Source organism: Sulfitobacter faviae (assembly GCF_029870955.1).
Taxonomy (GTDB): Bacteria; Pseudomonadota; Alphaproteobacteria; order Rhodobacterales; family Rhodobacteraceae; genus Sulfitobacter; species Sulfitobacter faviae.
On sequence record NZ_PGFQ01000002.1, the window covers coordinates 56,952 to 114,223 of the forward strand.

Genomic DNA, 57,272 nt, shown 5'->3' on the forward strand with positions numbered 1-57,272 from the left:
GCGAGGTTCACGGCAAAGGGCGTGGGACCGGTGGAGAAACCGGCGATATGCAGGCGGCCCGAACGCATCGCCTCGACCTCGGCGGAGTTCGACTGCACGGCGAAGAACTGCACGTCCTTGCCGGTCACGTCCTCAAGGTGCGCGATGAAGGGGTCCAGATGTCCTCGTAGATCGCCGGGTCTTCGACGGGGGTATAGGCGAAGACCAGCGTCGACGGGTCTTTCAGCATATCGGGATCGGTCGGCGCATCGGCGACCAGATCGCCATCGGCGTCGCAGAACATCTTGTCCAAGGCGCCGCGCTCGCAATCCTCTTGCGCGAAGGCAAGGCTGCCCGTCAGTGTGAAGGCCGCGGTGAGACCTGCGGCGAATAGGTATTTATGAGACATTGCGTTCTCCTCCCTGAGAATCCGCGCATCTGGCGCGAAATACAATAATGCGCAGATACGAACATCGAACAGTTTCGTTTGCAAGCTGTTCCGGCGCGTCGGCGGACAAAATTGTCTCAAAGCTGTAACATCTCCCACCGCAAAGCGAGGAAGGCCAGTGCGCGGTTTAACCAGTCGAAACGGGGGCTTCAGAGATCGAGTTCGATCTTGCGCACCCGGTCGCGCAGCAGGGTTTTGGAAACGGTCAGCAAATGCTGCTCCATCGCAGCGGCAGCGCCAAGCGTATCGCGCCGGGCGATGGCGTCGTTCAGGGTCATGTGCTGCTCGCCCAGAACCTGTAGCGTTTCGGGGGCGTGATAGGTGCGGCGGCGCGAGGTCCATGCCACTTCGCGGCGCACCGCGCGGATGGATTCGTAGACCGTAAGGAACAGCGGATTCCGCGCCATCTCGGCGATCTTGTAGTGGAACATGTCATCCGCCGCCTCATAGGCGTCCGGGTCGCTGAGGTTCAGCGTGGCGCGCATCAACTGATCCAACCGCTCGATCTCTTGCGGGCGGGCGCGGTCGGCGGCGAGGGCGGCAAGGGCAGGCTCAACCTCTAGCCGCACTTCCATCACGTCGCTTGGCGTGACCTGTCGTGCAAGGTGGCGCAGGCTGTCGGCATTGGTCGCGGGCGGCGGTGTGGCGAATGTGCCTTGGCCGTGGCGGCGGTAGATCGTGCCGTCCTCTTGCAACAGGCCAAGCGCCAGCCGCAGCCGCGCCCGGCTCACGCTGAAATGCTCGGCCAGCGCCCGTTCGGGCGGCATCCGCCCGTCGTTCAGGATGTCCCCCTGGCGGATCGCTCCGCGCAGCCGCTCGGCCAATTCATCTTCACTTGGGGCGGACTGGGGGGTCTGTGTCATGAGTTGGAAAACGCTTCAAATAAATCAATGAACATACGCAGAGAGGTTACCATTAGGAAAATTCCAAAGGCAAACCGAAGCGCCCGGCGCGGGATGCTATGGGCTAGTTTCACACCTACATGGGCAAAGCTGGAAGTGAGCGGAATGATGATGGCCGCCGCCGCAAGGTTCACATAGCCTAGCGAGAAGGGCGGCAGCCCCTCGGCCCCGAGGCCGGTGAGCGCATAGACCACCGCACCGGGCAGGCCGATGATGAAACCGATCGCGGCAGAGGTGCCCACGGCGCGGCGGATGTCGTAGCCCAGAAAGTTCAACAACGGCACGCCAATGGTGCCGCCCCGATGCCCATCATCGCCGACAGCCCGCCGGTGACGACGCCGAGAATCGCCCAGATCGGTTTGGCAAAGCCGCGCGGCGTGGGGTCGTCCTTGGTTTTGCGAAAGATCATATCGAGGGCAACGAGTGCGGCCACGGTGGCAAAGACGCCGACAAGGATCAGCCCCGAGACATAGCCCCCCAGAAGCGCGCCGATCACGACGCCGATCAGCAGCGACGGCGCCCAGAGTTTCAAAAGGTCCATATCAATCGCGCCGCGTTTGAAGTGACCATAGCCCGAGGACAGCGAGGTAAAGACGATTGTCGCAAGCGAGGTGCCCACCGCCACCTGCATGGTGATCGCCGGGTCCATCCCCGCCGTCGACAGCGCAAGATAAAGCGCGGGCACGATCACGATGCCGCCGCCCACACCAAGCAGCCCCGCAAGGATGCCGCCAAAGACCCCGGCGGAAACCGCAATGGCGAGAAGGGGCAGAAGCTGGCTGAAATCGAGCGCGTTCATATGGTTAATCTTTCTTTGTCTCTAAATCTGTCGCCAGCGACCGGCTGGGCTTGCCCGCCGCCTTGCGGGCCTCTTCGGCGCGGGTGATCGCCGCATCAATCGGCGCGCGGTCCGAGGTGCCCGAGAAATTGTCGAGGCTCGGCATCGCTTCGGCCACATGGAGATAGCGCTCTCCGGCGACGTCGAACAGCCGGTCAAGTTCGCTCAGCGGATCGCCATGATCATCGACGCGCAGGTCGAGATAAGCGTGGTCCTGTCCGCGGTGGATCACCAGCCCCGCCGCTTGACGCCCGCGCATGTCGCCGCCCGCCTCTTCGCCCGCGCGCATGGCGGCGAGCAGACGTTCGGCCATCGGCAGGTCATGGCGCGCGGCGTAGGTCTCGAACGTGGCCTCCACCACCTCCGGCCCGGTCAGCATATTGCCCGCGACGGAGTGAATGGTCCCCACACGGTGCCCGGCCCAATCGACACAGCCCGCGCCGGTATGCGCGGCGAAGTTTCCTTGGGCATCGAGCATGTGACACTGGCGGATGTCGCGCCCCGCATCGCGGGCGGCGAATTCCTTCAGCAGTGCTTCGGCGGGGTCGCCGCTTTCCAGCATGCGCCGGCCTTCGGTCCCCCAGAGCGGGTTGACGAAAGCCTGTGTGGCCACGGCGACGCGCCGCCCGATGTAGGGCACGGCGGCACCGCAGGCGAAAAAACGGCTGGCCACGGCGATGCCAATCTCTTGGCTGTCCGGATCACGGGCAATGATGGAATAGGTCATGGGTCAGCGTCCTACGGCATAGGCCTGCATCAGGCGGGGGGTCGCGGCGGCGTGAAGGCTGCCATCAGGGTTGCGCAGCGCAGCGGTCATTCGGCCCACCGACCATGGCTCGGCCACGGTAACGATATGCCCCCGGGCGCGCAGCGCGTCGATCACTGCGGGGCCGACATTGGGTTCGATCATCATCTCGCCGGGCAGGGCTTGGCGGGGGAAGAAACTGCTTTGGAAGTGCAGCGTGTGGAACAGCGGTGCGTCCATCCCCTCTTGCAGGTCGAGGCCGTGGTGCACGAAACGCAGGAACCAGATCAGCTGCCATTGGTCCTGCTGGTCGCCGCCCGGCGTGCCAAAGACCAACTGCCGCCCATCGGCATGTTCGGCAAAAGAGGGGGTCAGCGTGGTGCGCGGACGCCGTCCGGGGGCGAGGGAGGTGGGCAAACCCCGCTCAAGCCAGAACATCTGCGCGCGGGAGTTCAGTGGAAAGCCAAGCCCCGGCACCACCGGATTGCTCTGCAACCACCCGCCCGAGGGCGTGGCCGAGACCATATTGCCCCACCGGTCGATCACATCGAGATGCACGGTATCGCCGCGTTTCTCGGTCAAATGCGCCATCGTCGGCTCTTGCGGGGCTGCGTTCTGAACGCCGAAATCACGGGCCGCGCGTTCGATATAGCGCTCGGCCAGATGCTCCAGCCCCGCGATCACGCCGGGGCGCTGCTCAAGCGATGCCTTGCCGTTCACCAGCTTCGCGCGTTCCGCGTTATAGGCATCAGAAAGCAGTTCTTCCATCGGGATGATGCTCTGCTCGGGGTCGCCGTAATAGGCCTCGCGGTCGGCATAGGCGAGTTTCATCGCCTCGATCACCGTATGGGTAAAGGAGGCGCCCATCGGGTCCATCGCGGCAAGATCGAAATGTTTGAGGATGGCGAGGGTCTGCAAGAACACCGGGCCTTGCGACCAAGCGTGGGTCTTATGCACCGTCCAGCCGTGGTATTCGTAGGTCAGCGTGTCTTCGTAGCTGGCCTGCCATTTGGCCATGTCCTCGCGCGCCAGAAGGGCGCTGTTCTTTTGCTCGGACACGTCATGCACGCAGGCATCTTCGAGATAGTCGAAAATCGCATCTGCCACGAAACCTTCGGACCAGATTTTGCGCGCCGCTTCGATCTGTGCGCTGCGGTCTTCGCTTGTGGCTTCGGCCTCGCTGACCAAACGCTCATAGGTCGCGGCCAGATCGGGGTTCTTGAAGTTGGCGTTCGGCTCAGGCGCCGCACCGCCGGGCGTCCAGACCGCGGCGGAGCTGGGCCATTCGGCGGCGAAATATTCGGCCAGCCCCTTGATGGTGTTCGACACGCGCGGCAGCACCGGATGCCCGTCGCGGGCATAGTCGATCGCCGGTTGCATCACCTCGCGCAGACCCATCGTGCCATGGTCGCGCAGCATCAGCATCCAGCCGTCGAATGCCCCCGGCACCACGGTAGAGAGAAGACCCGAACCGGGGATCAACTTGAGACCCAGAGCCTCGAAATGCTCCAGCTTGGCGGCGGCGGGGCTGACCCCTTGGGCGCAGACAACCTTGGTCGTCTGTTTCTCCGCGTCGTGAAAGATGATCGGCAGGTCGCCCGCCGGGCCGTTCAAATGCGGCTCGACCACTTGCAGGACAAAGCCCGCGGCGACAGCGGCGTCAAAGGCGTTGCCACCTTTTTCAAGGATGCCGAACCCCACGGTCGAGGCGATCCAATGGGTCGAAGTGGTGACACCAAAGGAGCCGCGGATCTCGGGGCGGGTGGTGAAGGGGGTCATGTCGTCTCCGGTCAGTGTTCGCGTGGGTCGAGCGCGTCGCGCAGCCCGTCGCCCAGAAGGTTGAAGCCAAGCACAACCATGAAGATCGCGATGCCGGGCCAAAGCGCCATCCAAGGCGCCTGATTGAGGAAGTTCTTCGCCGTGTTCAGCATCGACCCCCAAGAGGGCGCCGGCGGCTGCTGGCCAAGACCAAGGAAGGAGAGCGACGCCTCGGCGATGATGGCGGTGGCGACGGTCAGCGTGGCCTGCACCAACACGGGCGGCAGCACGTTGGGGAAGATATAGCGGCGCAGGATGCGCGGCGTGCTCAGACCAATGGCGCGGGCGCTTTCAACGTAATCCTCGGCGGCGACGCTCAGCACCTGACCGCGGGTCAGGCGGATGAAGATCGGCGTGGCCGAGATGCCGATGGCGATCATCGCGTTGGTCAGGCTCGGCCCGAGGAAGGCCGCAAGCGCGATGGCGAGGATCAGGAAAGGTGCCGCGAGCAATGCTTCGGTGCAGCGCGAGATCACCGCGTCGGTCCAGCCTCCGAAGTAGCCCGCCACGATGCCCAAAGGCACGCCAAGCCCAAGGGCGATGGCGACCGAGACGACCCCGGCCAGCAGGGAGGCCTGCGCGCCCCAGACCAGACGGCTCAGCACATCGCGGCCCAACTCATCGGTGCCCATCCAATGCGCTGCCGAAGGCCCCTTGCGCACCGCGCCCCAATCGGTGGCGGCGGGGTCGGGGATCGGCAGCAGCGGGGCCAAAAGCGCGATGGCGCAGAAGAAGACCACCAGCACGCCGCCCAGCATGGCGCTGCGATGGGTGCGGAACTTCTTCCAAACCCGGTTTTCCGGGCGGGCGGAGAGGACCGGATCGGCGGTGCTTTCGGCGTCGATGGTGATGGGGGTGGCAGGTTGAGCCATTATTGCTTCCTCAGGCGGGGGTTCAGCAGCACATAGGCGACATCGGCGAGCAGGTTCATGAAGATGAAGCCGACGGCGGTGACGAGGACGATGCCTTGGACCACGGCGTAATCGCGGTTGAACACGGCATCGACCACGAGCTTGCCAAAGCCGGGGATGGTGAAAATCTGTTCGGTCAGCACCGCGCCCGCGATCAGCTCACCAAAGAGCAGGGCGGTCAGCGTGACGATCGGCGTCAGCGCATTGCGAAAGGCGTGTTTCAGGATCACCCGCCGCTCGACCAGACCCTTGGCGCGGGCGGTGCGGACGTAGTCACTGCTCAGGACGCTCAGCATGGCCGACCGGGTGTGGCGCATCAGTGTGGCCGCGAGCGCCGTGCCCAGCACGAAAGCGGGCATGATCATCACGGTGATGGAGCGGATGGGGTCTTCGCTCAGCGGCACATAGCCCGAGGCGGGCAGCAGTTTCCATTTCACCGAGACCAGCAGGATCAGCATGATGCCCAGCCAGAAGTTCGGGATCGACAGGCCCGACAGCGCCACGACATTGGCCACATAATCGGTCACGGTGCCCTTCTTGACGGCAGAGAAGATGCCCGCAGGCACGCCGATCAACAGGGCAAAAATCATTGCCATCGTGGCCAGTTGGATGGTCACGGGCAGTTTCTCTCCGATCAGCTCCAGCACCGGCTGGTTGGTGCGCAGCGAAATGCCCAAGTCACCGGTCAGCGCGTTGCCGATCCAAGTGAAATATTGCACCGGGATCGGGTCGTTCAGGCGGTATTTCTCGCGCAGGAACTCCAGCACCTGCGGGTCGCGTTCTTCGCCGGCCATGGCCAGCACCGGGTCGCCCGGCAGCAGCTTTTGCAGGGTGAAGACAAAGACCGAGATCAGGATGATCGTCGGGATCGCGATCACCAGACGGCGCAGGATGAAGGACAGCATTTTGAAACGTCTCGCTCAGGGGAGGGGCACCGCCGGGACCGGCCCGGCGGTGCGGATGCAGAAGGGTTAGCCTTCTTCTTTTTTCATGCCCGCAAGGCGGATCATGCCATCAGGATAGGGGGTGAAACCGGTGATGTCGGAATCAAGCGCCCAGATCCATGTCTGGTGGTAGAGGTACACGATCGGCATCTCTTCGTTCAGGATCGCGCGGGCAGCGGTATAGCTCTCGCGGCGCACGTCTTGGTCGTTGGACTTGCGCGCCTTGTCGAGCAGCTCATCCACTTCGGGGTTCGAATATTTGGAATCGTTGATCCCGCCCTCGGTGGTCATGAACTGGTGGATGTTGCCATCGGGGTCCACCCGGCCCGACCAGCCGATCTGGCTCGCCTGATAGTCACCCGCCGACTGGTCGGCCAGCAGCGTCGCGAATTCCTTGGAGGTGATCGAGATGTTGATCCCCGCCTCGGCTGCCATGGATTGGACGACCTGCATCAGTTGCAGCGGAATCGTGGTGTTGGGCACCTGTACCTCAAGGTCGATGCCATCGGCAAAGCCCGCTTCGGCCAGCAGTTCCTTGGCTTTTTCCACGTCACGCTCAGGCACGGGATAGTCGGTGCTGTACCAAGGGGAGTTTGGCGGGAAAGGCTGGTTGCCCGCGGCGAAGGCGCCGTTGAAGACGACCTGATTGATCGCCTCGCGGTCGATCGCATAGCTCAGCGCCTGACGCAGACGTTTGTCGTTGCCCCAAGGGTTGTCGCCCTTTTCGCCATTGGCCACGTTGATCGTGATGCCCTGATAGCCGAGCGACACGGCGCTTTCCACGTTGATGCTGTCGTCACCTTCGGCCTGCGCGAGGTCGGTCGCGGCCAGACGCTCAAGCATGTCGATGTCACCTGATTGCAGGTTCGCCAGACGCACGGTGGTGTCGGGGATCGGCAGATAGGTGACGGTGTCGAAGTGGTATTCCTCGGCATCGTAATATTCGGCAAATTTCTCAAGCACGATACGGTCTTGGGCCACACGCTCTTTGAACTGGTAGGGGCCAGAGCAGACCGGGTTCAGGCCAAAGTCATCGCCCGCGGCCTCAGCAGCGGTGGGGGAGACCATCATGCCTGCGCGGTCGGCGAATTGCGCCATCAGCGTGGCATCGGCATCGGCCAGATCAAAGCGGATCTCATGGCTGCCCAGCACTTCGACGCCGGTGATGGAGGAAAGTTCGGACTTGCGGCGCGAAGTCTCCATGTTTTGGCTGCGGTCGATGTTGGCGGCCACGGCCTCGGCATCAAAGGGCGTGCCATCGTGGAAGACCGCATCGTCGCGCAGTTTCATGGTCAGCTGTTTGCCGTCTTCGGAAAAGGACCATTCGGTCGCCAGCTGCGGGATGATTTTGAGGTCGGGTGTGATGTCCACCAGCTTGTCGCAGAGCGACGCGTAGACGATGCGGCCCACGAAGGTGCGCGACTGGTCGGGGTCCAGCACATCGGCGTCCGATTGCAGCGCGATGCGCAGGTCAGCCGCCTGCGCGCCGAGGGTCGTGGCCCCCAGCAATGCAGCGGCAAGTGTCATTTTGGTCAGTGTCATGTCGAACTCTCCTGTCGTTTCAATGAGTCTGGTTCAGCCTGTTATTCTTGGTTTTGGCGGGGGCGGAGCGTGGTCCGGTCCCGCATGGCGTCTTGGTAAAGCGCAAAGCGCGCGGCGGCCCCGGGGGCACGTTCGGGCGCATCGGCAAGGCCGAGGTCCGGCGTGGCGGCGGCGATCTCTTCGAAGTAATGGCAGGCGGCGACATGGCCCTCGCCCGCGCGGGTCTCGCGCAATGAGGGCGGCTCGCTCGCGCAGCGTTCTTTGGCAAAGGGGCAGCGGGTGTGGAAGCGGCAGCCTGCGGGCGGGTTCGCCGGGCTGGGCATCTCACCCTCAAGTGCGGTCTGCGGCGCGCGCGCGCCATGGGCGGCCACCGGAATGGCCGACAAGAGCGCGCGGGTATAGGGGTGGCGCGGATGGTTATAGACCGTGTCGACATCGCCCTGTTCGACGATTTGCCCCAGATACATCACCGCCACACGGTCGCTCATATGGCGGATCACGGCGAGGTCATGGGCGATGATGACCAAGGTGAGCCCCAATTCATCGCGCAGATCGCCAAGCAGGTTGATCACCTGCGCCTGTACCGAAACGTCGAGGGCCGAGACCGGCTCATCCCCGATCACCAGTTTCGGGGCCGAGGCCAGCGCCCGCGCGATCCCGATTCGCTGCCGCTGGCCGCCCGAGAATTCATGCGGGTAGCGTTCGGCATGTTCGGGGCGCAAACCGACCTTGGCCAGCAGTTCGGCCACTTTGCCGCGCCGCTCGGCAGCGGACATCTGGGGGAAATGGGTCTCCAGCGGCTCACCGACCAGCTTGCCGACGCTCATGCGCGGGTTGAGCGATGAGAAGGGGTCTTGAAAGATGAACTGCATGTCCCGGCGCAGGGCGGTCAGATCGCGCCCCGAAAGGCTGCGCACATCCGCCCCGTCGAACTTCACATCGCCCTCGGTCGGCGTCAGCAAGCGCATCAGCAGCCGCGCAAGGGTCGATTTGCCGCAACCGGATTCGCCGACGATGGCAAAGGTCTCGCCCCGGCGCACGTCAAAGGAAACGTCATCGACCGCCTTGACCGTGGCCCCTTTGGCCAATCCGCCGCCCGAGGTTTTGAAATGTTTCTTCAGCCCGCGCGCTGTCAGGATTGTGTCACTCATGCGCTCTGCTCCAGATGTGTCTCCAGCGGGGCGAAATGGCAGGCCACGGCATGCCCCCCCTCCAGCGGCGCAAGCGGCGGCTCCTGCGCGCAGATGGGCTGGGCGAAGGGGCAACGCGTGGCAAAACGGCAGCCTTGGGGCATGTTCTGCGTCGTCGGCACCATGCCCGGCACGGTCGCCAACCGTCCACGCGGACCGCTGAGTTGCGGGATCGAGGACATGAGGCCGATCGTGTAGGGGTGCTGCGGGTCGTTAAAGATGCGTTCCGCAGGGCCGGTTTCGACGATCGTGCCCGCGTACATGACGGCCACGGTATCCGCGATTTCGGCCACCACGCCAAGGTCATGGGTGATCATGATCGTGCCCATATCGGTCTCGGCCTGAAGGTCGCGGATCAATTCGAGGATCTGCGCCTGAATGGTCACGTCGAGGGCGGTCGTCGGCTCATCCGCGATCAAGAGCGCGGGGTCGTTGACCAAGGCCATGGCGATCATCACCCGCTGGCGCATGCCGCCGGAGAGTTGATGCGGGTAGTCGCGCATTCGCTTTTCTGCCGCCGGAATGCCGACCCGCTTGAGGATCGCCAGCGCCTTGTCCTCAGCCTCGGACTTGCTGGCGTCGCTATGGGCCAGCACGGCTTCGGTGATCTGGTCGCCGATGCGGAAGGCGGGGTTGAGCGAGGTCATGGGCTCTTGAAAAATCATTGTCATCCGACTGCCGCGCAGCTTGCGCATGGCAGTGTGGTCGGCGATGTCGAGCTTCTGACCTTCGAAAACCATCTCGCCCGAGCGGATGGTCGCCGCACCGGCCGGCAGCAAGCCCATCATCGCCAGCGAGGTCACGCTTTTCCCACAACCGCTTTCCCCGACGACGCAGAGCGTCTTGCCCGGGTGGACGGTAAAATTCACATGGTTGATCTGGTCGCTCGGCGCGCCGCGAAAGCGCAGGCTGAAGTCGCGCACTTCGAGCAAAACCTTGTCGGGACCGGTGTCGGGGCTGGGCAATGGACCGCTTTCTTGAACCAATATCAGATTGGTCGAGTATGCGGTTGCAACTTTCTTGCTGTCAATCCGGCGATTGCAGTTTTTGAAAAAGCCATTTGAGGTCAGTCTTTTGGCGGGAATTGTGCCTGATATATCGGCGTTGGCGCCTGATTTTTGGGCGATTTGTTGCGGCGGTTGGGTGCGCGGTTGGCGCGGGGTGGCGCTTGGGGAGAGTGCGGAAGGTATTTGAGAAAGGATGAAATGAAGGGGGGTGGCGCGCTTTGGGGGCTATAGCGCTATTGTAGGGCGGGGGATTTGTTGCTTTATCGAGGGGGAGCCATGAACATCGAAAGGGCGGCATCCCCGCATGACCAGCAAACCTAAAACGGCGGAACGCAAGCGCGGGTCCGGGGCGCAATTTGTCTATTCCATCCTGCGCGATGAGATACTCGATCTGACCCTCTTGCCGGGCAGTCCGATTGACGAGATTCGTCTTTCCGAGCGGCTGTCGATGTCGCGCACGCCGATCCGCGAGGCTTTGGTGCGGTTGGCTAGCGAGGGGTTGGTGACCACGCTGCCAAACCGTTCGACCGTGGTGTCGAATATCGACTTCATGAACCTGCACACTTTCTTTGACGCGATGACATTGATGTACCGTGTCACCACGCGTCTTGCGGCGCAGTTTCATACGCCGGCGGATATGGCCAATATTCGCGCGCGGCAGGTGGAGTTCGCCAAGGCCGTGTCGGCACAGGACGCGCTGTCGATGATCGCGACGAACCGGGAGTTCCATGCCGAGATCGCCCGGGCGGGGCGAAACCCCTATTACGAATCGCTTTGTCTGCGGCTTTTGGATGAAGGGCGCCGGTTGCTGCGGATGTATTACCAGTCCTTCGACGATCAGCTTCCCAGTGAGTATGTGCAGGAGCATGAGGATCTGATCGCGGCCATCGAGGCGCGCGACATCGGCCTAGCGGATTCTTTGGCCGCGACCCATGCGGATCAGATCGTGCGGCAGATTCAGGCGCTGATTTCGCGGGATCGGCGGCAGCAGATCGACCTTTAATTATAGGTAAACGCGCCTTTATCGGGCCGTCATAGGGGCTGTGCAGATTTTATGTCGACAAATAAAATACAATAGCTAAGATGCAGCCAAGCCCGGCGGTATCGCGGCCGGTTTCTATGATGGAGAGATATATGACCCCTTCGATTTTTTCCGGCTGCATCCCGGCCCTGATGACCCCCTGCACCGAAGACCGGAAACCTGACTTCGACGCTTTGGTGCGTATGGGCGAAAAGCTGATCGCCGATGGGATGAGCGCGGTGGTCTACTGTGGGTCCATGGGTGATTGGCCGCTGCTGACCGATGCAGAGCGGATGGAAGGCGTCGAGCGCCTTGTTGAGGCGGGCGTGCCGGTGGTTGTGGGCACGGGGGCCGTGAATACGAAGCTGGCCGCCGAACATGCGGCCCATGCGCAAAAGGTTGGCGCAAAGGGGCTGATGTTGATCCCCCGCATCCTGTCGCGCGGCACCTCGGTTGCCGCGCAGAAGGATCACTTCAAAAAGGTTCTCTCGGCGGCGCCTGAGCTTCCTGCCGTGATCTACAACAGCCCCTATTACGGTTTCGCCACCCGGGCCGATCTGTTCTTTGCGCTGCGGGCCGAACATTCCAACCTTGTCGGCTTCAAGGAGTTCGGCGGCGCGGATGATCTGCGCTATGCGGCGGAGAACATCACCAGCCGGGATGATGAGGTCACGCTGATGATCGGTGTGGATACCACCGTCTTCCACGGTTTTGTCAATTGCGGCGCAACTGGCGCGATCACCGGGATCGGCAATGTGCTGCCGCGCGAAGTGTTGCATCTGGTTGCCCTCAGCCAAGCTGCGGCAGCGGGCGATGCCGAAGCGCGCCAGCGGGCACAGGAGCTTGATGCGGCCCTTGGTGTTCTGTCCTCCTTCGACGAGGGGCCGGACCTCGTGCTTTATTATAAGCATCTGATGGTGCTCGAAGGCCATGCGGAATATGCATTGCATTTTAATGAGACCGACGCGCTGACCGACAGCCAGCGCGGCTATGCCGAGGCGCAGTATAAGCTTTTCCGCACATGGTATGCCGATTGGAGCCAGCAGGGCGGGGCGGTCGCCGAATACGCCGCTTAATCTCCTTAGCCACCTCTCCCCGGCTGGGCAGGCCCGTCGCATTTGCGGCGGGCCTTTTGCGTTCGTAGCAAGCCTTTCGAAGAAGATAATTGCAAACGCATATAAATGTGACTAGCATCTTTGCAGGGACAACGCATCGGGAGTGGGTGCGCCATTTGAGGGAGATTAATTGAAATGAGTGCTACGGATTTAATGCGTGATTTCGGCGCGATGCTCGCCTCGGGCGGGGTTGAGGTCGTCGATTGCTCAGGCGTTTTGGGGCCGGATACGCCGATCCTGCAACTGCCCGCCGATTTCGCCAAGCCGACGCCGAAGGTCGAGATTCACAAGATCAGCGAGTATGACGAAGACGGCCCCTTCTTTGCCTGGAACTGGATGGTGCTGGGTGAACATTCGGGCACGCATTTCGACGCGCCGCATCATTGGATCACCGGCAAGGATTACGACGACGGCTTCACTGATACGCTCGACGTGCAGCGTCTGGTCGCCCCGGTCAATGTGATCGACTGCTCTCAGCAGGCGCAGGAAGACACGGATTTCCTGCTTGATGCCAAGGGCATCAAGGAATGGGAAGCCGAGTATGGTGAGATCGGCGAAGGCGAATGGGTCGTCATGCGCACCGATTGGGACGCGCGCGTCGATGACGAGGCGCGGTTCCTCAACGCCGATGAGACCGGGCCGCACAGCCCCGGGCCGACCCCGGATGCGATCCAGTACCTGATGGAGAAGAAGATCGTCGGCTGGGGCACGCAGTGCATCGGCACCGATGCGGGGCAAGCGGGCGGGATGGAGCCGCCCTATCCGGCGCATAACCTGCTGCATAAGAACAATTGTTTTGGTCTGGCGTCACTGGCCAACCTCGACAAACTGCCGCCGAAGGGGCGATCCTGATCGCCGCGCCGTTGAAGATCAAGAACGGCACCGGCAGCCCCATTCGGGCGCTGGCACTGGTGCCGAAGGGCTGATCGGTGACGGATACACCACCTTCCGGGGCCGAGAACGCGCCGCTGGATCGGATGGGGCTCGATAACTTCGCGCCCTATCTGATGAACCGGATCATGGGGCGGTACAATGCCGCCCTGTCGGCGGAGATGGCGGCACTTGGCCTGACCACGCCGCAGATGCGCTCGCTCGCGGTGCTGTCGGTGACCGACGGCATCCTGATCCGCGAGTTGGCGGTTTACGCGGTGGTGCAGCAATCGACGCTGAGCCGCGCGCTCGACGCGCTGGTGCGCGACGGTCTGGTCCGGCGCGAGACCGATGCCAACGACAGCCGCGCCACGCGGGTCTACCTGACCGATCAGGGGCGCGAGGCATATGCGCGGCTCTGGCCGCATATGGCGCAGGCCTATGAGGCGATGTTCAAGGGCATCGGTACCGAGGAGAAGGCGGCCTTTGTGGCCACCTTGCAGACCATGCTGCGCAACATTCGAAAACACGATTTCTGAGAGGGTCCGATGGCCGAACGTTCGTTCAAGGCAGAGGTGGAACATCTGCGCAAGGGAGACGGCGACGTCTTCACCGGCGAGGGCATCCTTGCGATCACCAAGGCGCTCTTGGAGAACGGCGTGGGCTACGTCGGCGGCTATCAGGGTGCGCCGATCAGCCACCTGATGGACGTGCTGGCCGACGCCGAGGAGCTGATGGGCGAGCTGGGCGTGCGCTTTGAGGCCAATGCTTCCGAGGCCGCGGCGGCGGCGATGCTGGCTGCGTCCGTTCACTATCCGATCCGGGGGGCGGTGACCTTCAAGGGGCCGGTGGGGGTCAACGTGGCCTCGGACGCGCTCGCGAACCTCAGCTCGTCGGGCGTGACCGGCGGCGCGCTGGTGATCGTGGGCGAGGACTACGGCGAAGGCTCCTCGATCATGCAGGAGCGCAGCCACGGCTTTGCCATGAAATCGCAGTTCTGGATGCTCGACCCGCGCCCGAACCTGCCCTCGATCACCAAGGCGGTGAAGGACGGGTTCGAGCTGTCCGAGGCCAGCAACACCCCGGTCATGCTGATGGTGCGCATCCGGTCCTGCCACGTCACGGGCAGTTTCGAGACCCGCGACAACCAGCGCCCGCCGCTCACCGTGGCCGAAGCGGCGGCGAACCCGCAGTCGGATTTCAACCGCGTGGTGCTGCCGCCGATGTCCTACCTCCACGAGAAGGACAAGATCGAGAACCGCTGGCCGGCCGCGGAGACATTCATCCGCGACAACAAGCTCAACGAATTCTTCGGCCCCGAGAAGGCGCCCCTGGGCATGGTGGTGCAGGGCGGCATGTATAATTCTGTCATCCGGGCATTGCAGCGGCTGGGGCTCGCCGACATACACGGCCAGACCGAGGTGCCGCTCTACGTGCTGAACGTCACCTACCCGCTTTTGCGCGATGAATTCGACGACTTCTGCGCGGGCAAGGAGCATGTGCTGGTGGTCGAGGAAGGCCAGCCCGACCACATCGAACAGCAGCTTGGCTCCTACCTCTACAAGCTCGACCGCCGGGTGAAGCTGCACGGCAAGGACGTGCTGCCGATGGCCGGGGAATACACCGGGCAGGTGCTGCTGGATGGTCTGGCGGCCTTCCTCAAGATCGCGGCGCCCGAGATGCTGCCCGGTGCCGTGCGCGCGCCCAATGCCGAGGCGCCCGCGATCCCGGACCTGTCGCAAACCGTGCCGATCCGCCCGCCGGGCTTCTGCACCGGCTGCCCCGAACGCCCGATCTTCGCGGCGATGAAACTGACCGAGCAGGAATTGGGCAAGCACCAGATCACCGGCGACATCGGTTGCCATCTCTTCGGCTGCCTGCCGCCCTTCGAGATCGGCGGCTCGACCATGGGCTATGGCCTCGGCCCCGCCTCCAATGCGGCCTTTGATGGCGGCGGCGACAAGCGGGTGATCTCGATCTTGGGCGACGGGGGGTTTTGGCACAATGGTCTGTCGACCTCCATCGGCAACATGGTGTTCAACAAGTCCGACAGCGTCGCGGTGATCGTCGACAACTACTATTCCGCCGCCACCGGCGGGCAGGACGTGATGTCGTCGCGCGCGCATAACGACACGAAAAGCACGAACAACCCGATCTCCAAGGCGCTCAAGGGCGTCGGCGTGGAATGGGTGCGCCAGATCGACCGGACCTATGACGTGGGCAAGCTGCGCGAGGTTCTGCGCGAGGCGCTGACCACCGATTACAAGGGGCCGAAGGTCATCGTGGCCTCCTCGGAATGCATGCTCAACAAGCAGCGCCGCGAGAAGCCGAAACGCAATCAGGCGATTAGGGACGGCCGCCGCATGGAGGTGCCGCGCTTTGGCGTCGATGCGGATGTCTGCACCGGCGATCACGCCTGTATCCGTCTCTCGGGCTGTCCCTCGCTGTCGCTGAAACGGCTCGATGATCCGCTGCGCGACGACCCGGTGGCGCATATCGACCAGACCTGCGTCGGCTGCGGCAACTGTGGTGAGGTGGCGGATACCGCCGTGCTCTGCCCGTCCTTCTATCAGGCCGACGTGGTGCACAACCCGACGAAGTTCGAGCGTTGGCGGGCCGAAAAGACCGGCCAAATCATTCGCTGGTTGCAAGACCGACGCGATGCGAAACGGCTGCGCAACGAAGGAGTGGCGACATGAACATGGTGCTGCCGCAAAAGACCCCCGATGCGCGGGTCGAGAAGATCATCAAGCTTGCCGTCATGGCCGTGGGCGGGCAGGGGGGCGGCGTGCTCACCGGCTGGATCGAGGCGATGGCCCGGGCCGAGGGCTACGTTTGTCAGGCGACCTCGGTCGCCGGCGTGGCGCAGCGCACGGGGCCACGATCTACTACGTCGAAATGGCCCCCAAGGGCGCGCTGGACCCGGTCTTCGCGCTGGCCCCGGCGGCGGGCGACGTGGACGTGCTGGTCGCCGCCGAGATGATGGAAGTGGGCCGCGCCGTGATGCGCGGCTTCGTGACGCCGGACCGGACGACGCTGATCGGCTCGACCCACCGCGCGCTGGCGGTGAGCGAGAAGATGGCACCCGGCGACGGCATCGCCGACGCCGATGAAGTCCGCGCGGCGGCCGAGATCGCGGCGCATAAGCTGGTGCTTGAAGATATGGAGGGGCTGGCCGTCGGCGCGGGTTCGGTCATCTCGGCCTCGCTCTTCGGCGCGCTTGCAGGCTCCGGCGCGCTGCCGTTTCCACGTGAGGCCTATGAGAATGCGATCCGTGCCGGCGGCAAGGGGGTGGAGCCCTCGCTGCGCGCCTTCGCCGTGGGCTTTGACGCGGCGCAGGGCAAGCTGCCCGAAACACCGCAGACCCCCGAGGAAGAGATCAAACCGTTCAGCCTCGTCGGGCCGGAGAAGTTGCAGGCCGAATGGGCCGCGCTGGTGGACCGGGCCGACCGCCTGCCCGAGCCGGTGCGGGACCTCGCGCTCGCCGGGCTGGCCAAGGTGGTGAACTTTCAGGACTGCGCCTATGGCGCGCTGTATCTCGACCGGCTCGATACCGTGTTGGCCCGCGATGATGCCGCGCAGGGCTGGGCGCTCTCGGCGGCGGCGGCGAAATACATCGCCAATGCCATGGCCTATGACGACATCATCCGCGTGGCGGACCTCAAGACCCGCGCCCCGCGTCTGTCGCACATCCGTCAAGAGATGCGCGCGGGCGACGAGAACCTGCTGCAACTGACCGAATATTTCCACCCCCGCGCCGAAGAGATCGCGGGGCTCATGCCCGCGCGGCTCGGCGCTAAGGTGGAGGCGAGCGAGACGTGGATGGCCCGGCTGAACCGCTGGTTCGACAAGGGCCGCCGTCTGCGCACCGACCGGCTGCCCGCCTTCCTGATGCTGCATTTCCTCGGCGGCCTGAAGGGCTACCGGTTGCGCACCCACCGCCATGCCCTCGAGGTCGCGCATCTGGAGAACTGGCTGCGCCGTTGTTTGGCCGAGGTGGAGAGTGACTACGTCCTTGCCGTGGAGTTGTTGAAATGCCGCCGCCTGATCAAGGGCTATTCTGACACCCACGCGCGGGGTCTGGGGAAGTTCGACCGGGTGATGAATGCCGTCGACCTGCTGCGCGGGCGTGACGACGCGGCGGAGTGGATCGCGCGGCTGCGCGAGGCGGCGTTGCAGGATGCGGATGGCAAGGCGCTCGACGGGGCCATCGCGACCGTTCGATCCTTCGTGTGAGATGCCCGTTTTCTAAGCGGTCGCGGGGCGGATCATGCGCAGAGCGGCCTCCGGCGCCCGCATCGCAGTTGACCAAAGGTCAGCACCGCGCCTAGCTGGGCGCAGTCAAGGGGACCGCTGCCATGGAACTATCACATCTCATCGCCTTCAACATCGCGCTCATCGCGTCGATCCTCAGCCCCGGCCCGGCCTTTCTGATCGCGTTGAAAACGACGCTGAGTTCGGGGCGGCAGGCGGGCGTTGCCGTGGGGGCTGGCCTCGGCCTTGTGGCGTCGTTCTGGACCCTCGCCGCGCTCTTGGGGTTGGAGGCCGTCTTCCTCGCCTTCCCATGGGCCTATGCCATCGTGAAAACCGTGGGCGCAGCCTACCTGCTCTATGTGGCCTACGGCATGTGGCGCGGGGCGCGGGCACCGGTGACAAGCACGGTGACACCCGCCCGCCATGCGTTTCGGCAGGGGCTGATGATCAATATCCTGAACCCCAAATCGGTGCTTTTCGCCGCCGCGGTGCTGGTCGTCATCTTCCCCGAAGGGATGCGGCTGAGCGAGAACCTCTTGATCGTCGCCAATCACCTGATCATCGAACTGGCCTTCTACACCGCATTGGCCTTCGGCATGAGCCGCCCTGCCGTCAGCCAAGGCTACCTGCACGCGAAGGTCTATTTCGACCGCATCGCCTCGGCTGTGCTGGGGCTTTTGGGGCTGCGGCTGCTGCTTGCGCGTTAAAGTTCGGCCTCCCACCGGCGCGACAGGCGCATGGCGCCGTTGATGATGCCGACCATGGAGTAGGTCTGGGGGAAGTTGCCCCAGCCCTCACCAGTGGCAAAAGCGGTGTCTTCGGACATCAGGCCAAGGTGGTTGCGCGCCTCCAGCAGCTCTTCGAACAGTTTGCGCGCTTCCTCTTCGCGGCCAATCCGCGCCAGCGCGTCGATGCGCCAGAAGGCGCAGACGTTAAAGCCCACCTCCGGCACGCCGAAATCATCAGCCTCTTCGTATCGCAACATGAAGGGGCCGCGGCCCAGCACTTCGGAAAGACGTTCGACCGTGGCGATGAATCGCGGGTCTTTCGGCGGCAGAAAGCCGACCTCGCCCATCAGCAAAACGCTCGCGTCGAGGGTGCTGCCGCCGAAGCTTTCGACAAAGGCGCCGCGTTCCTCGGACCATGCGTTGTCGAGGATCTTGTCGCGGATCACCTTGGCCCGCTCGGCCCAAAGGGCGGCGCGGTCGTCCAATTTCAGATGCCGTGCGATCTTGGCCAGACGGTCGCAGGCGGCCCAGCACATCAACGACGACGAGGTGTGAATCCGCGCCCGGCTGCGCAATTCCCAGATGCCCGCATCGGGCTGGTCGTGCAGCTCCCAGGCCTGTTCGCCGAGCGGCTCCAACTGCTCATAGGCGGTGCGCCCGGTGTTCATCGGCAGCCGGTGATCGAAAAATGCCGGGGCGGCGCCGAGGATGATATTGCCATAGGTGTCATGCTGGAAATGCTCATGCGCCTGATTGCCGATCCGCACCGGACCCATGCCACGAAATCCCTGTAGACTAGGCGAGATACGTTCGGTCAGCGCCGTCTCAAGCCCCAGCCCCAGCACCGGCTGGATATGCCCGCCCTCGGCATCGGCCACGGCGTTCATCAGCCATTGGAAATAATGTTCCAGCGTGCGGGTGGCGGCGAGGCTGTTGAGGGCGCGCACGGTGAAAAACGCATCGCGGACCCAGCAATAGCGGTAATCCCAGTTGCGCCCAGAATCCGGTGCTTCGGGCAGCGAGGTGGTGATCGCGGCGATCACCCCGCCCGTGGCCTCGTAGCTGCACAGTTTCAACGTGATCGCGGCGCGGATGACGGCCTCCTGCCACTCGAAAGGGATCGCCAAACGCTGGGTCCAGCGCTGCCAATAGCGGGTCGTCTTGGTGCGGAAGGTGGTGCCGATCTGCTCAGGGCTGTCCGACAGGGTCTCATCGGGGCCGAGGATGAAGGTCATCTCACCTTCGAGATTGATCATCCGCCCGTCGAGCACATGATCAATCGGCGCATCGGTGGTCAGGCGCATGTTCTGCTCTGGCCCGACGAAACGCACATGGTTGGAGCCGCGGGTGAGGGTGGGGGCCACTTCCCCCATTGAAAGCGCGGCTTCAGCCGCATCCGCACACGGGGAGAGCCTTCGATACGCCGCACCTGCCGCACCAGCATCTGCGGGCGAAAGCTGCGGCCATAGGCGGTGAAACGGGGGCAGAAGTCGACAATCTCGACCGCGCCTTTGGGGCTGCGCAACACGGTGCGCAGGATCGCGGTATTGGGCAGATAGCTCTGCTCGCTCTCGGTCATGTCTTCGAGTTCGACGGCAAATTCCCCGTCGCCCTCTTGGCCCGCGCCATGGCCCATCAGGCTATGAAAAACCGGATCGCCGTCGAAACGCGGCAGGCAGAACCAGTTGATGGCCCCTTCGCGGCTGACCAGCGCCGCAACCGCGCAATTCCCGATGACACCCAGATCCATAAGTCCCTCTTTTCTATTCATGATGCGCCTGCCGGGCGGGCCGGATCAGCGCAAAATCTCTTCCAGCCAATCGGCAAAACCGGCCACGTCTTCGATGCGATGTTGGGCTTCGGTCGGGCCTTGGCCGATCTTGATGCCAAAGCCACCCATGGCCTGCGCCGCGCGAAAGCCGTCTTCATCCGTCACGTCATCGCCGACCATCACGGGCAGGCGGTCCGCAAAGGCGGGAGAGGCCATGAACCGCGCCACTGCGCCGCCCTTGTCGACACCTTTCAAGGCGACCTCGCTGACCATCTTGCCATGCAGACCGCGCAGGCTGGAGTCTTCGCCGACCAGCGTATCGACGAAGCCGCGACAGGCGTCTTCTTGATCCGGGGCCTTGCGGTAATGCAGCGCGATCGCGCCGGGCTTGCGCTCGGATGTTACCCCATGCAGCACGGCGAATTCCTCGACCCGGTCGATGACCGGGGTGGGGATGCCCGCGCTCTGCTCCGGCGCGTGATCGTCCGCGGTGCTGAGCCGCAGCTCCAGCCCATGCGATCCCGAGACCGGCAGGCGCAGCGCGCCCAAGATACGGTCCACATCCGCCATGGCCCGGCCAGAGATCACCGCCACCGCCCCATCGGTCTTTGCGACGAGACGGGTCAGCAGATGGCGGGTCGCCTCCGGCAGACAGGCGTCTTCGGGGTTGTCGACAATGGGGGCGAGCGTGCCGTCGAGATCAAGGAAGAACGCATGGCGCTCGACCGGGATCACGGGCGGCAGATTGCGGGGCGACAGGGTGGTGCTATCCATAGGGGCCGGTCTATCCGTTTCGTTGCACGGGCGTTCCCCCAGAAACCTATGCGCCAGCGCAGCGAAATCAACGGATTTATGCTGCAACTGCGCAGAGATGCGCGATGTGCGCCGCGGGAACCCAGCCGATGCGCCCGCGTTGATCAAAACGGGGGCAGGCCCCAGACGCCACCCCGCCTATCGCAATCGGAACCCCAGATGACCGCACCGTCGACGCTCAGGTACTACCCCGACAGCAAACCCGGCATCGCTCGGCGGCGCTGCGGGCGGGGTTTTTCCTATCACGCGCCCGATGGCCGCTGCATCAAGGACAAGGCCGAGCGGGCGCGGCTGGTGAAACTGGCCGTGCCCCGGCATATGAGCGGGTCTGGATCAGCCCCTATGACAACGGTCACCTTCAGGCGACCGGCTTCGATGCGCGGGGCCGCAAGCAATACCGTTACCATCCGCTTTGGTCCGAGGCGCAGGCGCAGGAGAAATACGCAAGCCTGCCCGAGTTTGCCGAGACCCTGCCGCGCATCCGCCGCCGCGTGCGCCGTGATCTCAAGGAGGAGTTGGGCGAACGTGATTTTGCGCTGGCCGCCGCCGTGGCGATGATCGACCGGCTGTCGCTGCGCGTCGGCAATCAGGTCTATGCTGAAACCAACCGGACCTATGGCACGCTGACCCTGAAACGGCGGCATCTGGTCCTGCGCGATGGGAAGTTGCAGGCGTCTTTCATGGCGAAGGGCGGCAAACGGGTCCGCCGCCAGATCGCCAACCGCACCCTGATGCGTGCGCTGGAGAAAATTCGCGACCTGCCCGGCGCGGACCTGCTGACATGGCTCGACGAGGAGGGGCAGCCGCGCAGTCTGACCTCCACCGCGCTGAACGATTACATCGCCGAGGCCGCTGGCACCGAAGGCTTCTCGGCCAAGACCTTTCGCACTTGGGCCGGGTCCGTCGCCGCCTTCGACGTGGCGCTGAAAGAGGACAAGCCCAGCATCAAAGCCATGGCCGAAGCCGCCGCCGAACGGCTGCACAACACGCCCACCATCGCGCGTAACAGCTATATCCATCCGCAGGTGATCGAACTTTGCCAGACCCCGCAAGACTTGCCGGACCCGCCCGATATCGACGATATGACCCAAGCCGAACGGGGGCTGCTGGCCTTTCTGCGCGCGAAGACGTGAACTTGAATTGACAATTCGGGCGAACTTTCACCGCGCTCACGCATTGTTAACATGAGTAGCGCTGTTAACATGAGTAGCGCTGTCGCCCGACGTTAGAAGGACCAGAATTTCATGAGCGATACAGGTCGGCCAACCCTCAGCGGCGTCCTAGATGAAATGGAGCATCTTTCCGGCGGCGCGGATCGGCAAATCACCGTGGAAGAGATCATTGATTGTCTGGGCAAACATTCCTTTGCCTCGACTATTCTTGCTTTCAGCCTGATCTCAACCTCACCCGCCAGCGGCATTCCGGGGATCACGGCTTTCATCGGATTGGTGGTGCTGTTTCTGGTGGTGCAGATGATCTTTGGCCGCGACAGCCTCTGGCTGCCCGGTTTCGTCATGCGCCGCGACATCGCCGCGAAGAAACTCCGCGAGGGGGTGCGATGGCTGCGCCGCCCGGTGGATTTCGTGGACCGCTATCTGCATGAGCGCTCGACCTTCATCCTGCACCGCCCGTGGATTTACCTGCCCCTGTTCATGGTGATGGCCCTCTCGATGTTCATGCCCTTCATGGAGGTCGTGCCCACTTCCGGCTCCATCGCGTCGGCGATGATCGCCATCTTCGCGGCCGGCTATCTGATGCGCGACGGGCGGGTGGTGATCCTGTCGATGATCCTGATGTCGCTGCTGCCTGTGGGGGTCGCGTGGTTCTTTCTTGGGCGCTGAGAAATTAATTCCGGCCCTAGGCCATTCTGCACCTGCAAAAGATTTGACCAAAGGCGCTCAAGCTGGGAACCTTTACCGACCTAAACCATTAAACCGTTAGTGGTGGTCGGCGTTCCGCCTAATCAGGCTCGGCGACCGAAAATGATTGTTCCCGAGGCATAAAATGGCTGGCAGATTAATTGTAATCTCAAATCGCATCCCATCGGAGGCCGCCCCTTCCGGTGGGCTGGTTTATGCGCTGCATGAAACCCTGCGCAAGATCGGCGGCATTTGGATCGGGTCGCACCCCGAAACCACGGAAACCCCCGCCAACAGTCTCAGCGAATATGGCGATCAGGGCAATTACACCCGGCTAAGCTTTAGCCTAACCCCCGAAGATTACAAGAATTTCTACCTCGGCTTCTCGAACTCGGTGCTTTGGCCCGTCTGTCACCGCCGCGGCGATCTGGTCAAGCTCGACCGCGGGTTCGAGCGGGGCTATTGCGCCGTCAACGCGCGCCTTGCCCGGCAGGTGATGGAGGTGGCCGAGCCGGACGATATGATCTGGGTTCACGACTATCATTTCTTCCCCCTCGCCACAGAGCTGCGCAAGCTGGGCTTCACCGGTAAGATCGGGTTTTTCCTGCATATTCCCTTCCCCGCCTTGGGCGATATGGGCGCCCTCCCGCGGGAGGCCAATCTGGCGCATTGGCTGGCGGATTATGACCTTGTGGGCCTGCAAACCCGCGCCGATGTGGCCCGCTGTCTTGAAATGTTCCGGGCTGAAACTGATTCCGAATTCCTAATGGATGGCACGATCAAATGCGGCTCCCGCGCGGTGGCGCTGCGGTCTTTCCCCATCGGCATCGACGTGGAGACCTTTGTGAAGGCCGCGCAGGGCGGCAGCGCGCAGGACCGTCTGGCCGACGATATGGCGGGTGACATCGTGATCGGCGTCGACCGGCTGGATTACTCCAAAGGTCTGCCCAACCGCTTCCGCGCCTTTGGCCGCTATCTCGAAACCCGGGATGAGCGGGAACGCCGGGTGAGCATGGTCCAAATCGCCCCGCCCAGCCGGGAGGAAGTCGCTGCCTATCGCGAGTTGCGCTACGAGTTGGAAGAGCTTGTCGGTCGCGTGAACGGGGAGCATGGAGAGATCGACTGGACCCCGCTGCGCTATATCCACCGCAACCTTGATCGCAACCTTTTGGCCCGTCTCTATCGCCGGGCGCGGGTCGGGATCGTGACGCCCTTTGCCGATGGGATGAACCTTGTGGCCAAGGAATATGTCGCCGCGCAGGACCCCGAAGACCCCGGTGTGCTGATCCTGTCGCATATGGCCGGCGCTGCCGAGGACCTGACGGATGCGATTCAGGTCAACCCCTATGACATCGAAGACATGAGCGAAGCGCTCAAGACCGCGCTCGCCTTGCCGCTGGAAGAGCGCAAGCGCCGCCATGCCAGCTGCATGGCGCAGGTGCGGGCCACGGATGTGAACCTCTGGAGCCAGCATTTCGTCGACGCTTTGAAAGCCTGCAAGCCGACGCTCGTGGTCAAGCCCCGGGCGCGGGAATGGACAGACGCCTAGCGGCGGGGGTCACTCTTCCGGCGCATAGACCACCGCGGTCTCCCAACCGCTGCATTTCTCGGCAAGGCCCGCAGGCAGCGCCAGATCGGTAAAGAACATATCCACCTCCCGCGCCGAGGCAATGCGCGCGGGGCGGAGCGTTTGAATTTGGAATGATCGGTCACCAAAAAAGTCTTGCGCGACTGCGCGATGATACATTGGCTGACGCCGACTTCTTCGATGTCGAAGTCGAGCAGATCACCATCCGCGTCCATTGCCGAACAGCCGATCACCGCGATGTCGAATTTGAATTGGCGGATCGTCTCGATCGTTAGATTGCCGACCAGACCGCCGTCCATCCGGCGCAGTGCGCCGCCGGTTAGCACGATGCGGCATTCGGGATTGTCGACCAGAATATTGGCCACGTTCATGTTGTTCGTCACCACCATCAGATCGCGGTGGTGAAGCAGGGCGCGGGCCACGGCCTCGGTACTGGTCCCGATATTTAGAAAAACCGAACAGCCGTCGGGGATATGTTCGGCGCAGGCGCGGGCGATGCGATTCTTGGCCTCTTCATGCAGATTGCGCCGCTCGGCATAGCCGATGTTGCTGGCCCCCGAGGGCAGCACCGCGCCGCCATGGACCCGCTCAAGCTTACCGCTGTCGGCCAGTTCCGTAAGGTCACGGCGGATGGTCTGATGGGTCACGCCGAAATGTTCGGCCAGCCCATCGACGGTGACTTTGCCTTCGCGCCGGGCGATTTCAAGGATGTCGGGATGGCGGAATGTCTGTGAAATGGGCGTCGCTCCTGCCTGCTGTTGGCGCATTATCTCCAGTGTTTTGGCTAACGCAAGCAATCGCGCAGCAAGACACGTTTAACATGTTCGCTATGCTGGAGAAACGAACATAAACGAAAATAATTCTTGTGCAGATGAGAGTCGTTTCGTAACACTGCCCCAAATTGGACAGTCTGAGCTGGGGGAGGGCCGGATCGTGAACCAACAGCCCGATAGCCATATGGCCGCTGCCCCGGTCGATCTATTCGTCATCGGTGGTGGCATTAACGGCGCCGGGATTGCGCGCGACGCGGCAGGCCGGGGTCTGAGCGTGACCTTGGCCGAGATGAACGATCTGGCCTCGGCGACCTCTTCGGCCTCGACCAAGCTTTTCCACGGCGGGCTGCGCTACCTTGAGTATTTCGAGATCGGCCTCGTGCGCCACGCGCTGACCGAGCGCGAGGTGCTGCTGAAGGCGATGCCGCATATCTCTTGGCCGATGCGTTTCGTGCTGCCCTATCACCGCGACATGCGGTTCGAGGGCGACACGCCGACCTCTAAGCTGCTGCGGTTGTTCATGCCGTGGATGCGGGGCCGCCGCCCGGCATGGCTGATCCGACTGGGCCTGTTTCTCTATGACAACCTCGGCGGGCGTAAAATCCTGCCCTCCACACGCAGCCTGTCCTTGCGCGGCACGCCCGAAGGGGCGCCGCTGGAGGACCGGTTCGAGAAGGCTTTTGAATACTCCGACTGCTGGATCGAAGACTCCCGCCTTGTGGTGCTGAACGCCCGCGACGCGGAACTGCGCGGCGCGCGCATCATGACACGGACCAAAGTCGTCTCTGCCGACCGCAGCGCCGATGGCTGGGCGGTCACGGTAGAGCATGGCGCGGATGGCCAGCGCGAGGTGATCCATGCCAAGATGCTGGTCAACGCGGGCGGCCCGTGGGTCGGCGACATTATCCACAACACCGCGCGGCTGAACTCCTCCGAAGGGGTGCGGCTGGTGCGCGGTAGCCATATCGTGACCAAGCGGCTCTACGATCACGACAAATGCTATTTCTTCCAAGGCACCGATGGGCGGATCATCTTCACGATCCCCTATGAGCAGGATTTCACCCTGATCGGCACCACCGACGCCGATCATCCTGATCCGTCCGTCACCCCGGAATGCACGCCCGAAGAGCAGGACTACCTGATCGACTTCGTGAACGGCTATCTCAAGCAGGACATCACCCGTAAAGACATCGTCTGGACCTATTCCGGCGTGCGACCGCTTTATGACGATGGCGCCAGCAGCGCCACGGCGGCGACGCGGGACTATACCCTCAAGGTCGACAAGACCGGCGGCGCGCCGATCCTCAATGTCTTTGGCGGTAAGATTACGACCTACCGCAAACTGGCCGAAGACGCGCTGGAGTTGATCGCGCCGCATTTCGACGGGCTGTCGGGCCATTGGACTGCGGGCGTTGCCCTGCCCGGCGGTGATTTCCCGGTGGACGGCGTGGCGCAGTTGATCGCGCGGCTGAAAGCGGATTATGACTTTCTGGATGAAAGCTGGGCGGCACGGCTGATCCGCGCCTATGGTACGGATGCTTGGGCGATGGCGGGCGAGGCCAAGACGCTGGCGGATATGGGCGAGCATTTCGGGGCCACCCTCACCGCGCGCGAGGCCGCTTGGCTGATGAACAAGGAATATGCCCTCAGCGCAGAGGACGTCGTCTGGCGCCGCAGCAAGCTGGGCCTGCGAATGGACGAGACGCAGATCGCGCGTCTTGATGAATGGATGCAGATGCGCGCGGCGAAACAAGCCGCCTCTGCGGCGGAATGAGGGGAGGTCGAACGTGAGTTTGATCCTGAAGAACGTGTCGAAGACGGTAGGCGGCCAAACGCATATCTACCCGACCGACCTGACCTTGGAAAAGGGCACGATGAACGTGCTTTTGGGCCCTACATCCTCGGGCAAGACGTCGCTGATGCGGCTGATGGCGGGGCTCGATGTGCCGGGCACGGGGCAGGTGATCTGGAACGGCGAAGACGTGACCGGCATGCGGGTGCAGGACCGCAAGGTCGCCATGGTCTATCAGCAGTTCATCAACTACCCCTCGATGACGGTTTACGACAACATCGCCTCTCCGATGAAGCTGGTGGGCAAGTCGAAGGATGAGATTGATCGTGCCGTCCGCGAAACCGCCGAGCTGATGCAGCTCACCCCGATGCTTGACCGCAAGCCGCTGGAGCTTTCGGGCGGCCAGCAGCAGCGCTGCGCCTTGGCACGCGCGCTGGTCAAGAATGCCGGGCTGGTGCTCTTGGATGAGCCGTTGGCCAACCTCGACTACAAGCTGCGCGAAGAACTCCGCGCCGAAATCCCGCGTATCTTTGAACGGGCTGGGTCGATCTTTGTCTATGCCACGACCGAGCCGGAAGAGGCGCTGCTTCTGGGCGGCAATACCGCGACGCTCTGGGAAGGCCGCGTTACGCAATTCGGCCCGACGCCGAGCGTCTACCGCCGGCCCGAGAATGCGACCACGGCGCGGGTGTTCTCTGACCCGCCGATGAACTTCCTCAGCATGACCAAATCGGGCGACACGCTGCGGTTCGACGGCGGTGAGATGGCGGCGCCCGCCACGATGGCGAGCTTGCGCGACGGCGAATATACCGCCGGTTTCCGCCCCAACCACCTCACGCTAAGCGCGCAGGCGCCCGAGGCCATCGGCTTTGACGCGGTGCTGAACGTGACCGAGATCACGGGGTCGGAGACCTTTATCCACCTCGATTACCACGGCGCGAAATGGGTCGGTCTGGTGCATGGCATCCAGCATTTGCAGCCCGGCCAGCCCCTGCCGGTTTATCTGGACCCGGCGCATATCTACCTGTTTGACGCGAACGGGGCGCTCGTCTCGGCCGCGCCCTATGCGGAGGCGGCATAATGGCCAAGATCACGCTTGATAACCTCGCCCATTCCTATCTGCCCAATCCCAGCGGTGAGGATGATTTCGCCCTCAAGGAATTGAACCACGATTGGATCGACGGCGAAGCCTATGCGCTTCTGGGCGCCTCGGGCTGTGGGAAATCTACGTTGCTCAACATCATTTCGGGGCTTTTGCAGCCTTCGCAGGGGCGCATCCTATTCAATGACGTAGACGTCACCCATGCGCCGACCGCCGAGCGCAACATCGCGCAGGTTTTCCAGTTCCCGGTCGTTTACGACACGATGACTGTACATGACAATCTGGCCTTCCCGCTGCGCAACCGTGGCGCGGATGCCTCTTATGTTGCGTCCCGGGTCCAGCAGATCGCCAAGATGATCGGCATGGAGGATGAGCTGAACCGCAAGGCGCGGGGCCTCACAGCAGATGCCAAGCAGAAGATTTCGCTGGGCCGCGGCATGGTGCGCGAAGACGTGAACGCGCTCTTGTTCGACGAGCCGCTCACGGTGATCGACCCCCATATGAAGTGGGAACTGCGCACGCAGCTCAAATCGCTGCACCACGAATTCGGCCACACGATGATCTACGTCACCCACGACCAGACCGAGGCGCTGACCTTCGCCGATAAGGTGGTGGTGATGTATGATGGCCGCGTGGTGCAGATCGGCACGCCGCAAGAGCTTTTCGAGCGGCCTGCCCATACTTTCGTGGGCTATTTCATCGGCTCGCCGGGGATGAACCTCTTTGACGCGCAGATCGCGGGCAATGCGGCGCAGGTCGCGGGCACGAGTGTCAATTTGAACAAGACCTACGCCCCCAAGGGCCAGAAAACGCAACTGGGCGTCCGGCCCGAATTCGTTCGGATCAATGGCGAAGGTCTGGGCCTTCCGGCCAAGGTGACCCGTGTCGAGGATGTGGGCCGTCACAAGATCATCCGTCTCGACGTCGCAGGCCAGCAGGTCAGCGCCATCGCCGAAGAAGGCGCGTCGGTGCCGAGCGAAAACACCGCGATCAGTTTCGATCCGGCGGGCATCAACGTCTATGACGACGACTGGCGCATCAGCGCAGAGGGAGAGGCCGCATGAACAAGACCGTCAACCAAAAGGCATGGTTCCTTGTCCTGCCGGTGCTGATCCTCGTGGCCTTTTCGGCCGTGATCCCGCTGATGACCGTGGTCAACTACTCGGTGCAAGACACCTTTGGCCGGAACGAGTTTTTCTGGGCCGGGCTCGAGTGGTTTTCCGACATGCTCGACAGCGACCGGATGTGGGACGCGCTTGGCCGTCAGTTGATCTTCTCGGGCGTCATTCTGGCAATTGAAATCCCGCTCGGCATCTTTGTTGCGCTCAACATGCCGAAAAACGGGTTCTGGGCCAGCTTCTGCCTTGTCCTGATGTCCCTGCCGCTGCTGATCCCGTGGAACGTGGTCGGCACCATCTGGCAGATCTTTGGCCGGGTCGACATTGGCCTTCTGGGCTATACGCTCGACAAGCTGGGTATCACCTATAACTACACCCAAGACATCACTTCGGCGTGGATCACGGTTGTGGTGATGGACGTCTGGCACTGGACCTCTTTGGTGGCGCTCTTGGCCTATGCCGGTCTGCAATCCATTCCAGACGCTTACTATCAGGCGGCCAAGATCGACCAAGCCAGCCGTTGGGCCGTGTTCCGCTACATCGAACTGCCCAAGATGGCGGGCGTGCTGATGATCGCCATTCTGCTGCGCTTCATGGACAGCTTCATGATCTATACAGAGCCGTTCGTCGTGACCGGCGGCGGGCCGGGCAATGCCACGACCTTCCTGTCGATCGACTTGGTGAAAATGGCCATCGGCCAGTTTGACCTCGGCCCCGCAGCGGCGTTCAGCCTGATGTATTTCCTCGTGATCCTGTTGATTTCATGGGTGTTCTACACCGTGATGGTCAACCTCGACAAAAGGGATGGTGTGTGATGACCGACACAACCGTGCAAGCCCCCGGCGCCGCGCCCATTCCGGGTGACGTGACCGCTGCCAAACGCACCCGGCGCAGCCGCTTCCGGCCCAAGGGCTCGGTGGTGGTGATGACGCTGTACCTGCTGTTTCTGATGCTGCCGATCTATTGGCTCATCAACATGAGCCTCAAGACCAACGCCGAAATCCTCGGGTCCTTCTCGCTCTATCCGCGGGACCTGACGCTGGCGAACTATGCCAAGATCCTCACCGATCCGAGCTGGTACATGGGCTATGTGAACAGTCTGATTTATGTGGTGATGAACACGGTGATCTCGCTCGCCGTGGCGCTGCCGGCGGCCTATGCTTTCTCGCGCTACACGTTTCTGGGCGACAAACACCTGTTCTTCTGGCTGCTGACAAACCGCATGTCGCCGCCCGCCGTTTTCGCGTTGCCGTTCTTTCAGCTCTATTCTTCGGTCAATCTCTTTGACACGCATATCGCCGTGGCGCTGGCACACTGCCTGTTCAACGTGCCGCTCGCGGTTTGGATCCTCGAAGGTTTCATGCGCGGCGTGCCGAAAGAGATCGACGAGACGGCCTACCTCGACGGCTATTCCTTCCCGCGTTTCTTTATCCGCATCTTTACCCCGCTGATCGCCAGCGGCATCGGGGTCGCGGCCTTCTTCTGCTTCATGTTCTCATGGGTGGAACTGCTCTTGTCGCGCACGCTGACCTCCGTCGACGCCAAACCCATCGCCGCCACCATGACCCGTACGGTCTCCGCTTCCGGCCTCGACTGGGGCGTCTTGGCCGCGGCGGGTGTGCTGACCATCGTGCCGGGCGCGCTGGTGATCTATTTCGTCCGCAACTACATCGCCAAGGGCTTTGCCCTCGGGCGGGTATAAGAGAGGAGACCGCCCATGTCTTGGATGGCTTGGACCATGCCCACCGCGATCTTCTTCGGTGTCATCGCGCTGTTACTCGTGACCTTCACGATCCTCGCGATCAAATTCCCTGAGACGCCCCGTGTGGGCATCCTCAGGATTGAGACAACCCGTGGTGACCGTCTGTTCATCACGCTTCTCGGCTCGGCCTTTATCAATTTGATCTGGCTGGGTTTCGAGGCGGGTCCGCAGCCCTATGCGCTGCTGGTCTGCCTTGCCTATGCCGCAGCCGTATTTCGCTGGGTCTAGGCGCTATCACGGCGGACCCCGGGCAACCGGGGCCGCCATACGACACGACCAAATGTCTAGGGAGGACATAATGAAACGATCTGTCATGAAATCGAGTACCGCTTTGGCGGTCACGCTCGGTCTGCTCGCCGGGCCAGCATTCGCGGATATGGAAGCCGCGAAGAAGTTCCTCGACGAGGAAATCGAACGCTCCGCGCTGAGCCGCGAAGAGCAGGAAGCGGAGATGCAATTCTTCATCGACGCTGCCGAGCCGTTCAAAGGCATGGACATCAAAGTCGTGTCCGAGACCATCACCACCCACGAATATGAAGCCAATGTGCTGGCGCCGGCCTTCAGCGCGATCACCGGCATCAACATCACCCACGACCTGATCGGCGAGGGCGACGTGGTTGAAAAGCTGCAAACGCAGATGCAGTCGGGCGAGAACATCTACGACGCCTATATCAACGACTCTGACCTGATCGGCACCCACTGGCGCTACAAGCAGGCGCGCAGCCTGACCGATTGGATGGCGAACGAAGGCAAGGACGTGACCAACCCCGGTCTCGATCTCGATGACTACATCGGCCTTGATTTCACCACCTCGCCCGATGGCGAACTGTATCAGCTGCCCGACCAGCAGTTCGCGAACCTTTACTGGTTCCGCCAGGACTGGTTCACCGATCCTGAGTTGATGGCCGAGTTCAAAGAGAAATACGGCTATGACCTGGGCGTGCCGGTCAACTGGTCCGCTTACGAAGACATCGCCGAATTCTTCACCGGCCGCACCATCGACGGCGTCGAAGTCTACGGCAACATGGACTACGGCAAGAAAGACCCGAGCCTTGGCTGGCGCTACACCGATGCGTGGCTCTCCATGGCGGGCGGCGGCGACGTGGGTGAGCCCAACGGCCTGCCGGTCGACGAATGGGGCATCCGCGTTAACGAAAACTCGCAGCCGGTCGGTTCCTGTGTGACCCGTGGTGGTGCCACCAACGATGCGGCGGCGGTCTATGCGATCACCAAGTCCATCGAATGGCTTGAGAAGTACACGCCCCCCGCAGCCGCTGGCATGACCTTCGGCGAAGCCGGTCCGGTGCCCGCGCAGGGTGCCATCGCCCAGCAGATGTTCTGGTACACCGCCTTCACCGCCGACATGGTGAACGACAGCGCCAAGGCCGTGCTGAACGAAGATGGCACGCCCAAGTGGCGCATGGCCCCCAGCCCGCATGGCGCCTACTGGAAAGAAGGCCAGAAGGTTGGTTATCAAGACGTGGGCAGCTGGACGCTGATGGAAAGCACGCCCGTCGACCGCGCCAAGGCCGCATGGCTCTATGCGCAGTTCGTGACCTCGAAAACCGTGGACGTGGAAAAGGCCCATGCCGGTCTGACCTTCATCCGCGAGTCGACCATCCAGCACGACAGCTTCACCGAACGCGCGCCGAAACTCGGCGGTCTGGTGGAATTCTACCGTTCGCCCGCGCGCACCGCATGGTCGCCCACAGGGACGAACGTGCCGGATTACCCCAAGCTGGCGCAGCTGTGGTGGCAGAACATCGGCGACGCGATGTCGGGTGCGAAAACACCTCAGGAAGCGCTCGACAGCCTCTGCGCCGAGCAGGAAAAGGTCATGGAACGTCTTGAGCGCGCAGGCGTCCAAGGTGATCTGGGTCCGAAAATGAACGAAGAGCGTGAAGCCTCCTACTGGCTTGAGCAGGAAGGTTCGCCCGTTGCCAAGCTCGACAACGAAGACCCCGAGCCCGAGACCATCAGCTACGAAGAGTTGATCAAGTCCTGGCAGTAAGCCAAACTTTCGGGGGCCGGGACGCAGCAGCGTTCCGGCCCCTTTTTCGTTTCATCCAACATCCGGGGGCCGCGCCATGACCCATATCCTCGCCATTGATCAGGGAACCACCTCCTCGCGGGCGATCATCTTTGACGGCGACATGAAGGTCGCCGCCACGGCCCAAGAAGAGTTCCCGCAGCATTTCCCTCGCTCCGGCTGGGTTGAGCATGATCCGGGCGATCTGTGGTCGACCACCGCTGGCACCTGCCGCGCGGTGATCGAAAAGGCCGGTCTGCGCCCCGATGACATCGCCGCCATCGGCATCACCAACCAGCGCGAGACGACGCTGGTCTGGGACGCGAAAACCGGCAAGCCGGTCCATAACGCCATCGTCTGGCAAGACCGCCGCACCGCCGATTTCTGCCGCGCGCTGCGCGAAAGCGGCGACGACAAGATCATCACCGAACGCACCGGCCTTCTGGCCGATCCCTATTTCTCGGGCACCAAGCTGAAATGGATCCTCGACAATGTCGAAGGCGCGCGCGAACGGGCGCGGGCGGGCGAGCTGCTTTTCGGCACCGTCGACAGCTATCTAATCTGGAAGCTCACCGGCGGCGCGCGACATGTGACTGATGCCACCAATGCCGCCCGCACCATGCTCTATGACATCCACAAAGGCCGCTGGAGCACGACGATCTGCAAGATGTTCGACGTGCCGCTCGAAATGCTGCCCGAGGTGCAGGACTGCGCCGCCGATTTCGGCACCACGCGGCCCGACCTCTTTGGCCGCGAGATCCCAATCCTCGGCGTCGCGGGCGACCAGCAGGCCGCGACCATCGGGCAGGCCTGTTTCCAGCCCGGCATGATGAAATCGACCTATGGCACCGGCTGTTTTGCCCTGCTGAACACGGGCGAGACGGCGGTGACCTCGACCAACCGGTTGCTCACCACCATCGCCTACCAGCTTGATGGCAAACCGACCTATGCGCTCGAAGGCTCGATCTTCGTCGCCGGGGCCGTGGTGCAATGGCTGCGCGACGGGCTCAAGATGATCCGCGAGGCGGGCGAGACTCAGGCTCTGGCCGAGCAGGCCGATCCGCATCAGAACGTGGTGCTGGTGCCTGCTTTCGTGGGCCTCGGCGCGCCCTATTGGAACGCCGAATGCCGCGGCGCGATCTATGGGCTGACGCGCAACTCCGGCCCTGCGGAGCTCGCGCGGGCGGCTCTCGAAAGCGTGGGCTACCAGACCCGCGACCTTTTGGAAGCCATGCAGGCCGATTGGGCCGCCCAAGGCCAGCCGGGCGAGATTGCGACCCTGCGCGTCGACGGCGGGATGAGCGCCAGTGACTGGGCGATGCAGTTCCTCTCGGACGTGATCGGCGCCTCGGTGGACCGCCCCGATGTGCTGGAGACTACCGCGCTTGGGGCCGCGTGGCTGGCCGGGCAGCGGGCGGGCATCTACCCCGATATGGAGGGTTTCGCCCGCGAATGGGCGCTCGACCGGCGGTTTGAAACCCAGATGGACGAGGCCGCGCGCGAAGAGAAATACGGCGCTTGGCAGCGGGCTGTTCAGGCGACGTTGCAGTTCTGATGCAGAGGATGTCCCCTTTCGGTTTCGCCACCGCCGGGCGCATCCGCTTTGGGCGCGGGGTCGCGGGTGAAGCGGCCTCAGCCGCGCGGGGTTATGGACGGCAGGTGCTTTTGCTGCGCGGCGGTTCGGTCGCATGGGTCGATGAACTGGTGCGCGATTTGGCGGCGGCGGGCTGCGAGGTGAGCCAGTTGCGCAGCAGTGGCGAGCCGTCGGTCGACGACGTGCGCGCCGCCGTGGCGGCGGGGCGCGGCGCGGATGTGGTGCTGGGCGTGGGCGGTGGCGCGGTGATCGATCTTGCCAAGGCGGCAGCGGCGTTGATCCCGTCGGAGTGCGACGTGATGGAGCATCTCGAAGTCGTGGGCGGGGGCAGGCCCTTGCAGGCCGACCCGCTGCCGATGATCGCGATCCCTACCACCGCAGGCACCGGAGCCGAGGTGACCAAAAACGCCGTCATCGCCGTGCCGGAGGCCGCGCGAAAAGTCAGCCTGCGCGACGACCGTATGCTGCCGCGTCTGGCCTTGGTCGACCCGGCGCTGACCGATGGCGCGCCGCGTGGGGTGACCTTGGGCTCCGGCCTCGACGCGCTGGTGCAGGTGATCGAGCCCTATCTGTCCAGCAAAGCCAACCCGCTGACAGATGCGCTCTGCCGCGCCGCGATCCCGCAGGGCATCACCGCGCTTAAACGTCTGGCTGCGGGAGAGGATCCAGCCGCGCGGGATGCGCTGGCCTATGTCAGCCTCTCGGGCGGTTTGGCACTGGCCAATGCGGGCCTCGGGGCCGTGCATGGGCTGGCAGGTGTGATCGGCGGGCGTTTCGGCGCGCCGCATGGGCTGATCTGCGGGCGGCTGTTGGGGCCGGTTCTGGCCGCGAACGCGGATGCGCTCGGGTCTCGGCCCGCTTCACGGAAGTGCAGATGTGGCTCTCCGATGGGTTCGACCTGCCTGAGGAAGGCACGTTCGACGCGCTGACCGCCTTGCTCGATGATTGGGGGCTGGAGCGGTTGAACCAATGGATCCCCGAAGATGCGGATCTGGGCGAGACGGCCCGCGAGGCGGCGGCCTCTTCCTCCATGCGTGCGAACCCTTGCGTGCTTGAGGCGGAAACCCTCGAAGCCTGCATCCGCGCAGCAATGTAGCGGGCAGGGGCCACGGCCCCCGCCCGGCAGTTTTAGGCGGCGCGCGGCGGCGTATTGCCTTCGCCCAAGTCCCAGAACACGCCCGCCATCACCCGCAGCGCATCGCGGCAGACGGGTTTCAGCACATGTTCATCCGGCGCGTGCTGCGAACAGCTGCGGTAGGAATGCGGCACCCAGACGGTGGGCAGACCCAAGATATCGCTGAAACTGTCATTAGGCAGCGAGCCTGCGAGGTTGGGCAGGATATGCGGCGCTTTCCCGGCGCTTTTCGTCAGAGAGTCGGCCACGAATTTGACCCAAGGGTGATCCGCATCCAGCCGCGTCGCGCGGAAAAAGCCGCGGTCATGCGGTTCGATCCGGACATCCTCGAACCCCTGTTTATCAAGGTGCCGGCGCAGGGCGGGCAGGATGTCTTCGGGGTCGGTGCCGACCACATAGCGCAATTGGCAGGTGGCCGTCGCATGGGCCGAGATCGCGTTGACCGGCGCTTCGGGCACGCCGCTTTTCATCGCGAGGATGGCAAAGCTGTTCCAGCCGTAGGCGCGCTCGACCGGGGTCAGGTCTTCTTCGCCCCAATCGCTGTCGATGGCGGGGCCATCGTCGCTTTCGATCGGCAGATCTTTCAACGCCGCGCGGACCGAGGGGGTCAGGCTGTCGGGCCGCCACTCGGGGATCTGGATTTGTCCGCGTTTGTCGGTGATGGTCGACAGGGCCTGCGCCAAGATCATTGCCGGATCGGCAAGCAAGCCACCCCAGTTGCCCGAGTGATGCGCGCCTTCGCGTTTGTCGACGATCAGATCAAACGACACGCCCCCGCGCGAGCCCATGAACATGGTCGGCACTTCAGGTTGCAGCCGCGGCCCGTCCGAGGCGATGAGCACGTCGGCGGTCAGTTCCTCGCGGTGTTCGGCAAAGAACTCGGGCAGGCCCGCGCTGCCGGTCTCCTCGCTCATCTCGATCACGATGCGGCAGTTGAAGCCGAGCTTGCCGCGGGTTTTCAGCACGGCTTCGATGGCGGCGATGTTGATCAGGTGCTGGCCCTTGTTGTCGGCGGTGCCGCGGCCATAAAGCTTGTCGCCCTCTTCGACCAGTTTGAAAGGATGCAGCCCCTCGCGCCACTGGTCGGTCTGGGCGCGGATCACGTCGCCGTGGCCATAGGTCAGCACGGTCGGCAGGTCATCCCCCTCGCGGCGCTCGCCCACCAGAAAGGGGCCGCCGCGCGGGTCGGGATTGTCGTGAAAGCTGCAGGCAAAGCCCATCGCCGTCAGCCGCGGCTCCATCGTCTCGACCAGATAGCGTTTCAGTTCGGGGGCTTGGTCAGGGTTCTGGCTCTCGGTCTCGTACGAGACGAGGTTGGCCAGTTCGGCTTGGAATGTCCCCTCATCGAAATAGGTCGAGATCGCTTCGATCGCTTGATCGCGGGTCATGCTTCAATGTCCTTTGTCATATCTTCGGAAATGGCGTCGCCCCAAGGCGACATAATCTCGGTGCAGCCGGAATTCTGCCCGCCCGCGCGCATCACGCCTGCGGGGCAGGCGAAAGCGTAGGGGAAGATCGTGCGTTTGGTCTCGGCGACCTCATTGTTCTCGCGCAGCCGGTCGAGCACATCGCGCGGCAGGCTTTCATCGGCGATGAGCTGGTTGGCGTCCGAAGCGTCAATGCGCGGCGCGTGGAAACTGTCTTCGAGCGACATGTCAAAATCGGTGACAAAGGAGGACAGTTGCGCCACCGCGCCCAAAATCTTGCGCCCGCCGGAAGCGCCGAAGGCAAAGCGTTTGTCGCCCTGTTCGCCGATCACCGGGCAGACGTTCATCAGGCAGCGCTTGTTCGGGCCCAGCGAGTTCGGGCGGCCCTGAACCGGGTCGAACCACATGATGCCGTTGTTCATCAAAAAGCCGGTGGAGGGAGAGACGACGCGGGAGCCGAAGATCGACAGGAGCGTCTGCGTCTGCGCCACCATATTCCCGTGACGGTCGACGACCGAGAAATGCGTGGTGCAGCCCGGTGCCTCGGGGCTTTCGCCGGTGTCGCCCATGGAGCCCAGACGGCGGGCATAGGCGCCTTTGAGCGCCTCGGCCATGGCGGCATAGCTGTCGGGGCCGGGGACGTTCCCGAGGTCTTCGGTCGCGAGGGAAGCAAAGGTGTCGCGGAAGGTCGGCCCGGCGGTCAACCCCGGCACAACATGGAAGCGCGCGTCGCGGTAGGCAAAGTCGAGCGGCGCGCTGAACTCGGCGCGGTAGGCTTGCAGGTCGTCGTGGCTGAGGCAGCCGCCCTTGTCCTGCACATCCCGCGCCATCGCGGCCCCGAGGTCACCATCATAGAGCGCGCGCGCCCCGTGCCGCGCGATCTGGTCAAGACTGTCGGCCATGCGCGATTGGTCCAGCCGTTTCTCGGCCAGCGCGGTCCAGCCGCTGATCGTCGGCCACTGCCCGTCTTCCAGAAAGAGGTCCGCGGCATCCGCATCCTGCGCAAGGGCGCGCGTGCAAGAGGCGATGACCAACGCGGCATACCAATCCACCAACAGACCCTTGCGGGCATGTTCAACCGCTGGGGCAAGCAGCTCGGCCCAAGGCATCTTGCCGAAACGTTCATGCGCTTGGCCCAGCCCGTCGACCACGCCGGGCACGGCGATGGCGGTGGCGCCTTGGACGTTGCGGTCCCCCTCCACATGCTCCCACGGGAAGAGATCGCCCGCCTTGCCCCGCCCGCTCAGCGGATAATTCGCCGGATCAAGCGCGCCGGGGCTGCGCATGCCGTGGTTCAGTGCATGGGCTTGGGCTTCCTCGGCGCGCCAGAGCATCATCGCCCCGCCGCCCGCAGGGCCGCTCATCCAAGGTTCCAACACGCCGATGACGAAAGAGGTGGCCACAGCCGCATCCACCGCATCGCCCCCTGCCGCAAGCACCTCGGCCCCCGCGATTGCTGCCAACCGATGCTGCGCGGCGACGACGCCATGTTCGGTTTCGATGACGGTTTTGCGGGTTTGACTGCTGTGCGACAGGTTCGATGACATGGGATTACTCTTGTTCGTACATGGGGGTTTCCGGATCGTGCAGATGGCAGGCGACATGCCCCTGCGGGATCGGGGTGTGACGCGGCGCCTTTTGCTTGCACAGATCCGTCGCGCGCGGGCAGCGCGGGTGAAAATGGCAACCGGGCGGCGGCGCGATCGGGTTCGGGTAGGCCATGCCAAGCTGCGTGTCCGGCACGCCCAAACCGGGTTCGGGCGTCAGCACGGATTTCAAAAGCGCCTTGGTGTAAGGGTGACGCGGCGCGTCAAAGAGCCCGGCGACCGAGTTCTGCTCGACGATCTCGCCCAGATACATCACCGCCACGCGGGTGGCGAGATGTTCGACCACCGCCAAATCATGGCTGATGAAGAGATAGGTCAGGCCGAACTCCTCGCGCAGCTCGCCCAGCAGGTTGAGGATCTGGCTTTGCACCGACACATCCAGCGCCGAGGTCGGCTCATCGCAGATCACCACCTCGGGCTTCATGATGAGCGCGCGGGCAATGGCCACACGCTGGCGCTGGCCGCCCGACATCTGGCTGGGGTAGGTGTTGATCACCCGTTGCGGCAGGCCCACCACGTCGAGGATCTCTTTGACCTTTTTCTTGCGGCTCTCCTCGTCACCGATGTTGTGCACCCGCAGCGGCAGAGAGATCACGTCATAGATGCTCTTGCGCGGGTTGAGCGAGGAATAGGGGTCCTGAAAGATCGGCTGGATCCGCCGCGCCAGCGCCAGACGGCCCTGCTGCGTGATCTCTTCGCCGTCGATCTTGACGTGACCGGCGGTCGGCTGCTCCAGCCCCAAGAGGATTTTGGCGAGGGTGGATTTGCCGCAGCCGGATTCACCGACGAGGCCCAGCACCTCCCCCTTGCCCAATTGTAGCGACACGTCATTCACCGCCGTGAGCGGTTTGACCTTGCCGAACATGCCCTGTTTCACCCGGTAGGTCTTGCTGACGCCGGAAAGCTCCAGCACCGGGGTGTGTTTACGCTGTCCTTCATACGGTCAGCTCCTTCTCGGACTGGCGTTTGCCATCGGGGAAAATGCAGCGGAAGGCGTGGTTGCCGTCCTCGCGTTTGGGAATGTCGCCACGGCATTCGGCGACGGCATGGGGGCAGCGGGTACGGAAGACGCAGCCCTCAACCTCGCCCACGAGCGAGGGCACGATGCCCGGGATCGTGCCCAGTTTCGCGCCGCGGTCGGTCTTGCCGGGCAGCGGGATGCAGCGCAGCAGTCCGCGGGTGTAGGGGTGCGAGGGCGCGTTGAAGATGTCTCCGACCGGGCCGGTCTCGACCAGTTCGCCCGCATACATCACCGCGACCTTATCGGCCACCCGCGCCACGACGCCGAGGTCATGGGTGATCAGGATCACGGCCATGTTCATCTCGCGCCCCAGATCGTGGAGCAGTCGCAGGATCTGCGCCTGAATGGTCACGTCGAGCGCGGTGGTCGGCTCGTCCGCGATGATCAGTTCCGGCTCGCACATAAGCGCCATGGCGATCATCACGCGCTGGCGCAACCCGCCCGAGAGCTGGTGCGGGTACTGCGACAAACGGCTCTCGGCGGCGGTGATGCCGACCTTTTCCAAAAGCTCGATGGCCCGGTCCCGCGCCTGCTGGCGGCTGACCTTGCGGTGCAAGAGCAGCGCCTCGGCCAATTGGTCGCCGATGGTGTAGGCGGGGTTGAGCGAGGTCATCGGCTCTTGGAAGATCATCGACATCCGCGCCCCGCGCAGCTTGCGCATCTGGCCTTGGCTGGCGGTGGTCAACTCGGTCCCGTCAAAGGTCATCCGATCTGCGCGGCGTTTGATGGATTTGCCCAAGAGCCCCATCAGCGCCAGCGAGGTGAGCGATTTGCCCGAGCCGCTTTCGCCGACGATGCACAGGGTTTCGCCACGGTTAAGGTCGAAGTCGATCCCGCGCACCGCATGCAGGGTGCCGCCGCCCGTGGGAATGTCGAGCCGCAGGTTGCGGACGCTCAGAAGTGGTTCTGTCATGGGTCAGCTCCGGTTTTCGGGGGCGGTGACGTCGCGCAGACCGTCACCCATCAGGTTGATCGCCAGCACCAGCACGAAAAGCACGGCGCCCGGGATCAGCACGAGCCACGGCTCGAACAGCATCATGTTCTTACCTTCGGAGACCATGAGCCCCCAGCTCGGCGTCGGCGGTTGCACCCCAAGGCCGAGGAAGGACAGTGCGGCTTCCAGAAGGATCGCATGGGCCATCTCCAGCGTCACGACGACGATCAGGTTGTTGGCGATGTTGGGCATGATCTCGGACAAGAGGATGCGCGGGGTGGAGGCGCCGATGACCTGTGCCGCGGCAACATATTCGCGCCGCCGCACCTGCATGGTCGAGGCGCGCATGACCACCGCGAAACGGTCCCACAGGAGCAGGCCCAGCACCATGATCACCACTTGCAGCGATCCGCCAAGGATCGCCACCACGGCCAGTGCCACCAGTACCACCGGCATCGCCAGACGCACGTTGATGAGGAAGGTGACGACCGCGTCGACCTTGCCGCCGAAATAGCCCGCAGCCACGCCCATGGCGGTGCCGATCAGGCCCGAGATGAGCGCCGCCACGGCCCCGATCAGCAGCGAAATCCGTGCACCGTAGATGAGGCGCGACAGGTAATCGCGGCCCAGATGGTCGGTGCCCAAGGGATGCTCCCATGTGCCGCGCATGAACACGGGAGGCTCCATCCGGGTCATCAGACTTTGGGCATAGGGATCATGCGGTGCAATCCAGGGCGCGAGGATCGCGATGATCGTGAGGATGATCAGAACGACCGCCCCGATCAGCAGACCTTGGTGCCCAAAGATGCGCTTGCGCAGCATCTGGCCGGGGGTCGGGCCGGTGATTTCGTCCAAAAGGCTGTCATGTGTGCTTGCCGTGGCCATGTCAGCTGCTCCTCATGCGGGGGTCGAGCCATGCGTTCAGCACGTCTGCGAGGAAGGTGAAAACAATGTAGAACATCGAGAAGATCAGGATCAGCGCCTGCACCGTGGGCAGGTCGTTACGCGCGATGCTCTCCCACGCCAGATAGCCCGCGCCATGCAGCGCGAAGATCGACTCGACCACGATGGAGCCACCCAGCATGAAGCCCATCTGCACGGCGGCGAGGCTGACCACCGGGATGATCGCGTTGCGCAGCGCATGGCGGAACAGCACCCGGCGCTCGTTCGCGCCCTTGGCCCGCGCGGTGCGGATGTAGTCGGAGTTCAACACGTCCAGCATGCCCGCGCGCGTGAGACGCATGATGGCGGGCATGGCGTAATAGCCCAACACCACGGTCGGCAGGATGAAATGCCGCCATGTGTCGGTGCCCGAAGGCGGCAGCCAGCCCAGTTGGATGGCGAAGACCACGATCAGGATGAGGCCGAACCAGAAGCTCGGCATCGCCTGACCGGCAACCGAGATGAAGAGCGCCACACGGTCGATGATCGAATTGGGGCGGATCGCGGCGACCACGCCCAAGGGCACGGCGGTCAGCAACGCGAAGGTGATCCCGCAGACGCCGAGCGTCATGGTCACGCTCAATCGGTCGGCGATGAGCGAGGCGACGGGCAGGCGGAAATAGTAGCTTTCGCCGAAATCGCCCTGAAGGGCCGAGAACAGCCATTCGCCATACTGCACCAGCATGGGCCGGTCAAAACCATAGAGACGGCGCAGGGCCTCGATATCTTCGCCACTGGCGGTTTCACCGGCCAGCGCGGCGGCGGGGTCGCCCGACAGGAACAGCAGGCTAAAGCTGATAAACGACACGGTGAAGGCCACGAGAAGGGCCAGTCCCAATCGTTTGAGAATGAATTGAAGCACGGGTGCAACTACCTTGAGGCTGCGCCGCAGGCGAGGGCCTGCCGCGTGGGTCTGGGTTGGGTGCGGAAGGGGAGAAGGGCAGGGGCACCGATCACGGCGCCCCCGCCGATTGGTTTACTTCCAGCTGGCCGTGGTGAAGCGCAGGACTTCGTCGGCTGTGGGCGTGTATTCCACCTCATTGGTGGTCACGTAGTTGGTGTTGTAGGAGAACATCGGCGCCCAATAGGCTTCCTCGGTGATGCGTTCGATCGCCTTGGAGTAGTTCTCTTTGCGGACCTCGGGGTCGGTCGAGCTGTCGGCGATGTTGAGGTATTCGAGCGTCTCGTCGTCCATCGCGTAGTCGAGCGAGCCATGTTTGAAGAACTGGCTGACCATGGCGGAGGCGTCGTTGATCGAATAGCTGCCCCATGTCTGGAACGACACGGCGGTTTCGCCCTTCATGTTCTGCTCCCGCAGGGCGGAATACTGCAACATCTTGAAGTTGGTATCGATGCCCACGGCGTTCAGGTAGCTGGTGATCGCCTCGGCATATTCACGGTCGCGGTAGGCGTAGAAGTCGATGGTCAGACCGTCTTCGTAGCCCGCCTCGGCCAGCAATTCCTTGGCCTTCTCGGGTTGTATTCATACTTCACCGCCGCGTCTTCGTCGCAGCCGAACTGGCTGGGGAAGCAGGGGGTGTAGACGACTTTGGATTTGCCTTTGAGCAGCGCGTCGACCAGTTCCTGACGGTTGATCGCATAGTTCACGGCCTTGCGCACGCGCACGTCGGTAAAGGGGCTGTCCTCGGAGCGGCCCGCCGCGTCCAGCGTCAGATAGCCCACGCGCATGGTGGATTCGTTGGAGACTTGGAACTCATCCCGCTCGGCCAGTTTCTCGGCTTGGTCCGATGGCACCTGCCAGATCAGATCAAGCGAGCCGCTGAACAGTTCCGCCATCTGCGTGTTCACATCCGGGATGGTGCGGATGTCGATGTTCTTGATGCTGGGCTTGCCCTTGGGGCTGTCGTGGTAGCCCTCATAGGCTTCCAGTTTGAAGTGCTGGCCGGGGACGACTTCGGTCACCTTGTAAGGGCCGGTGCCGACGGGTTTCAGGCCCATGCCTTCGGGGCCGGCTTCTTCGTAATAGTCGCTGGGATACATCGAAACGGGGCCGGAGAGGAATTCAATCGCCGCCGGGAACTTCTCTTTCAGCATGATGCGCACGGTGTAGTCGTCGACCTTCTCAGCCGATTTCATCCAGTTCACGTTGCGCTGCGTTTTCACGCCATTGGCCTCATCGGCGACGTAGTTCACGGTAAAGACCACGTCATCGGCGGTGAAGTCCGAGCCGTCGTGGAATTTCACGCCTTCGCGCAGTTTGAATTCGATGGTCGTGTCGTCGATCCATTCCCATTCGGTGGCGAGGTTGCCCATGTATTCGTTGGTGACCGGATCGCGGTAGATCAGACCATCCCAGACCGCGCGTTGCAGCACCACGCCTTCGCGGGACGAGTTGAAGTAGCTGTCGACGTTCTCAAGCTCTTTGGTGAAGGCGACATTCAGCGTGTCATTGGCTTTGTCCGCCCAAGCCGCGCCCGTGGCGGCGGCCAGAACAAGCCCGGTGATGGTTGATTTCAGGACCGTGGATTTCATGGTCAACTCCCCTGCTGGTTAACGAATTCGGTTCCGTATCTTTTTGACTTGCGTACCGTATCATATAATAATACTTTATATCGCAATACGATTAATAAACGCAATCAGATCGACATACGTCAAGCCCCGGTTTGAACAATTGGGCCAGATTTCGGGGTAGGTGATTGGAAAAGAAGCAAAATACCCTCTACGTCGGGTCGCTTGCCAAGGGGCTGCGGCTGCTCCGCGCCTTCGATGAATCGCATACGGAATTGTCACTGGTCGAGCTTGCCGCGCGCAGCGGATTGGATAAAAGCGCGGTTCAGCGGCTGGCGAATACGCTGCATATCGAGGGCATGTTGGAAAAGGATCCGGCCACGCGGCGCTACCGCCCGTCCCATGCTTGGTTGGAGCTGGCCTATGCCTATTACTGGTCGGATCAATTGGTGGGGCAGGCGATTCCCAAGCTGATCGACCTCAGCCAAGAGATCGGGGAGACGGTGAACCTCGCCGAGCTTTCGACCGATCACATCATCTACGTCAGCCGATTGCCCTGCCAGCGGACCTATTTCGCGGCGACGGTGATCGGACGGCGGCTGCCTGCGCTTTCGACGTCGGCGGGGCGGGCGATCATCTCGACCTTCTCGCCCGAAGACCGGGAAGACGCGATCGAGACTTGGCCGCTCAAACCCTTCACCGCGCGCACCACGATGGACCGCGCCACGATACGCAACAGCATCGGTGAGGCCGTGCAGCAGGGCTATGCGATCTCCAGCGATCAGATGATTTTGTCCGAGATCGGGGTGGCCTGTCCGATTACCGGCCCCGATGGGCGGGCCTTTGCGGCGGTGCAATGTTCGGTCTCGGCGCATACTTGGACGCGGGAGCGGATCAGGGCCGAGATTCTGCCGCGCCTGCAGGACACGGCGAACGCCATTTCACCCTCATCGCAGGTGCATCGGCGCTAGAAAAAGGGCCGGAGCATTTCTGCTCCGGCCGGTGTCTTCTTATTCCCAGTTCAGCTTTTCTTCGCGCTGCCAGAACCGAAGTTTGCGGCAGGTCTGAAGGAACGCGTTCGCATTATCGGCAGAGACCTCCATCGTCCCTTCGTCCTTCTCAATCCCGGCGGCGTTGAGCAGCGGATCGGCGGCTGTGGTCCAAGCGATGAACTTGTTATGCGCAAAGGCGTCCGAGACGAAATCCTGCGCCGGTTTGTTCTTGGCGATCTTATCGGCTTTCTCTTCACCGAAGACCAAGGCCACCGCGTCAAAGACCACCGACGGGCCACCGTCGATCTTCTCATCCGCTTCGCGGGTGCTGCCGTCCGAGAGGGTCACCCCTTGGATATGCGGCGTCACGATGGCGACCATCGCGCCCTCATCGGCAAAGGATTTTTCCAAGGCTTCCACCACCGAGGCATCCGCGCCTTCGGTCAGGAACAGACCCAACTTGCGGCCCGCGAAGCTGTTCGGCGCGTTCTTCAGAATGCTGAGCGCATCCGAGGGCGGCAGATCGGTGATCGGCTCCCGCGCGGGTTTGGCGGGGTCCGGCATCTCGGTCACGCCTAAGCCTTCGGCCACCTGTTTCGCCAGATCGTCATGCACGTTCATCAGATGCGAGAGCATCCGCAGGCGAATGCGCTCTTCCTGACATTTCGACAGCTCGAAGGTATAGGCCGCCGCGATATGCTGCTGCTCGATCTCGGTCTGGCTGATGTAGAACTGCCGCGCTTGGCTGTAGTGGTCGGCGAATGTCTCGGAGCGCACGCGCTGTTTCGTACCTTCGACCTCTGCCGGGTAGCTCTGGAAACCAATCTGTGGGTTCTCGCGCGGGCCGCCATCCTCGCCCCAGCTGTTGGGCTCGTAGTTCACGCGGCCCTTGGGGTTGTGCATCGCCATATGCCCGTCTTGCTGGAAGTGGTGGAACGGGCATTTCGGCGCGTTGATCGGGATATGGGTGAAGTTCGGCCCGCCGAGACGCTTAAGCTGCGTGTCGAGGTAGGAGAAGTTCCGCCCCTGTAGCAGCGGGTCATTCGTGTGGTCGATCCCGCGGACGATGTTCTGGGTGCAAAAGGCCACCTGCTCAGTCTCGGCGAAGAAGTTGTCGACATTGGCGTCAAGCGTCAGCGTCCCGATGATGCGCACCGGCACCTGCTCTTCGGGGATGATCTTGGTGGCGTCGAGGATGTCGAACTCGAAGTTATCGGCGAATTCGTCGTCAAAGACCTGAATGCCCAGATCCCACTGCGGGTAGTCGCCCGCGTCGATGGCATCCCACATGTCGCGGCGGTGGAAATCCGGGTCCGCGCCGTTGATCTTGAGCGCCTCGTTCCAGACCACCGATTGCAGACCCTGCTTGGGCTTCCAGTGGAACTTGACGTAATGCGATTTGCCCTCGGCATTGACCAGCCGGAAGGTATGCACGCCGAAGCCTTCCATAAAGCGGAAGGAGCGCGGGATCGCCCGGTCGGACATCTGCCACAGCGTCATATGGATCGCCTCGGGTGAGAGCGAGACGAAATCCCAGAAGTTGTCATGCGCCGACTGGGCCTGCGGGAAGCCACGGTCAGGGGCGGGTTTGACGGAGTGGATGAGATCGGGGAACTTGATCGCGTCTTGGATAAAGAACACGGGGATGTTGTTGCCGACGAGGTCCCAGTTGCCCTCTTGCGTGTAGAACTTCGTCGCGAACCCGCGCACGTCGCGGGCCAGATCGAAAGAGCCCTTGTTGCCTGCCACGGTGGAGAAACGGGTGAAGGTCGGGGTCTTTTCGCCGACGCGCTGGAAGATATCGGCGCAGGACAGTTCGGGGATCGCTTCCTTTAGCTCGAAATGCCCATGGACGCCGTAGCCGCGGGCGTGAACGACACGCTCTGGAATGCGCTCGTGGTCGAAATGAAACATCTTCTCGCGGAATACGTGGTCTTCCATCAAGACCGGGCCGCGCGGACCTGCTTTGAGTGAGTTCTGATCATCCGCGATCGGGCCGCCCTGCGCGGTCGTCATCGTCTTTTCGCGGTCCGTGGTTTGCTGGCGGGGTTCGCCGCCTTTGCCAAGTTCTTTGTCTGTCATGATCTTTCTCCACAGCGCCCCCGGAATATAATCGGGAGGATTTGTTGCTAATATGTGGCGGGCCGAGAGGACCGCTCCAGAGCCGGCGGTGATTGCCCGACCCTATGAGAGTTCAACCACCCCCGCGGCGAGGGGTTCCGATGCTTTTGCCGGGCGGGCAGGAAAGTTCTCGCGCGGGGGGAGATCTGCGGCCTCCAATGCGAGGGGAGCGGCTGTCTCACGGACCGCGGACTTGTCCAAAAAGCCCCGCAGCAGCGCGATATGCGCGGGCAGTTCATCGACCGGAATGCGTTCAGCCTCTGGCACCTGCACCGGCCAGCAGCCCAAACCCCCCGGCGCAGTTTCTCCAGCAAGCAGCCCGCATCCGGCAAACAGTCATCGGCCAGATAGCCCGCCCCGCTCAGCCGGTTGCGCAGCGTATCGGCCATGCCGCCTGCCGCCCGCCCGACAAGCCTGCAAGAGGCTTCGACCCAGACATCATTCGCGTGATGCACCCGGCGGCCCGCGGCCCGCAGGGCACGGATGATCGCGCGGTCCTCGCCACAGGGGATTGGGGCGAAACCGCCGACGGCCTCATAGGCATCGCGGGTGAAGCCAAGGCTGGCCCCGGCGCTTCGCCGTGGCTGCCTTGCAAATCGGCGCAGTTCGGGGCGTGCCGCGCGTAGAGCGTGAGCACCAAGCGGCGGTAAGTCATTTCATGGGCCTCAAGCATTGGGTCTTGCTGCGCCAAACAGGCGGCCTCTTCGGGTTCAGCGTGACCCTGCCGCAGAGGGCGTCAAAGCGTTGGAGGTGGTGAATGCTGCGCGCGACCCAATCGGGGCTGACGCGGCAATCGGCATCGGTGGTCAGGATCTGGCGCAGATGAGGCATCTGTTCCAAGGCCACGGCGCAGCCCTTCCGCCGTGCCGCGCCGACCCCCATTCCGGGGGGAAGGTGAGATCGAGCACGGTGAGGTCGATGCCAAGCCGCCCCGCCGCCGCCGTGGCGATCTTGGCGGTGTCGTCATCGGTGTTGTTCACCACAAGGATTACGTGGACACGGTCGTTGCACTGGGGGGCAAGGGCGGTGAGGCAATCGCCGATCCGCTCCGCCTCGTTCCGGGCGGGGATGATGATTGCGGTGTCTTTCCAGCGCTCGAAACTCATCTGTCACCCTCCGGAAAGGCGCGGTCGATGCGGTAGTCCTCGGTCGCGCTGACGCAGGTGAAGGCATGGGTGTCGAGCGCCTTGGCAAAGCCGTTCAGCGCCTCCTCCCCTTGCAACGGATTGCCGGTGTCACCGCGCCAAGTCACGCAGATGATCTCGGCCTTCGGCCAGCGGGTCGCGATGTCGGTCGCCAGTTGGTCCAGCCCCGCATGATCCAGAAAATAGAGCACTTCGGAGAGGATCAGCAGATCGAAGTCCCCTCGGGCAGGGGGCCGGGATAGAACCCTTGGACGAAGCGCCCCTCCGGCACCGCTTTGCGCGCGGCGGTCAGGGCGCTGGCGACCGCATCCATCCCGGTATAGCGCGCGCAGATGTCGATCAGGTGGCGTGCCAATTGACCATTGCCGCAGCCGAGTTCAAAGGCCGAGCGGTAGCCATCCTGCGAAAGCGCCGCCCGCGTCGCGGCGAATTTGGCCTGCTCATAGGCGCTATGTTCGAACCCCCAAGGATCGCTCGTCTCGGCATAGAGACCTTGAAGATGATCCAACCCCACACCCATCACGGCATCCTCCAAAAAATTTCGTCTTGCTGCGCGAAGAGGTTGATCATCGACTCGGGCAGAACGAACCCCTCGGGATCGTCTTGCACGACTTGGCCAAGCTGGCTGCGATGCGCGCGGATCGCAGCACTCTTGGCGTCGCGATAGGCGGCGGTGTCGAGGGTCAGGGGGGCGTAGCCTGCTGTGTTCTCGGCGAAGTTCGGATCATCGAAACGGCTCCACACCGGATAGCTATGAAAATGCAGATCGGGGCGCTGCGCGCGCAGGCCGTCGGCCAGTGACGCGGTGGTTTTATGGTCGCAGTGTTTGTCCTCGCGGGCCGGGACGAAGATGTGACGTGCCGTTTGCGCGTCGATCACCTGCATCAGCTCGGTCAGGATGGCGTCGGCAGGCACCTCGTGCAATTGGCTGTCGGGATGGCCGAGCCATGTCAAATCCGCCGCGCCGCCACCAAGGAGATCGAGCGCCTCTGCCAATTCCGCGCGCCGCGTCTCGGCCAATCGGGCCGGGGGCCATGCGCGGGAACCGGGGTGGCTTGCGCCGCCATCGGTCAGGCAGATGACATGCGCCCCGGCCCCTGCGAAAGCGCGGGCCAAAAGACCGCCGCAGCCGAGTGTTTCGTCGTCCGGGTGCGGCGCCAGTACCACGATCTTTTCGCGGCCCGACAGAGCCTCGGCGAGGGGGGCGTTATGGCTCATCCAAAGACACCCCAAACCGTCTGGTCACTCGAAAGCGCATGGCGAGCGGCGCGTTGTAGGAAGGCGTCGCGCGCGGCTTGGCGCAGATAGACCGAAAGATCGCGCGCCATGCGGCCCGTCTCGGAGGTTCCGGTGAAATGGCGCAACCCGAGGCTTTGCTCCACCGCTTTGATCGCGTCGAGGGCGACCTCCTCGGTATAAATCCGCGCGGCGATGGCGGTGCTGACGAGGGTCTCCTCCGCGCGGTCATCCGCATCGGCGAGAGCGGCGCGTTCGACCAATGCCATACCAGCCCAGACCCGCATCAGCACCTGCATCAGGCGGCTCAATTGGGCCTCGGCCTCAAGCCGGTCCATGTCCCGCAGCGCAGTGGCTGCCGCATCAATCAACCCCGCCGCGGCGCCCGCCTGAAGCGCTGCGATCCGCCAGACGCCGCCGACGAAATGCGGCTCTTTCAGATAGTCGCCGGGGGCGCCGATAAGCGCGTCATCCTCAAGAGGCAGGCCGGAAAAATCATAGGTCCCCGAGGCCGTTGCCCGCATCCCCAGCATGTCCCATTGCGAGGCATCGCCGCGGGCGGGGTCGGTCACATCGATCAGCGCAAGCTGCACCTCGGGGCCGGAATTGAGCGAGACGAGCGTATGGGTCACAGTGCCGAGGCCGGAAGCGAAGATCTTCTCACCCTTCAAAACACCCTTTTCGGAACGCGCCGGATTGCTGCCATCGGCCCCCAAACGCCCAGAAGCCCGCCCTGCCGGATCACCTGTTTCGCCCGCTCCGCCTGCGCCGCACTGCCGTATAGGCGGATCAGGCGCAGCGCGTTGACGTGGCCCTCCCATAAACGGCCGACGCTGAGGTTGGCGGCACCGATCTGCATCAGCGCATGGGCGGTGCGCAAAGGGGCCGTGGCGCCATCTTCCAGCATCAGCCCCGCGTCACGCAGAATGTCGATAGAGCCGCTGATGGGGGCGGCGCCCGCCTCCTCGGCCCGTGCCGCGTGGCGCAGGGCCTTTCGAGCAGATTGCGAAAGGATATCCCTTTGCGACTGGGGCGGAAAAGGGTCGAAACGCGGCGCACTGTTCATGGCAGTGCCCGACAGCCGCGCAAGGATACACCTTTGAGATCAAGCGTCACGATACTGCCCCCCATTCGTGAAACGGGCAGCCTACGCGCGTGGCAGCACTGCCTTCGGGAGTGCAACCGTTCAACTTGTCTCTTGGTTCCCGCCTACGTTGCAACCGCGGCGGGGGGCGGATGTCAGCCCTCGGGAATCTCGCCCATCACCTTGGGCACATGGTAGCCCTTTTGCACCGCATCTCGCGCGCGCAGGCGCTGATACCACGCACGCACATTGGGATAGTCGGCAAGGTCGATCTGCTGCCATTCATAGCGCGACACCCAAGGCCAGCAGGCCATATCCGCGATGGAATATTCGCCGCAAATGTGGTCCCGCCCCTCAAGCTGTTTGTCGAGCACGCCGTAAAGCCGTTTGACCTCAGCCCCGAAACGCTCTTCGGCATAGGCCGCCTTGCCGGGGTTGAAATGCAAGAAGTGATGCGCCTGCCCGGCCATGGGCCAAAGCCGCCCATCTGCCACATCAACCATTGCATCACCTCGGCCCGCCCGGCCTGACCCTCGGGCAGGAAACGGCCATATTTCTCGGCGAGGTAGATCATGATCGCGCCGGATTCCATCAGGCTTACCCCAGTGTCATGGTCCACGATGGCGGGGATTTTATTGTTGGGGCTGATCTTTAGAAACTCGGGCGCGTGCTGCTCATCCTTGCCGATGTTGATGGCGTGCACATTGTAGTCGATTCCCAATTCTTCGAGCAGGATCGAGACCTTGCGGCCGTTGGGGGTGGTCCATGTGTAGAAATCAATCATCGCTTCGGTCCCATATGCAGAGGTGCGTTTCGGTTTCTTGCAATGTTAAGCAGGCGGTTTGCGGCGGGTCAACGCAAGGAACCACAGCGGCCTGCGGGGGTTTTGCTTAACAAGGCACCAATTTGCGGAGCGAAGATGCAGAACAGTGACCCCCTAGCGCAGCCCGACATCGCAGATCGCGCGAAATCCGTTTTGGAAGTGCTTTGCGACCGCGACATTCACATCGCCACGGCGGAAAGCTGCACCGGCGGGCTGGTCGCCGCGTTGCTGACGGATATTGAAGGGTGCTCCCACGCGTTCGAGCGGGGTTTCGTCACCTATACGGATCAATCCAAGCATGAGCTGTTGGGCGTCGATCGGGCGCTTTTGGACCGCTGCGGCGCGGTTTCGCGCCCCGTGGCGATTGCAATGGCCGAAGGCGCGCAGGACCGTTCCGGCGCGCAGATTGCCGTCTCGACCACCGGGTTCGCCGGGCCGGGCAGCGCCGAGGATGAAGAGGGGCTTGTGCATTTTGCGCTTGCACGCGAGGGGTGTAACACGGTTCATCGGGCCGAGTCCTTTGGTGCCATTGGCCGGGATGCGATCCGGCAGCGATGCCTTGAAACGATTTTGGATATGTTGGAGGAGAGCCTGACGTGAGCAAAAGCCAAGCCGCCGCCTTTACCGCCTACCACCGTCATGGCTTTGTCCGGGTGGCGACCTGCACGCCGCATGTGCGGCCCGCCGATGTGGCTTTCAACCGCGACAGCCTGCTGGACGAAATGCGCCGGGCCGATGCGGCGCGGGTGGATTTGCTGGTTTGCCCCGAACTGTCACTCTCGTCCTACGCCATCGACGATCTCCACATGCAGGATGCCCTGTTAACGGCGGTGGAAGAGGCGCTTGGTGACCTGATCGAGGCCAGCGCCGAGATGACCCCGTGATCCTGCTCGGCGCGCCACTGCGCCGTGAGGGGCGGCTTTACAATTGCGCCATTGCCATTTCACGCGGGCAGGTGCTCGGCGTGGTGCCGAAGTCCTACCTGCCCAATTACCGCGAGTTCTATGAGAAACGCTGGTTCGCCCATGGCCGTGACACCGGCGGAGAGATCACCGTCGCGGGCCGGCGAGTGCCTTTTGGCGATGACCTGATTTTCGAGGCGACGGACCTGCCCGGTCTGATTTTCCATGCCGAGATTTGCGAAGACCTCTGGACGCCGGCGCCGCCCTCGGCGGATGCGGCTCTCGGGGGCGCCTTGATCCTCGCCAATCTCTCGGCGTCCAATATCGTGATCGGCAAATCCTCTGACCGTCACCTGCTGTGCCGGTCGCAATCCATGCGCGCCTTCGCGGCCTATGTGTACTCCGCCGCCGGGCCGGGGGAGAGTACGACCGATCTGGCGTGGGACGGGCAGGGGATGATCCATGAGTTGGGCGATCTTCTGGCCGAATCCACCCGTTTCCCGCTGGAGCCGGAGCTGACCATCGCCGATGTAGATTGCGGGCGTATCCAGTCTGAGCGGATGCGAACGGGCAGTTTCCATGACGCCGCGCGGCACCGCGCGCCGGAATTCCGCCGGGTGACCTTTGCCCATCAACCGCATCACGAGAACGCCGGGCTGATCCGCCCGTGCGTCGTTTCCCCTATGTGCCGAACCGCGAAAGCCATCTTGACCAAGATTGCTATGAAGCGTTCAATATTCAGGTCGAAGGGCTACGCCGCCGCTTTGAGGCGACCAAGGGCAAGACCATGGTCATCGGCATTTCCGGCGGGTTGGATTCGACCCATGCGCTGATCGTGGCGGCAAAAGCCTGTGACCGTATGGGCATCCCGCGCGACCGGATCCTCGGCTTTACCATGCCGGGTTTCGCCACCTCCGAGGGCACCAAATCCAACGCGTGGAAATTGATGCAGGCCATGGGGATCACCGCGGATGAGATCGACATTCGCCCCGCCGCCCGGCAGATGCTTGAGGATATGGATCACCCCTTCTCGGACGGGGAGCCGGTCTATGACATCACCTTTGAAAACGTCCAAGCCGGGCTGCGCACCGATTATCTCTTCCGGCTCGCCAACCAGCGGCAGGGCTTTGTCATCGGCACCGGCGATCTGAGCGAATTGGCGCTTGGCTGGTGCACCTATGGCGTGGGCGACCAGATGAGCCACTATGCCGTGAACACCGGCGTCCCGAAAACGCTGATCCAGTATCTCATCCGTTGGGCCACCCGCTCGGGCCAGTTTGACGCTGAGACGGACAAGGTCTTGCAAGCCATTCTGGACACCGAAATTTCGCCCGAACTGGTGCCCGCGGGCGAAGATGAAGAGATTCAAAGCACCGAGTCGATGATCGGCCCCTATGAGCTGAACGACTTCTTTCTCTTCCACACCATGCGCTACGGGCTCGCCCCGTCAAAAGTGGCCTTTCTGGCCTGGCACGCTTGGCATGATGTCGAGGTAGGGCGCTGGCCCGAGGGCTTTCCGCAGGGCAAACGCAACGCCTATGATCTGGAGACGATCCGCCACTGGCTCGAAAAATTTCTGCACCGCTTCTTTGCCACCAGCCAGTTCAAGCGCTCGGCCCTGCCGAATGGGCCCAAGGTCAGCGCCGGGGGGCATTGTCGCCGCGCGGGGACTGGCGCGCCCCGTCGGACTCCGTTGCCACCCCGTGGCTGGAAGAGCTGCGCAGCAACGTGCCAGAGAGCTGGCCCCAGAGCTAAGCCGCGCTATTCCTCGCGGCTCAGCTCGCCTTCGACAAAGTTGGGGGTTAGCGGCGGTGCCGCGTGACGCTCTTGGGTTTCGGGATCGCTGCGCAGGGTCATGCGCAGCAGCCCCCATGCCACGATGGTCAACTGAAAGCCGCCAAGCGCCAGTGGCAGGCCCCGCGGCCCGAGTGTATCCAGCAGCACACCCGCCAGCAGCGGCCCGATCGCGGCGCCAATCCCTTGCATCAGCACCAGCCCGCCCGAGACGGCCACCACCGCCGAGCCGGGGGCGCGGTCGTTGACATGGGCGATGACGATGGATTGCGCGGGCAGAACCAGCCCGCCAATGGCAAAGCCCAGCACCAGCAGCATCGACCCCGAAGGCGCGGGGATCGGCAGGGTCAGCATCATCAAAGCACCGCCCGCCGCGGCCAGTCCTACGCCCAAGCCCCGGCGGCTCATCCGGTCGGAAACCCAGCCCAACGGGAATTGCAGCATCAGCCCGCCAATGGTGAAGGCCGCGATCAGCAGGGCGATGCGCGATTGGGTATAGCCCATCTCCTGTGCGAAGAGCGGTGCCAGCCCGTAGAACGTCCCGATAGAGGCCCCGACCAGCCCTGCACTGACCGCCCCGTAGGGCGACAGCCCCCACAGTCGGCGCAGCGACGGCGGCTCCTGCGCGCCTTCCGAGCGCGGCCCCTCTACACGGCTAAGCGAAATTGGCACCAGCGACAGCGACATCACGATGGAGACGAGCACGAAGAGGATGAACTCAGCCGGATCCCCGAGGTTCAGCAGGAACTGCCCCGCCGCGCCTGAGGCCATGCCGACCATGCCGTAGACCGCGAGCAATTTGCCCCGCTGCGCGGAACTGACCGAAGCGTTGAGCCAGCTTTCCGTCACGATGATCAACCCGGCAAAAGCGAACCCGGTCAGGCAGCGCACGGCGATCCAGACCCAAGGGTCGATGAAAGCCAAATGCATCAGCGCCGCCGCCGACGCGACAGAGGCGAGTGCGGCAAAGGTGCGGATATGGCCCACCCCGCTGATCAGCCGGGGTGCCACGAAGGAGCCCACGCTCAACCCCGCGAAAAAACCCGACATAATAAGGCCGGTGGTCGCCCCGCCAAACCCTTCAAGCCCCGCGCGCACGGCCAAAAGCGTGCCCTGCAACCCGTTGCTCATCTGCAAAAGCGAAAAGCCCAGTAGCAGTGTCGCCAGTGGTAGAACCGTCGCGCGCATGATGTCCCCTTGGTCTTCGATCCGGCTTGGGCCAGAATATGTGCGGCGGAAACGGAATTTCTAGTAATCAACCCCATTGCCCTTCCACCGGGCAGACTTCCGCGCCATAGTGATAGCAGCCAGCGGCCCCTTCGGGGAATGCCCAGCCAGTGATCAAGCAGAATTGACGTGCCTTTTTGGGGCCGATGCTCAATTATGCGCCTCGTAACATATTTTGAAAGCGCATCCCCCGTGAAAGCCCTGCGCCAATTTTTCGTATTTCTGCTGGTTCTCGTTGCGGGTCTCTACGCGATGTTAACCTATGTCCCCGCCTCCCGCCCCTATGTGGCGGAGACCGGCTTGCTCGATCTTCTGGGGATCGAGGAGGTCGCGGAGGCGCCACAGGCCTCTGGCCGGGGCTGGGGCGGCGGCGGGCCGTCGCTGGTCGTCACCGCCGGGGTCAGCGAAGAGACTTTGGCCGACCGGATCACCGCCATCGGCGACGGGCGCGCGCGCCGCTCCGTCACGCTGCGCTCCAACGCCGTGGGGGTCATCACCGATCTCAACCTGCCCGCCGGGCAGTTGATCGAGGCGGGCACCGTTGTGGCCCTGTTGGAGAATGAGGCCGAGCAGATCGCCCTGAAGCAAGCCGAATTGCAGCTTGAAAACGCCCAGACCGAGCAAGACCGCGTGGAGCGGTTGCAAAACACCGGCGCGGTCAGCGAAGTGCGCCTGCGCGAGACGGAACTGGCCCTGCAAAGCGCCGAGCTTGCGCTCAGCCAAGCGCAGTTCGATCTGTCGCAACGCCGCATCCTCGCGCCGATCTCGGGTTGGGTGGGGATCACCGATATCGAAGAAGGCGACCGCGTCAATGCGCAGGATCAACTCGCCACCATCACCGACCGCAGCGAGATCCTGATCGATTTCCGCGTGCCTGAGCGGGTGGTGAGCAAACTCTCCTTGGGCAAGGAAATCACCGTCACCCCGCTTGGCATGCGCGATTTGACCCTGACGGGTGAAGTCAGCGCCATCGACAGCGTGATCGACCGTGCCAGCCGCACGCTTCTGGTGCAGGGCCGCGTGCCGAACGAAGGGGACCAGCTGCGCGCGGGCATGGCCTTTTCGGTCAGCTTGACCTTTGTCGGCGATCCGTTTCTGGCGATCCCGCCGCTGGCGGTGCAATGGTCCTCGGACGGGCCGTTTGTCTGGACGGTACGGGAGGGCAAGGCGCACCAAGTCGCGGTCGAGATCGCGCAGCGCAACAGCAATTCCGTGCTCGTGCTGTCGGAGGATCTGACCGCCGATGATGTGGTGGTGACGGAAGGCGTGCAAACCCTGCGCGAAGGCGGCGAGGTGCGCGAGGTCAACCGCGCGGGCAGCGTGCAGTCAGATGCCGCCCCGACTGAGAAGACAACCCTATGAGCGCGGCCCCGACCGAGGACGCCACGCCGCCCGCGAGCACCGCCTCGGGCACCGCGCTTTTCGTGCGTCGCCCGATCCTTGCTTTCGTGCTGAACGCGCTGATCGTGCTGGCAGGTATCGCCGCGCTTTTCGGTGCGGAGGTGCGGGAGCTGCCCAATGTCGACCGGCCCGTGGTCACGGTCACCACGACCTTCTCGGGCGCCTCCCCGGAATCCGTCGATCAGGAGCTTACGGGGCGGATCGAAGGAGCCGTGGGCCGGGTCTCGGGCGTGCGGGCGATTTCATCGAACTCGCGCTTCGGGCGCAGCCGGGTCACCTTGGAGTTCAACGACAGCACCGACATCGACGTGGCCGCGACCGATGTGCGCGATGCGGTGGCGCGGATTGTGAACCAATTGCCCGAAGGGGCCGACCAGCCGCAGATCGTCAAGGCCGATGCCAATGCCCAGCCGGTGATGCGCATCGCCGTGACCTCCATGGGCCGCTCGCCGGAGGCGTTGACCAAACTGGTGCAGGACCGCGTCGAAGATCGACTGAT

The 57,272-nt window shown here is 63.3% G+C and carries 50 protein-coding genes and 9 pseudogenes (2 of these 59 cut by a window edge); 28 read left to right on the plus strand and 31 right to left on the minus strand.

Annotated elements, in window-relative coordinates; translation table 11 throughout:
* The 10 genes and pseudogenes from phnD to CUR85_RS16875 form a co-directional block, all read right to left on the minus strand.
* A pseudogene (gene phnD / locus CUR85_RS16830) lies at positions 1-388 on the minus strand (phosphate/phosphite/phosphonate ABC transporter substrate-binding protein) (it extends 592 nt beyond the left edge of the window).
* Between the two features lie 188 nt (positions 389-576).
* Positions 577-1,290 carry a FadR/GntR family transcriptional regulator gene (locus tag CUR85_RS16835; protein WP_067266482.1) on the minus strand — a complete coding sequence of 238 codons (714 nt, stop codon included), beginning with the start codon at positions 1,288-1,290 and terminating at the stop codon, positions 577-579.
* A pseudogene (locus CUR85_RS16840) lies at positions 1,287-2,128 on the minus strand (sulfite exporter TauE/SafE family protein). The gene CUR85_RS16835 and the pseudogene CUR85_RS16840 overlap by 4 nt, the downstream one beginning before the upstream one ends.
* A 4-nt stretch (positions 2,129-2,132) precedes the next feature.
* The gene (locus tag CUR85_RS16845) at positions 2,133-2,894 is read right to left on the minus strand and encodes a DUF1028 domain-containing protein (protein WP_067266469.1); all 762 of its coding nucleotides are present in this window, start codon (positions 2,892-2,894) and stop codon (positions 2,133-2,135) included.
* 3 nt (positions 2,895-2,897) lie between these two features.
* A complete protein-coding gene (locus CUR85_RS16850) occupies positions 2,898-4,691 on the minus strand; it encodes a gamma-glutamyltransferase family protein (RefSeq protein ID WP_209273828.1) in 1,794 nt (597 codons plus the stop codon).
* A gap of 11 nt (positions 4,692-4,702) precedes the next feature.
* The gene (locus CUR85_RS16855) at positions 4,703-5,602 is read right to left on the minus strand and encodes an ABC transporter permease (protein WP_197470871.1); all 900 of its coding nucleotides are present in this window, start codon (positions 5,600-5,602) and stop codon (positions 4,703-4,705) included.
* Positions 5,602-6,546, minus strand: a complete 945-nt coding sequence (locus tag CUR85_RS16860; RefSeq protein WP_067264018.1) for an ABC transporter permease — start codon at positions 6,544-6,546, stop codon at positions 5,602-5,604. Before CUR85_RS16860 ends, CUR85_RS16855 begins: the two co-directional genes overlap by 1 nt.
* A gap of 66 nt (positions 6,547-6,612) precedes the next feature.
* Entirely contained in the window at positions 6,613-8,127 is a 1,515-nt protein-coding gene (locus CUR85_RS16865; protein WP_136720361.1) for an ABC transporter substrate-binding protein, read from the minus strand.
* Positions 8,128-8,168: 41 nt separating this feature from the next.
* Positions 8,169-9,278 carry an ABC transporter ATP-binding protein gene (locus tag CUR85_RS16870; protein ID WP_067268486.1) on the minus strand — a complete coding sequence of 370 codons (1,110 nt, stop codon included), beginning with the start codon at positions 9,276-9,278 and terminating at the stop codon, positions 8,169-8,171.
* Complete coding sequence (locus tag CUR85_RS16875; protein ID WP_067268484.1) at positions 9,275-10,282, minus strand: ABC transporter ATP-binding protein; 1,008 nt, start codon at positions 10,280-10,282, stop codon at positions 9,275-9,277. The genes CUR85_RS16870 and CUR85_RS16875 overlap by 4 nt, the downstream gene beginning before the upstream one ends.
* A gap of 28 nt (positions 10,283-10,310) precedes the next feature.
* On the opposite strand from CUR85_RS16875, the gene CUR85_RS16880 reads away from it, so the two are divergent.
* The 9 genes and pseudogenes from CUR85_RS16880 (at position 10,311) to CUR85_RS16915 (ending at position 18,291) form a co-directional block, all read left to right on the plus strand.
* On the plus strand, positions 10,311-10,511 hold the full coding sequence (locus CUR85_RS16880; RefSeq protein ID WP_280322919.1) for a hypothetical protein: 201 nt from the start codon (positions 10,311-10,313) through the stop codon (positions 10,509-10,511).
* Positions 10,512-10,628: 117 nt separating this feature from the next.
* On the plus strand, positions 10,629-11,327 hold the full coding sequence (locus CUR85_RS16885; RefSeq protein WP_067268483.1) for a GntR family transcriptional regulator: 699 nt from the start codon (positions 10,629-10,631) through the stop codon (positions 11,325-11,327).
* Positions 11,328-11,458: 131 nt separating this feature from the next.
* Positions 11,459-12,421, plus strand: a complete 963-nt coding sequence (locus CUR85_RS16890) for a dihydrodipicolinate synthase family protein (RefSeq protein WP_067268481.1) — start codon at positions 11,459-11,461, stop codon at positions 12,419-12,421.
* A 192-nt stretch (positions 12,422-12,613) separates the two neighbouring features.
* Positions 12,614-13,386, plus strand: a pseudogene (locus CUR85_RS16895) (cyclase family protein).
* A 3-nt stretch (positions 13,387-13,389) separates the two neighbouring features.
* Positions 13,390-13,869, plus strand: coding sequence for a MarR family winged helix-turn-helix transcriptional regulator (locus CUR85_RS16900; RefSeq protein ID WP_231886456.1), 480 nt, complete (start codon positions 13,390-13,392; stop codon positions 13,867-13,869).
* 9 nt (positions 13,870-13,878) lie between these two features.
* Positions 13,879-16,029, plus strand: coding sequence for a thiamine pyrophosphate-dependent enzyme (locus CUR85_RS16905; RefSeq protein WP_067268477.1), 2,151 nt, complete (start codon positions 13,879-13,881; stop codon positions 16,027-16,029).
* A complete protein-coding gene (locus CUR85_RS20375; protein ID WP_343245482.1) occupies positions 16,026-16,313 on the plus strand; it encodes a hypothetical protein in 288 nt (95 codons plus the stop codon). The genes CUR85_RS16905 and CUR85_RS20375 overlap by 4 nt, the downstream gene beginning before the upstream one ends.
* A complete protein-coding gene (locus tag CUR85_RS16910; protein ID WP_343245483.1) occupies positions 16,229-17,566 on the plus strand; it encodes an indolepyruvate oxidoreductase subunit beta family protein in 1,338 nt (445 codons plus the stop codon). Before CUR85_RS20375 ends, CUR85_RS16910 begins: the two co-directional genes overlap by 85 nt.
* Positions 17,567-17,688: 122 nt before the next feature.
* On the plus strand, positions 17,689-18,291 hold the full coding sequence (locus CUR85_RS16915) for a LysE family translocator (RefSeq protein ID WP_067268474.1): 603 nt from the start codon (positions 17,689-17,691) through the stop codon (positions 18,289-18,291).
* Here CUR85_RS16915 and CUR85_RS16920 read toward each other — a convergent pair.
* The 3 genes from CUR85_RS16920 to otsB are packed head-to-tail and all read right to left on the minus strand — an operon-like array spanning position 18,288 to position 20,857.
* Entirely contained in the window at positions 18,288-19,676 is a 1,389-nt protein-coding gene (locus CUR85_RS16920; RefSeq protein WP_280322920.1) for a glycoside hydrolase family 15 protein, read from the minus strand. The two genes, CUR85_RS16915 and CUR85_RS16920, sit on opposite strands and share 4 nt — an antisense overlap.
* The gene (locus tag CUR85_RS16925) at positions 19,607-20,062 is read right to left on the minus strand and encodes a trehalase-like domain-containing protein (RefSeq protein ID WP_280322921.1); all 456 of its coding nucleotides are present in this window, start codon (positions 20,060-20,062) and stop codon (positions 19,607-19,609) included. Before CUR85_RS16925 ends, CUR85_RS16920 begins: the two co-directional genes overlap by 70 nt.
* Before the next feature lie 45 nt (positions 20,063-20,107).
* Complete coding sequence (gene otsB / locus CUR85_RS16930) at positions 20,108-20,857, minus strand: trehalose-phosphatase (RefSeq protein WP_082852176.1); 750 nt, start codon at positions 20,855-20,857, stop codon at positions 20,108-20,110.
* Between the two features lie 198 nt (positions 20,858-21,055).
* Between otsB and CUR85_RS16935 the strand changes: the two are divergent.
* From CUR85_RS16935 to CUR85_RS16945, 3 genes and pseudogenes are all read left to right on the plus strand, one after another.
* Positions 21,056-22,029 (plus strand): annotated as a pseudogene (locus CUR85_RS16935) (DNA topoisomerase IB).
* A 111-nt stretch (positions 22,030-22,140) separates the two neighbouring features.
* Positions 22,141-22,737: an exopolysaccharide biosynthesis protein gene (locus tag CUR85_RS16940; RefSeq protein ID WP_067268470.1), complete on the plus strand. Its 597-nt coding sequence runs from the start codon at positions 22,141-22,143 to the stop codon at positions 22,735-22,737.
* A 163-nt stretch (positions 22,738-22,900) separates the two neighbouring features.
* Positions 22,901-24,304 carry an alpha,alpha-trehalose-phosphate synthase (UDP-forming) gene (locus CUR85_RS16945; RefSeq protein WP_067268466.1) on the plus strand — a complete coding sequence of 468 codons (1,404 nt, stop codon included), beginning with the start codon at positions 22,901-22,903 and terminating at the stop codon, positions 24,302-24,304.
* Positions 24,305-24,313: 9 nt separating this feature from the next.
* On the opposite strand, the pseudogene CUR85_RS16950 reads toward CUR85_RS16945, so the two are convergent.
* Positions 24,314-25,080 (minus strand): annotated as a pseudogene (locus tag CUR85_RS16950) (DeoR/GlpR family DNA-binding transcription regulator).
* A 220-nt stretch (positions 25,081-25,300) separates the two neighbouring features.
* Between CUR85_RS16950 and glpD the strand changes: the two are divergent.
* From glpD to CUR85_RS16995, 9 genes and pseudogenes are all read left to right on the plus strand, one after another.
* The gene (gene glpD, locus CUR85_RS16955; protein WP_067268464.1) at positions 25,301-26,890 is read left to right on the plus strand and encodes a glycerol-3-phosphate dehydrogenase; all 1,590 of its coding nucleotides are present in this window, start codon (positions 25,301-25,303) and stop codon (positions 26,888-26,890) included.
* Between the two features lie 13 nt (positions 26,891-26,903).
* A complete protein-coding gene (locus tag CUR85_RS16960; RefSeq protein WP_067268463.1) occupies positions 26,904-27,989 on the plus strand; it encodes an ABC transporter ATP-binding protein in 1,086 nt (361 codons plus the stop codon).
* Positions 27,989-29,074 carry an ABC transporter ATP-binding protein gene (locus tag CUR85_RS16965; RefSeq protein WP_067268461.1) on the plus strand — a complete coding sequence of 362 codons (1,086 nt, stop codon included), beginning with the start codon at positions 27,989-27,991 and terminating at the stop codon, positions 29,072-29,074. Before CUR85_RS16960 ends, CUR85_RS16965 begins: the two co-directional genes overlap by 1 nt.
* Complete coding sequence (locus tag CUR85_RS16970) at positions 29,071-29,943, plus strand: carbohydrate ABC transporter permease (protein WP_067268460.1); 873 nt, start codon at positions 29,071-29,073, stop codon at positions 29,941-29,943. The genes CUR85_RS16965 and CUR85_RS16970 overlap by 4 nt, the downstream gene beginning before the upstream one ends.
* A complete protein-coding gene (locus tag CUR85_RS16975) occupies positions 29,943-30,830 on the plus strand; it encodes a carbohydrate ABC transporter permease (protein WP_067268458.1) in 888 nt (295 codons plus the stop codon). Before CUR85_RS16970 ends, CUR85_RS16975 begins: the two co-directional genes overlap by 1 nt.
* Positions 30,831-30,845: 15 nt before the next feature.
* Entirely contained in the window at positions 30,846-31,118 is a 273-nt protein-coding gene (locus tag CUR85_RS16980; RefSeq protein WP_067268456.1) for a DUF2160 domain-containing protein, read from the plus strand.
* A gap of 85 nt (positions 31,119-31,203) precedes the next feature.
* Positions 31,204-32,901: an ABC transporter substrate-binding protein gene (locus CUR85_RS16985; protein ID WP_136720367.1), complete on the plus strand. Its 1,698-nt coding sequence runs from the start codon at positions 31,204-31,206 to the stop codon at positions 32,899-32,901.
* A gap of 76 nt (positions 32,902-32,977) precedes the next feature.
* Complete coding sequence (glpK, locus tag CUR85_RS16990; RefSeq protein WP_067268454.1) at positions 32,978-34,474, plus strand: glycerol kinase GlpK; 1,497 nt, start codon at positions 32,978-32,980, stop codon at positions 34,472-34,474.
* An 8-nt stretch (positions 34,475-34,482) separates the two neighbouring features.
* A pseudogene (locus tag CUR85_RS16995) lies at positions 34,483-35,609 on the plus strand (iron-containing alcohol dehydrogenase).
* A gap of 32 nt (positions 35,610-35,641) precedes the next feature.
* On the opposite strand, the gene CUR85_RS17005 reads toward CUR85_RS16995, so the two are convergent.
* From CUR85_RS17005 to CUR85_RS17040, 7 genes and pseudogenes are all read right to left on the minus strand, one after another.
* The gene (locus tag CUR85_RS17005) at positions 35,642-37,036 is read right to left on the minus strand and encodes a M20 family metallopeptidase (protein WP_067268451.1); all 1,395 of its coding nucleotides are present in this window, start codon (positions 37,034-37,036) and stop codon (positions 35,642-35,644) included.
* Positions 37,033-38,622, minus strand: coding sequence for a gamma-glutamyltransferase (locus tag CUR85_RS17010; RefSeq protein WP_067268449.1), 1,590 nt, complete (start codon positions 38,620-38,622; stop codon positions 37,033-37,035). Before CUR85_RS17010 ends, CUR85_RS17005 begins: the two co-directional genes overlap by 4 nt.
* Positions 38,623-38,626: 4 nt before the next feature.
* Complete coding sequence (locus tag CUR85_RS17015; RefSeq protein ID WP_281429892.1) at positions 38,627-39,547, minus strand: ABC transporter ATP-binding protein; 921 nt, start codon at positions 39,545-39,547, stop codon at positions 38,627-38,629.
* A 70-nt stretch (positions 39,548-39,617) separates the two neighbouring features.
* Complete coding sequence (locus tag CUR85_RS17020; protein WP_067268446.1) at positions 39,618-40,616, minus strand: ABC transporter ATP-binding protein; 999 nt, start codon at positions 40,614-40,616, stop codon at positions 39,618-39,620.
* A gap of 3 nt (positions 40,617-40,619) precedes the next feature.
* Positions 40,620-41,522 (minus strand): ABC transporter permease, encoded by a 903-nt coding sequence (locus CUR85_RS17025; protein WP_067268444.1) that lies wholly within the window; start codon positions 41,520-41,522, stop codon positions 40,620-40,622.
* Position 41,523: 1 nt separating this feature from the next.
* Entirely contained in the window at positions 41,524-42,441 is a 918-nt protein-coding gene (locus tag CUR85_RS17030) for an ABC transporter permease (protein ID WP_136720362.1), read from the minus strand.
* Positions 42,442-42,555: 114 nt separating this feature from the next.
* Positions 42,556-44,072: pseudogene (locus tag CUR85_RS17040) on the minus strand (ABC transporter substrate-binding protein).
* Between the two features lie 164 nt (positions 44,073-44,236).
* Here CUR85_RS17040 and CUR85_RS17045 point away from each other — a divergent pair.
* Entirely contained in the window at positions 44,237-45,019 is a 783-nt protein-coding gene (locus CUR85_RS17045) for an IclR family transcriptional regulator (protein WP_067265122.1), read from the plus strand.
* A gap of 39 nt (positions 45,020-45,058) precedes the next feature.
* On the opposite strand, the gene CUR85_RS17050 is transcribed toward CUR85_RS17045, so the two are convergent.
* The 9 genes and pseudogenes from CUR85_RS17050 to CUR85_RS17085 all read right to left on the minus strand — a co-directional run bounded on the left by CUR85_RS17050 (position 45,059) and on the right by CUR85_RS17085 (position 51,410).
* The gene (locus tag CUR85_RS17050; protein ID WP_067265118.1) at positions 45,059-47,122 is read right to left on the minus strand and encodes a catalase; all 2,064 of its coding nucleotides are present in this window, start codon (positions 47,120-47,122) and stop codon (positions 45,059-45,061) included.
* 690 nt (positions 47,123-47,812) lie between these two features.
* Complete coding sequence (locus CUR85_RS20600) at positions 47,813-48,043, minus strand: glycosyltransferase (protein WP_425520172.1); 231 nt, start codon at positions 48,041-48,043, stop codon at positions 47,813-47,815.
* Complete coding sequence (locus CUR85_RS17055; protein ID WP_280322931.1) at positions 47,968-48,267, minus strand: glycosyltransferase; 300 nt, start codon at positions 48,265-48,267, stop codon at positions 47,968-47,970. The genes CUR85_RS20600 and CUR85_RS17055 overlap by 76 nt, the downstream gene beginning before the upstream one ends.
* A complete protein-coding gene (locus CUR85_RS17060) occupies positions 48,264-48,497 on the minus strand; it encodes a hypothetical protein (RefSeq protein ID WP_280322932.1) in 234 nt (77 codons plus the stop codon). Before CUR85_RS17060 ends, CUR85_RS17055 begins: the two co-directional genes overlap by 4 nt.
* A gap of 11 nt (positions 48,498-48,508) precedes the next feature.
* The gene (locus CUR85_RS17065; RefSeq protein ID WP_280322933.1) at positions 48,509-48,826 is read right to left on the minus strand and encodes a class I SAM-dependent methyltransferase; all 318 of its coding nucleotides are present in this window, start codon (positions 48,824-48,826) and stop codon (positions 48,509-48,511) included.
* On the minus strand, positions 48,826-49,524 hold the full coding sequence (locus CUR85_RS17070; RefSeq protein ID WP_067265111.1) for a PIG-L deacetylase family protein: 699 nt from the start codon (positions 49,522-49,524) through the stop codon (positions 48,826-48,828). Before CUR85_RS17070 ends, CUR85_RS17065 begins: the two co-directional genes overlap by 1 nt.
* Positions 49,521-50,213 (minus strand): acyl-CoA dehydrogenase, encoded by a 693-nt coding sequence (locus tag CUR85_RS17075; protein ID WP_280322934.1) that lies wholly within the window; start codon positions 50,211-50,213, stop codon positions 49,521-49,523. The genes CUR85_RS17070 and CUR85_RS17075 overlap by 4 nt, the downstream gene beginning before the upstream one ends.
* Entirely contained in the window at positions 50,210-50,608 is a 399-nt protein-coding gene (locus tag CUR85_RS17080) for a hypothetical protein (protein ID WP_280322935.1), read from the minus strand. The genes CUR85_RS17075 and CUR85_RS17080 overlap by 4 nt, the downstream gene beginning before the upstream one ends.
* 173 nt (positions 50,609-50,781) lie before the next feature.
* Positions 50,782-51,410, minus strand: a pseudogene (locus CUR85_RS17085) (glutathione S-transferase family protein).
* A gap of 135 nt (positions 51,411-51,545) precedes the next feature.
* On the opposite strand from CUR85_RS17085, the gene CUR85_RS17090 reads away from it, so the two are divergent.
* The 4 genes and pseudogenes from CUR85_RS17090 to CUR85_RS17105 all read left to right on the plus strand — a co-directional run bounded on the left by CUR85_RS17090 (position 51,546) and on the right by CUR85_RS17105 (position 54,173).
* A complete protein-coding gene (locus CUR85_RS17090) occupies positions 51,546-52,049 on the plus strand; it encodes a CinA family protein (RefSeq protein ID WP_067265105.1) in 504 nt (167 codons plus the stop codon).
* A complete protein-coding gene (locus tag CUR85_RS17095; RefSeq protein WP_280322936.1) occupies positions 52,046-52,333 on the plus strand; it encodes a hypothetical protein in 288 nt (95 codons plus the stop codon). The genes CUR85_RS17090 and CUR85_RS17095 overlap by 4 nt, the downstream gene beginning before the upstream one ends.
* Positions 52,330-52,845: pseudogene (locus CUR85_RS20380) on the plus strand (nitrilase-related carbon-nitrogen hydrolase); the annotation flags it as partial. The gene CUR85_RS17095 and the pseudogene CUR85_RS20380, both read left to right, overlap by 4 nt.
* A gap of 173 nt (positions 52,846-53,018) precedes the next feature.
* On the plus strand, positions 53,019-54,173 hold the full coding sequence (locus tag CUR85_RS17105) for an NAD(+) synthase (protein WP_280322937.1): 1,155 nt from the start codon (positions 53,019-53,021) through the stop codon (positions 54,171-54,173).
* On the opposite strand, the gene CUR85_RS17110 is transcribed toward CUR85_RS17105, so the two are convergent.
* Positions 54,113-55,333: an MFS transporter gene (locus CUR85_RS17110; RefSeq protein ID WP_067265100.1), complete on the minus strand. Its 1,221-nt coding sequence runs from the start codon at positions 55,331-55,333 to the stop codon at positions 54,113-54,115. The two genes, CUR85_RS17105 and CUR85_RS17110, sit on opposite strands and share 61 nt — an antisense overlap.
* 231 nt (positions 55,334-55,564) lie before the next feature.
* Between CUR85_RS17110 and CUR85_RS17115 the strand changes: the two genes are divergently transcribed.
* A complete protein-coding gene (locus tag CUR85_RS17115) occupies positions 55,565-56,734 on the plus strand; it encodes an efflux RND transporter periplasmic adaptor subunit (RefSeq protein WP_082852082.1) in 1,170 nt (389 codons plus the stop codon).
* Positions 56,731-57,272, plus strand: partial view of an efflux RND transporter permease subunit gene (locus tag CUR85_RS17120; protein ID WP_067265096.1) — the 5' end (the start) only. The gene runs 2,578 nt beyond the window's last position; 542 of the gene's 3,120 nt are visible here — the first part of the coding sequence; it begins with the start codon at positions 56,731-56,733; its stop codon lies beyond the right edge, outside the window. The genes CUR85_RS17115 and CUR85_RS17120 overlap by 4 nt, the downstream gene beginning before the upstream one ends.

Excerpts from the sequence above, each read along its gene's own strand:
- CUR85_RS16835 (WP_067266482.1), bottom strand. The coding sequence starts at position 1,290 with ATGACACAGACCCCCCAGTCCGCCCCAAGTGAAGATGAATTGGCCGAG.
- CUR85_RS16845 (WP_067266469.1), bottom strand. The coding sequence starts at position 2,894 with ATGACCTATTCCATCATTGCCCGTGATCCGGACAGCCAAGAGATTGGC.
- CUR85_RS16850 (WP_209273828.1), bottom strand. The coding sequence starts at position 4,691 with ATGACCCCCTTCACCACCCGCCCCGAGATCCGCGGCTCCTTTGGTGTC.
- CUR85_RS16855 (WP_197470871.1), bottom strand. The coding sequence starts at position 5,602 with ATGGCTCAACCTGCCACCCCCATCACCATCGACGCCGAAAGCACCGCC.
- CUR85_RS16860 (WP_067264018.1), bottom strand. The coding sequence starts at position 6,546 with ATGCTGTCCTTCATCCTGCGCCGTCTGGTGATCGCGATCCCGACGATC.
- CUR85_RS16865 (WP_136720361.1), bottom strand. The coding sequence starts at position 8,127 with ATGACACTGACCAAAATGACACTTGCCGCTGCATTGCTGGGGGCCACG.
- CUR85_RS16870 (WP_067268486.1), bottom strand. The coding sequence starts at position 9,278 with ATGAGTGACACAATCCTGACAGCGCGCGGGCTGAAGAAACATTTCAAA.
- CUR85_RS16885 (WP_067268483.1), top strand. The coding sequence starts at position 10,629 with ATGACCAGCAAACCTAAAACGGCGGAACGCAAGCGCGGGTCCGGGGCG.
- CUR85_RS16890 (WP_067268481.1), top strand. The coding sequence starts at position 11,459 with ATGACCCCTTCGATTTTTTCCGGCTGCATCCCGGCCCTGATGACCCCC.
- CUR85_RS16905 (WP_067268477.1), top strand. The coding sequence starts at position 13,879 with ATGGCCGAACGTTCGTTCAAGGCAGAGGTGGAACATCTGCGCAAGGGA.
- CUR85_RS20375 (WP_343245482.1), top strand. The coding sequence starts at position 16,026 with ATGAACATGGTGCTGCCGCAAAAGACCCCCGATGCGCGGGTCGAGAAG.
- CUR85_RS16910 (WP_343245483.1), top strand. The coding sequence starts at position 16,229 with ATGGCCCCCAAGGGCGCGCTGGACCCGGTCTTCGCGCTGGCCCCGGCG.
- CUR85_RS16915 (WP_067268474.1), top strand. The coding sequence starts at position 17,689 with ATGGAACTATCACATCTCATCGCCTTCAACATCGCGCTCATCGCGTCG.
- CUR85_RS16925 (WP_280322921.1), bottom strand. The coding sequence starts at position 20,062 with ATGGATCTGGGTGTCATCGGGAATTGCGCGGTTGCGGCGCTGGTCAGC.
- otsB (WP_082852176.1), bottom strand. The coding sequence starts at position 20,857 with ATGGATAGCACCACCCTGTCGCCCCGCAATCTGCCGCCCGTGATCCCG.
- CUR85_RS16940 (WP_067268470.1), top strand. The coding sequence starts at position 22,141 with ATGAGCGATACAGGTCGGCCAACCCTCAGCGGCGTCCTAGATGAAATG.
- CUR85_RS16945 (WP_067268466.1), top strand. The coding sequence starts at position 22,901 with ATGGCTGGCAGATTAATTGTAATCTCAAATCGCATCCCATCGGAGGCC.
- glpD (WP_067268464.1), top strand. The coding sequence starts at position 25,301 with ATGGCCGCTGCCCCGGTCGATCTATTCGTCATCGGTGGTGGCATTAAC.
- CUR85_RS16965 (WP_067268461.1), top strand. The coding sequence starts at position 27,989 with ATGGCCAAGATCACGCTTGATAACCTCGCCCATTCCTATCTGCCCAAT.
- CUR85_RS16970 (WP_067268460.1), top strand. The coding sequence starts at position 29,071 with ATGAACAAGACCGTCAACCAAAAGGCATGGTTCCTTGTCCTGCCGGTG.
- CUR85_RS16975 (WP_067268458.1), top strand. The coding sequence starts at position 29,943 with ATGACCGACACAACCGTGCAAGCCCCCGGCGCCGCGCCCATTCCGGGT.
- CUR85_RS16980 (WP_067268456.1), top strand. The coding sequence starts at position 30,846 with ATGTCTTGGATGGCTTGGACCATGCCCACCGCGATCTTCTTCGGTGTC.
- CUR85_RS16985 (WP_136720367.1), top strand. The coding sequence starts at position 31,204 with ATGAAATCGAGTACCGCTTTGGCGGTCACGCTCGGTCTGCTCGCCGGG.
- glpK (WP_067268454.1), top strand. The coding sequence starts at position 32,978 with ATGACCCATATCCTCGCCATTGATCAGGGAACCACCTCCTCGCGGGCG.
- CUR85_RS17005 (WP_067268451.1), bottom strand. The coding sequence starts at position 37,036 with ATGACCCGCGATCAAGCGATCGAAGCGATCTCGACCTATTTCGATGAG.
- CUR85_RS17010 (WP_067268449.1), bottom strand. The coding sequence starts at position 38,622 with ATGTCATCGAACCTGTCGCACAGCAGTCAAACCCGCAAAACCGTCATC.
- CUR85_RS17015 (WP_281429892.1), bottom strand. The coding sequence starts at position 39,547 with ATGTTCGGCAAGGTCAAACCGCTCACGGCGGTGAATGACGTGTCGCTA.
- CUR85_RS17020 (WP_067268446.1), bottom strand. The coding sequence starts at position 40,616 with ATGACAGAACCACTTCTGAGCGTCCGCAACCTGCGGCTCGACATTCCC.
- CUR85_RS17025 (WP_067268444.1), bottom strand. The coding sequence starts at position 41,522 with ATGGCCACGGCAAGCACACATGACAGCCTTTTGGACGAAATCACCGGC.
- CUR85_RS17050 (WP_067265118.1), bottom strand. The coding sequence starts at position 47,122 with ATGACAGACAAAGAACTTGGCAAAGGCGGCGAACCCCGCCAGCAAACC.
- CUR85_RS20600 (WP_425520172.1), bottom strand. The coding sequence starts at position 48,043 with ATGGGGGTCGGCGCGGCACGGCGGAAGGGCTGCGCCGTGGCCTTGGAA.
- CUR85_RS17055 (WP_280322931.1), bottom strand. The coding sequence starts at position 48,267 with ATGAGTTTCGAGCGCTGGAAAGACACCGCAATCATCATCCCCGCCCGG.
- CUR85_RS17065 (WP_280322933.1), bottom strand. The coding sequence starts at position 48,826 with ATGGGTGTGGGGTTGGATCATCTTCAAGGTCTCTATGCCGAGACGAGC.
- CUR85_RS17070 (WP_067265111.1), bottom strand. The coding sequence starts at position 49,524 with ATGAGCCATAACGCCCCCCTCGCCGAGGCTCTGTCGGGCCGCGAAAAG.
- CUR85_RS17080 (WP_280322935.1), bottom strand. The coding sequence starts at position 50,608 with ATGAACAGTGCGCCGCGTTTCGACCCTTTTCCGCCCCAGTCGCAAAGG.
- CUR85_RS17090 (WP_067265105.1), top strand. The coding sequence starts at position 51,546 with ATGCAGAACAGTGACCCCCTAGCGCAGCCCGACATCGCAGATCGCGCG.
- CUR85_RS17110 (WP_067265100.1), bottom strand. The coding sequence starts at position 55,333 with ATGCGCGCGACGGTTCTACCACTGGCGACACTGCTACTGGGCTTTTCG.